Annotated in this window: 54 protein-coding genes and 4 tRNA genes (2 of these 58 running past the window's edge); 42 read left to right on the forward strand and 16 right to left on the reverse strand. The window is 65.6% G+C overall.

Going from position 1 to position 56,878, the window contains the following annotated elements; all coding sequences use genetic code 11:
• Together QU663_RS04275 and QU663_RS04280 are read left to right on the forward strand one after the other, a co-directional pair.
• A protein-coding gene (locus tag QU663_RS04275) for an ATP-binding protein (protein WP_015513106.1) crosses the window boundary here: on the forward strand, window positions 1-481 show its 3' portion. 377 nt of this gene lie to the left of the window's left edge; only the last 481 of its 858 coding nucleotides appear in the window; its start codon lies beyond the left edge, outside the window; its stop codon occupies window positions 479-481.
• Complete coding sequence (locus QU663_RS04280; protein ID WP_009320846.1) at window positions 478-675, forward strand: transposon-encoded TnpW family protein; 198 nt, start codon at window positions 478-480, stop codon at window positions 673-675. The genes QU663_RS04275 and QU663_RS04280 overlap by 4 nt, the downstream gene beginning before the upstream one ends.
• Before the next feature lie 56 nt (window positions 676-731).
• Here the strand turns inward: QU663_RS04280 and QU663_RS04285 are convergent, their stop codons facing one another.
• Window positions 732-923 (reverse strand): helix-turn-helix transcriptional regulator, encoded by a 192-nt coding sequence (locus QU663_RS04285; protein ID WP_034479912.1) that lies wholly within the window; start codon window positions 921-923, stop codon window positions 732-734.
• A 1-nt stretch (window position 924) separates the two neighbouring features.
• On the reverse strand, window positions 925-1,215 hold the full coding sequence (locus QU663_RS04290; RefSeq protein WP_021610550.1) for a hypothetical protein: 291 nt from the start codon (window positions 1,213-1,215) through the stop codon (window positions 925-927).
• A gap of 260 nt (window positions 1,216-1,475) precedes the next feature.
• On the opposite strand from QU663_RS04290, the gene QU663_RS04295 reads away from it, so the two are divergent.
• The 24 genes from QU663_RS04295 to QU663_RS04410 all read left to right on the forward strand — a co-directional run bounded on the left by QU663_RS04295 (window position 1,476) and on the right by QU663_RS04410 (window position 22,483).
• Window positions 1,476-3,086, forward strand: a complete 1,611-nt coding sequence (locus QU663_RS04295) for a recombinase family protein (RefSeq protein ID WP_021610551.1) — start codon at window positions 1,476-1,478, stop codon at window positions 3,084-3,086.
• A gap of 66 nt (window positions 3,087-3,152) precedes the next feature.
• Window positions 3,153-3,485, forward strand: coding sequence for a hypothetical protein (locus tag QU663_RS04300; RefSeq protein ID WP_021610552.1), 333 nt, complete (start codon window positions 3,153-3,155; stop codon window positions 3,483-3,485).
• Window positions 3,486-3,741: 256 nt separating this feature from the next.
• Complete coding sequence (gene rpmE, locus QU663_RS04305) at window positions 3,742-3,963, forward strand: 50S ribosomal protein L31 (RefSeq protein ID WP_021610554.1); 222 nt, start codon at window positions 3,742-3,744, stop codon at window positions 3,961-3,963.
• Window positions 3,964-4,057: 94 nt separating this feature from the next.
• Window positions 4,058-5,152, forward strand: a complete 1,095-nt coding sequence (gene prfA, locus QU663_RS04310; protein WP_021610555.1) for a peptide chain release factor 1 — start codon at window positions 4,058-4,060, stop codon at window positions 5,150-5,152.
• Window positions 5,149-6,060, forward strand: coding sequence for a HemK/PrmC family methyltransferase (locus QU663_RS04315; protein WP_021610556.1), 912 nt, complete (start codon window positions 5,149-5,151; stop codon window positions 6,058-6,060). The genes prfA and QU663_RS04315 overlap by 4 nt, the downstream gene beginning before the upstream one ends.
• Before the next feature lie 5 nt (window positions 6,061-6,065).
• Window positions 6,066-6,731 carry an L-threonylcarbamoyladenylate synthase gene (locus QU663_RS04320; protein WP_021610557.1) on the forward strand — a complete coding sequence of 222 codons (666 nt, stop codon included), beginning with the start codon at window positions 6,066-6,068 and terminating at the stop codon, window positions 6,729-6,731.
• Complete coding sequence (locus QU663_RS04325) at window positions 6,728-7,834, forward strand: MraY family glycosyltransferase (RefSeq protein ID WP_021610558.1); 1,107 nt, start codon at window positions 6,728-6,730, stop codon at window positions 7,832-7,834. The genes QU663_RS04320 and QU663_RS04325 overlap by 4 nt, the downstream gene beginning before the upstream one ends.
• Window positions 7,831-8,124, forward strand: coding sequence for a hypothetical protein (locus QU663_RS04330; RefSeq protein ID WP_021610559.1), 294 nt, complete (start codon window positions 7,831-7,833; stop codon window positions 8,122-8,124). Before QU663_RS04325 ends, QU663_RS04330 begins: the two co-directional genes overlap by 4 nt.
• A 101-nt stretch (window positions 8,125-8,225) precedes the next feature.
• Complete coding sequence (gene atpB, locus QU663_RS04335) at window positions 8,226-9,098, forward strand: F0F1 ATP synthase subunit A (RefSeq protein WP_034479890.1); 873 nt, start codon at window positions 8,226-8,228, stop codon at window positions 9,096-9,098.
• Window positions 9,099-9,139: 41 nt separating this feature from the next.
• A complete protein-coding gene (gene atpE, locus QU663_RS04340) occupies window positions 9,140-9,349 on the forward strand; it encodes an ATP synthase F0 subunit C (protein WP_009648812.1) in 210 nt (69 codons plus the stop codon).
• A gap of 5 nt (window positions 9,350-9,354) precedes the next feature.
• Window positions 9,355-9,915: a F0F1 ATP synthase subunit B gene (gene atpF / locus QU663_RS04345; RefSeq protein ID WP_021610561.1), complete on the forward strand. Its 561-nt coding sequence runs from the start codon at window positions 9,355-9,357 to the stop codon at window positions 9,913-9,915.
• Complete coding sequence (locus QU663_RS04350) at window positions 9,912-10,730, forward strand: F0F1 ATP synthase subunit delta (RefSeq protein WP_021610562.1); 819 nt, start codon at window positions 9,912-9,914, stop codon at window positions 10,728-10,730. The genes atpF and QU663_RS04350 overlap by 4 nt, the downstream gene beginning before the upstream one ends.
• Before the next feature lie 47 nt (window positions 10,731-10,777).
• A complete protein-coding gene (atpA, locus tag QU663_RS04355) occupies window positions 10,778-12,415 on the forward strand; it encodes a F0F1 ATP synthase subunit alpha (RefSeq protein WP_021610563.1) in 1,638 nt (545 codons plus the stop codon).
• A gap of 3 nt (window positions 12,416-12,418) precedes the next feature.
• A complete protein-coding gene (locus QU663_RS04360) occupies window positions 12,419-13,348 on the forward strand; it encodes a F0F1 ATP synthase subunit gamma (RefSeq protein ID WP_021610564.1) in 930 nt (309 codons plus the stop codon).
• A 25-nt stretch (window positions 13,349-13,373) separates the two neighbouring features.
• The gene (atpD, locus tag QU663_RS04365; RefSeq protein ID WP_009055275.1) at window positions 13,374-14,822 is read left to right on the forward strand and encodes a F0F1 ATP synthase subunit beta; all 1,449 of its coding nucleotides are present in this window, start codon (window positions 13,374-13,376) and stop codon (window positions 14,820-14,822) included.
• Complete coding sequence (locus QU663_RS04370) at window positions 14,822-15,094, forward strand: F0F1 ATP synthase subunit epsilon (RefSeq protein ID WP_021610565.1); 273 nt, start codon at window positions 14,822-14,824, stop codon at window positions 15,092-15,094. The genes atpD and QU663_RS04370 overlap by 1 nt, the downstream gene beginning before the upstream one ends.
• Before the next feature lie 25 nt (window positions 15,095-15,119).
• Window positions 15,120-15,524 carry a DUF2550 family protein gene (locus tag QU663_RS04375; RefSeq protein ID WP_304990690.1) on the forward strand — a complete coding sequence of 135 codons (405 nt, stop codon included), beginning with the start codon at window positions 15,120-15,122 and terminating at the stop codon, window positions 15,522-15,524.
• Window positions 15,525-15,546: 22 nt separating this feature from the next.
• Window positions 15,547-16,239: an endonuclease NucS gene (nucS, locus tag QU663_RS04380; protein ID WP_034479898.1), complete on the forward strand. Its 693-nt coding sequence runs from the start codon at window positions 15,547-15,549 to the stop codon at window positions 16,237-16,239.
• Entirely contained in the window at window positions 16,239-17,345 is a 1,107-nt protein-coding gene (locus QU663_RS04385; protein ID WP_021610568.1) for a DNA glycosylase AlkZ-like family protein, read from the forward strand. Before nucS ends, QU663_RS04385 begins: the two co-directional genes overlap by 1 nt.
• Window positions 17,346-17,371: 26 nt before the next feature.
• Window positions 17,372-18,562 carry an N-acetylglucosamine-6-phosphate deacetylase gene (locus tag QU663_RS04390; protein ID WP_021610569.1) on the forward strand — a complete coding sequence of 397 codons (1,191 nt, stop codon included), beginning with the start codon at window positions 17,372-17,374 and terminating at the stop codon, window positions 18,560-18,562.
• Window positions 18,563-18,612: 50 nt separating this feature from the next.
• A complete protein-coding gene (locus QU663_RS04395; RefSeq protein WP_198010188.1) occupies window positions 18,613-18,855 on the forward strand; it encodes a hypothetical protein in 243 nt (80 codons plus the stop codon).
• A gap of 151 nt (window positions 18,856-19,006) precedes the next feature.
• Window positions 19,007-20,485, forward strand: a complete 1,479-nt coding sequence (locus QU663_RS04400) for a hypothetical protein (RefSeq protein ID WP_021610571.1) — start codon at window positions 19,007-19,009, stop codon at window positions 20,483-20,485.
• Window positions 20,482-21,480: a hypothetical protein gene (locus QU663_RS04405; protein ID WP_021610572.1), complete on the forward strand. Its 999-nt coding sequence runs from the start codon at window positions 20,482-20,484 to the stop codon at window positions 21,478-21,480. The genes QU663_RS04400 and QU663_RS04405 overlap by 4 nt, the downstream gene beginning before the upstream one ends.
• 97 nt (window positions 21,481-21,577) lie before the next feature.
• Window positions 21,578-22,483: a tetratricopeptide repeat protein gene (locus QU663_RS04410; protein WP_021610573.1), complete on the forward strand. Its 906-nt coding sequence runs from the start codon at window positions 21,578-21,580 to the stop codon at window positions 22,481-22,483.
• A gap of 100 nt (window positions 22,484-22,583) precedes the next feature.
• On the opposite strand, the gene glgB is transcribed toward QU663_RS04410, so the two are convergent.
• From glgB to glgX, 5 genes are all read right to left on the reverse strand, one after another.
• Window positions 22,584-24,779, reverse strand: a complete 2,196-nt coding sequence (glgB, locus tag QU663_RS04415) for a 1,4-alpha-glucan branching protein GlgB (RefSeq protein WP_021610574.1) — start codon at window positions 24,777-24,779, stop codon at window positions 22,584-22,586.
• A gap of 160 nt (window positions 24,780-24,939) precedes the next feature.
• Window positions 24,940-26,982 carry a maltotransferase domain-containing protein gene (locus tag QU663_RS04420; RefSeq protein WP_034479905.1) on the reverse strand — a complete coding sequence of 681 codons (2,043 nt, stop codon included), beginning with the start codon at window positions 26,980-26,982 and terminating at the stop codon, window positions 24,940-24,942.
• A 187-nt stretch (window positions 26,983-27,169) separates the two neighbouring features.
• Complete coding sequence (locus QU663_RS04425; protein ID WP_021610576.1) at window positions 27,170-27,424, reverse strand: hypothetical protein; 255 nt, start codon at window positions 27,422-27,424, stop codon at window positions 27,170-27,172.
• Between the two features lie 31 nt (window positions 27,425-27,455).
• Complete coding sequence (gene trpS, locus QU663_RS04430; RefSeq protein WP_021610577.1) at window positions 27,456-28,556, reverse strand: tryptophan--tRNA ligase; 1,101 nt, start codon at window positions 28,554-28,556, stop codon at window positions 27,456-27,458.
• A 48-nt stretch (window positions 28,557-28,604) separates the two neighbouring features.
• Entirely contained in the window at window positions 28,605-30,893 is a 2,289-nt protein-coding gene (glgX, locus tag QU663_RS04435; protein WP_021610578.1) for a glycogen debranching protein GlgX, read from the reverse strand.
• A gap of 237 nt (window positions 30,894-31,130) precedes the next feature.
• On the opposite strand from glgX, the gene QU663_RS04440 reads away from it, so the two are divergent.
• The 10 genes from QU663_RS04440 to QU663_RS04485 all read left to right on the forward strand — a co-directional run bounded on the left by QU663_RS04440 (window position 31,131) and on the right by QU663_RS04485 (window position 41,076).
• Complete coding sequence (locus QU663_RS04440) at window positions 31,131-31,934, forward strand: electron transfer flavoprotein subunit beta/FixA family protein (RefSeq protein WP_021610579.1); 804 nt, start codon at window positions 31,131-31,133, stop codon at window positions 31,932-31,934.
• Between the two features lies 1 nt (window position 31,935).
• On the forward strand, window positions 31,936-32,913 hold the full coding sequence (locus QU663_RS04445) for an electron transfer flavoprotein subunit alpha/FixB family protein (protein WP_021610580.1): 978 nt from the start codon (window positions 31,936-31,938) through the stop codon (window positions 32,911-32,913).
• Window positions 32,910-34,115 (forward strand): cysteine desulfurase family protein, encoded by a 1,206-nt coding sequence (locus tag QU663_RS04450; RefSeq protein WP_021610581.1) that lies wholly within the window; start codon window positions 32,910-32,912, stop codon window positions 34,113-34,115. Before QU663_RS04445 ends, QU663_RS04450 begins: the two co-directional genes overlap by 4 nt.
• Before the next feature lie 2 nt (window positions 34,116-34,117).
• The gene (mnmA, locus tag QU663_RS04455) at window positions 34,118-35,212 is read left to right on the forward strand and encodes a tRNA 2-thiouridine(34) synthase MnmA (RefSeq protein ID WP_021610582.1); all 1,095 of its coding nucleotides are present in this window, start codon (window positions 34,118-34,120) and stop codon (window positions 35,210-35,212) included.
• A gap of 68 nt (window positions 35,213-35,280) precedes the next feature.
• A tRNA-Leu gene (locus QU663_RS04460) sits at window positions 35,281-35,361 on the forward strand.
• A 52-nt stretch (window positions 35,362-35,413) separates the two neighbouring features.
• Entirely contained in the window at window positions 35,414-35,887 is a 474-nt protein-coding gene (locus QU663_RS04465; protein WP_021610583.1) for a peroxiredoxin, read from the forward strand.
• A 72-nt stretch (window positions 35,888-35,959) separates the two neighbouring features.
• Window positions 35,960-37,141, forward strand: a complete 1,182-nt coding sequence (locus QU663_RS04470; RefSeq protein WP_304990691.1) for a hypothetical protein — start codon at window positions 35,960-35,962, stop codon at window positions 37,139-37,141.
• 255 nt (window positions 37,142-37,396) lie between these two features.
• Window positions 37,397-38,191 carry an ABC transporter ATP-binding protein gene (locus QU663_RS04475; RefSeq protein WP_034481462.1) on the forward strand — a complete coding sequence of 265 codons (795 nt, stop codon included), beginning with the start codon at window positions 37,397-37,399 and terminating at the stop codon, window positions 38,189-38,191.
• The gene (locus QU663_RS04480; protein WP_021611986.1) at window positions 38,176-39,867 is read left to right on the forward strand and encodes a hypothetical protein; all 1,692 of its coding nucleotides are present in this window, start codon (window positions 38,176-38,178) and stop codon (window positions 39,865-39,867) included. The genes QU663_RS04475 and QU663_RS04480 overlap by 16 nt, the downstream gene beginning before the upstream one ends.
• Window positions 39,868-40,125: 258 nt before the next feature.
• Entirely contained in the window at window positions 40,126-41,076 is a 951-nt protein-coding gene (locus QU663_RS04485) for a hypothetical protein (RefSeq protein ID WP_021611984.1), read from the forward strand.
• Between the two features lie 292 nt (window positions 41,077-41,368).
• On the opposite strand, the gene QU663_RS04490 is transcribed toward QU663_RS04485, so the two are convergent.
• The 3 genes from QU663_RS04490 to QU663_RS04500 form a co-directional block, all read right to left on the reverse strand.
• Window positions 41,369-43,102, reverse strand: coding sequence for a cell wall protein (locus QU663_RS04490; RefSeq protein ID WP_232210922.1), 1,734 nt, complete (start codon window positions 43,100-43,102; stop codon window positions 41,369-41,371).
• Window positions 43,103-44,403: 1,301 nt separating this feature from the next.
• Window positions 44,404-44,476, reverse strand: a tRNA-Lys gene (locus QU663_RS04495).
• Window positions 44,477-44,508: 32 nt separating this feature from the next.
• Window positions 44,509-44,581, reverse strand: a tRNA-Lys gene (locus QU663_RS04500).
• Between the two features lie 264 nt (window positions 44,582-44,845).
• On the opposite strand from QU663_RS04500, the gene QU663_RS04505 reads away from it, so the two are divergent.
• Window positions 44,846-45,514 carry a metal-dependent transcriptional regulator gene (locus tag QU663_RS04505; protein WP_021611530.1) on the forward strand — a complete coding sequence of 223 codons (669 nt, stop codon included), beginning with the start codon at window positions 44,846-44,848 and terminating at the stop codon, window positions 45,512-45,514.
• Window positions 45,515-45,604: 90 nt separating this feature from the next.
• Here the strand turns inward: QU663_RS04505 and QU663_RS04510 are convergent, their stop codons facing one another.
• Window positions 45,605-46,051 (reverse strand): HIT family protein, encoded by a 447-nt coding sequence (locus QU663_RS04510; protein WP_009059124.1) that lies wholly within the window; start codon window positions 46,049-46,051, stop codon window positions 45,605-45,607.
• A gap of 124 nt (window positions 46,052-46,175) precedes the next feature.
• On the opposite strand from QU663_RS04510, the gene QU663_RS04515 reads away from it, so the two are divergent.
• Both QU663_RS04515 and QU663_RS04520 read left to right on the forward strand, forming a co-directional pair.
• Complete coding sequence (locus tag QU663_RS04515; protein ID WP_021611531.1) at window positions 46,176-49,106, forward strand: leucine--tRNA ligase; 2,931 nt, start codon at window positions 46,176-46,178, stop codon at window positions 49,104-49,106.
• A 6-nt stretch (window positions 49,107-49,112) separates the two neighbouring features.
• Window positions 49,113-50,150 (forward strand): Fpg/Nei family DNA glycosylase, encoded by a 1,038-nt coding sequence (locus QU663_RS04520; protein ID WP_021611532.1) that lies wholly within the window; start codon window positions 49,113-49,115, stop codon window positions 50,148-50,150.
• A 55-nt stretch (window positions 50,151-50,205) separates the two neighbouring features.
• Here the strand turns inward: QU663_RS04520 and QU663_RS04525 are convergent, their stop codons facing one another.
• The 4 genes from QU663_RS04525 to QU663_RS04540 form a co-directional block, all read right to left on the reverse strand.
• On the reverse strand, window positions 50,206-50,697 hold the full coding sequence (locus QU663_RS04525) for a GNAT family N-acetyltransferase (RefSeq protein ID WP_021611533.1): 492 nt from the start codon (window positions 50,695-50,697) through the stop codon (window positions 50,206-50,208).
• An 86-nt stretch (window positions 50,698-50,783) separates the two neighbouring features.
• Window positions 50,784-51,428 (reverse strand): serine O-acetyltransferase EpsC, encoded by a 645-nt coding sequence (epsC, locus tag QU663_RS04530; RefSeq protein WP_021611534.1) that lies wholly within the window; start codon window positions 51,426-51,428, stop codon window positions 50,784-50,786.
• Window positions 51,429-51,519: 91 nt separating this feature from the next.
• Window positions 51,520-52,452, reverse strand: coding sequence for a cysteine synthase A (gene cysK / locus QU663_RS04535; RefSeq protein WP_021611535.1), 933 nt, complete (start codon window positions 52,450-52,452; stop codon window positions 51,520-51,522).
• 36 nt (window positions 52,453-52,488) lie between these two features.
• Window positions 52,489-53,145 carry a YigZ family protein gene (locus tag QU663_RS04540; RefSeq protein WP_021611536.1) on the reverse strand — a complete coding sequence of 219 codons (657 nt, stop codon included), beginning with the start codon at window positions 53,143-53,145 and terminating at the stop codon, window positions 52,489-52,491.
• Window positions 53,146-53,320: 175 nt separating this feature from the next.
• Between QU663_RS04540 and rpmF the strand changes: the two genes are divergently transcribed.
• The 3 genes from rpmF to QU663_RS04555 all read left to right on the forward strand — a co-directional run bounded on the left by rpmF (window position 53,321) and on the right by QU663_RS04555 (window position 54,990).
• Window positions 53,321-53,491 (forward strand): 50S ribosomal protein L32, encoded by a 171-nt coding sequence (rpmF, locus tag QU663_RS04545; RefSeq protein WP_003792889.1) that lies wholly within the window; start codon window positions 53,321-53,323, stop codon window positions 53,489-53,491.
• Window positions 53,492-53,606: 115 nt separating this feature from the next.
• A complete protein-coding gene (locus QU663_RS04550) occupies window positions 53,607-54,878 on the forward strand; it encodes a cation:proton antiporter (RefSeq protein ID WP_021611537.1) in 1,272 nt (423 codons plus the stop codon).
• A gap of 36 nt (window positions 54,879-54,914) precedes the next feature.
• Window positions 54,915-54,990, forward strand: a tRNA-Arg gene (locus QU663_RS04555).
• An 803-nt stretch (window positions 54,991-55,793) separates the two neighbouring features.
• On the opposite strand, the gene QU663_RS04560 is transcribed toward QU663_RS04555, so the two are convergent.
• Window positions 55,794-56,878: the 3' portion of an IS256 family transposase gene (locus QU663_RS04560; RefSeq protein ID WP_304990692.1), read on the reverse strand. The gene runs 265 nt beyond the window's last position; only the last 1,085 of its 1,350 coding nucleotides appear in the window; its start codon lies off the right edge, out of view — the gene reads right to left on this strand; it ends in the stop codon at window positions 55,794-55,796.

The raw sequence follows: 56,878 nt of genomic DNA on the forward strand, positions 1-56,878 counted from the left end.
AAATATCGGCTACCTGTTCTGGGGCGGCGTGGGGACAGGAAAAAGCTACCTTGCCGCCTGTATCGCCAACGCCCTTATGGAAAAAGAGGTTGCCGTCTGCATGACAAACTTTGCAACAATACTCAATGACCTTGCCGCCAGCTTTGAGGGCAGGAATGAGTATATTTCCCGCCTTTGCAGCTACCCCCTGCTGATACTTGATGATTTCGGTATGGAGCGAGGGACAGAATACGGGCTGGAACAGGTTTATAGCGTGATTGACAGCCGTTACCGAAGCGGCAAGCCGCTGATCGCCACGACCAACCTCACGCTGGAGGAATTGCAGCACCCGCAGGACACGCCCCACGCCCGTATCTATGACAGGCTGACTTCCATGTGCGCCCCCGTCCGCTTCACGGGTAGCAACTTCCGAAAGGAAACCGCACAGGAAAAGCTGGAACGATTAAAGCAACTGATGAAGCAGCGAAAGGAGAGCCTATGACAGAAACCAAACAGACAAGCACCACCAAAACAGACCGCCGCCCGGACTGTGTAACGGAAATCCGCATGGGCAACTCCGTCCTTACCGTTTCCGGCTTCTTCAAGCAGGGCGCAACCGACACCGCAGCCGACAAGATGATGAAAGTGCTGGAAGCGGAAGCTGCTGCCGGACATACGCCACCGTTCAGCGCATAAGTGATGACATGGAAAAGCGGTCATGCTTCCCGGCGTGACCGCTTTTCAACAAAGGATTATGAGGGTATGAATAATTCGTCAACAGTTATTTGTAATTCTTTGGCAAGACAAAAGGCTAAAGCAAGTGTTGGGTCATACTTGTTATTTTCTATTGCATTGACCGTTTGACGGGAAACGCCGCATTTTTTAGCTAATTCCTCTTGTGATAAGCCTAATTCTTTTCGTTTATTTCGGATTATATTTTCCATATCAACCACTATGCTTTCTCTTGTAATACATGAGGGAAACAAAATACATAATAGCGAAAACTTCCAACTGTACAAAAGGATTTTGAGTAAGAGGTTGTGCAGTTACAAACTTTTCAATGACAGTTAAAATATTTGCTCCAACCACGCCTAACAGAGTAAAGGAACTGGCTTTCCATACGATAATTTGATTGCGTTCATCTCCCGGTTTTAGAAGTGTTACCAACATAAAAATGTCTAAAACTGTAAACACAGCCAAAATAACTCCTAAAAAAATCATTGCACCTACTGGCATAATACTTCGCTCCTTTCAAGATTTGTTTAGAATCAAATGTCAAATACTTTTGACACTTTGATAATATCAGAACAGTTGCAAAATGTCAAGAGTTTTTGACATTTTGTTTTTTTGAAATATCATTGAGCGACAAACCTTAAAAGAAAAAATCGTCATTATTACAAGCTATAAAGAAGCGAAAACCCTATACAGACAGCCGCCCCATGTGGTACAATCAAGGTACGGAATAGTGGGGCTGGCTGTCGGAAACGGAGGATTTTATGTTAAGACAGACCAACCAACAACCAATTACCGCCCTTTACCCAAGACTTTCCCATGAGGACGAGCTGCAGGGCGAGAGCAATTCCATTTCCAATCAGAAGCGTATCCTTGAAACCTATGCAAAGCAGAACGGCTTTTCCAATCTGCGCTGGTACACGGACGACGGTTATTCTGGTGCGAACTTTCAAAGACCCGGTTTTCAAGCCATGCTTGCGGACATTGAAGCCGGAAAAGTCGGGACAGTTATCGTAAAGGATATGTCGAGGTTAGGGCGAAACTACCTGCAAGTGGGAATGTACACGGAAATGATTTTCCCACAGAAAGGTGTCCGCTTCATCGCTATCAATGACGGAGTGGACAGCGCACAGGGCGACAATGATTTTGCCCCGCTGCGGAATATCTTTAACGAATGGCTGGTGAGAGATACGAGCAAGAAAATCAAAGCAGTGAAACGCTCAAAAGGCATGAGTGGCAAGCCTATCACAAGCAAGCCTGTGTATGGCTACCTCATGGACGAGGACGAAAATTTCATCATTGACGAGGAAGCTGCACCCGTAGTCAAGCAGATATACAATTTCTGCCTTGCCGGGAATGGTCCGACCAAGATAGCCCGTATGCTCACAGAGCAGCAAATCCCCACGCCGGGAACGCTGGAATACCGCAGGACGGGCAGCACCCGCCGCTACCACCCCGGCTATGAGTGCAAGTGGGCGACCAATACCGTTGTGCATATCCTTGAAAACCGGGAATACACAGGCTGTCTGGTAAACTTCAAGACAGAAAAGCTCTCTTACAAAGTCAAGCACAGTGTAGAAAATCCCCTGGAAAAGCAAGTGATTTTCGAGAACCACCACGAGCCTATCATAGACACCCAGACATGGGAACGGGTGCAGGAACTTCGCAAGCAGCGCAAACGCCCCAACCGCTATGATGAAGTGGGCTTGTTCTCCGGCATACTGTTCTGTGCGGACTGCGGCAGTGTCATGTATCAGCAGCGATACCAGACGGACAAGCGCAAGCAGGACTGTTATATCTGCGGTAACTACAAGAAACGCACCCATGACTGTACGGCGCACTTTATCCGCACCGACCTCTTGACCGCTGGCGTACTCTCCAATCTGCGAAAAGTGACAAGCTATGCGGCAAAGCATGAAGCCCGGTTTATGAAGCTCTTGATTGAGCAGAACGAGGACGGGGGCAAGCGCAGGAACGCCGCCAAGAAAAAGGAACTGGAAGCCGCCGAGAAACGAATAGCCGAGTTATCCGCTATCTTCAAGCGGCTGTATGAGGACAGCGTGACCGGGCGCATATCAGACGAGCGTTTCACAGAGCTGTCGGCAGACTATGAAGCAGAGCAACGGGAACTGAAAGAAAGAGCCGCCGCTATCCAAGCGGAGCTTTCCAAAGCACAGGAAGCCACCGTGAACGCAGAAAAGTTTATGAATGTTGTCCGGCGGCATACCAGCTTTGAAGAACTTACCCCTACTCTGCTGCGGGAGTTTGTAGAGAAAATTGTTGTGCATGAGTGCAGCTATGACGAGAACAAGACCCGCAGACATGACATTGAGATTTATTATTCTTTTGTTGGCAAGGTGGACTTGCCCGAATAACCGCCCGACCTATCCGACACAATGCGCAAGTGCCGGATAGGAACGGCAAAATTTTTTACACTTCTATTGCTTCTTTATCACACATCAATAAAGGGTGCGGGGGAGAAGCTGCGCGCCAACGAGACCCGCTACCTTGGCGCGTACCGGATCGCCGGCGTGACGTATACGTACAACCCCGCCCAGGCGATCCGCCTGACGGCCAATAGTGCGGGTATCAACCTCAAGGGGAGTGCGGCCCATTCCACCGCGCTCTTCACGGCGTTCGGCGCGCAGCTCTACGTGCCTCCCGCGTACCTCCACCGCTACCTCGTGTGGGACGGGACCTCGCGCTACGGCTCCTCGCGGGCGAATTACCTGACGTCGGCCGCAAACGTCGGTCCGAGCAGGCGCACACTCTGAGCGCCGCACCCCGCGTACACCTCTACCCCGTGGATTCGTGGATGTGAGCCTCTCGTTCGCCCATAGCCGATCTCACGCCCGAGGTGGCACTCCATCGTTGAAGGGGGTGGGGGCGTGTGCGATAATGTCGTGTCGGCTTACCGGTTCACCGGCATGCCCCAGGCGCTTCTTGGCGCGCTGGAAGGTGAGTCCCCGCCAGATGCGGGGGACGCTGCATGTCCGGACCCGGGGCACCAAACGATCCAGGAGAAACTCCATGAAGAAGGGTATTCACCCCGAATACGTGGACACCGTCGTGACCTGCACGTGCGGCAACACGTTCCACACCCGTTCCACCATCACCTCCGGTGAGATGCGCGTGGACGTGTGCTCGGCCTGCCACCCGTTCTACACGGGCAAGCAGAAGATCCTCGACACCGGCGGCCGCGTCGCCAAGTTCGAGGCTCGCTACGGCAAGCGCGTGCGCCCCTCCAAGTGAGGGTGAGCGGCTAGCTCAACGGCGGTGTCGTTGGCCCTATGGCCGACGGCGCCGCCGCTTTGTCAACTGTATGGAACGAAGGAAGTGGTGAATCGTGGCCGCGACTGATGAACTCGGCGCCCTGGGCCCCCTGCTGCAGGAATATGAGCAGGTTGAGGCACAGATGGCGGATCCCCAGACACTGGCGGACCCGCAGCTGATGCGCCGAGTCGGTCGACGCTACGCCGAGCTTGGCCGCGTCAAGGCCGCCGCCGATCGGCTTGCCTCCGCCTCGGGAGACCTCGAGGCCGCCCGAGAGCTGGCCGCCGAAGACCGCTCCTTCGCTGACGAGATCCCCGCCCTCGAAGAAGAGGAAAATGCCGCCCACGAGGCACTCGTCAAGATCCTGGCCCCCCGCGACCCCGAGGATGCGATGGACGTCATCCTTGAGATCAAAGCCGGAGAAGGCGGCGAAGAATCCGCGCTGTTCGCCTCCGATTTGGCACGCATGTATGCCCGCTATGCGGAGGCGCACGGCTGGAGCGTCACCGAGATGAGCGCGACCCACACGGAGCTCGGTGGCTTCAAGGACATCACGCTCGCGATTCGCGCGAAGGGCACTCCCGCACCCGACGAGGGCGTGTGGGCGCACCTGAAGTACGAGGGCGGCGTGCACCGCGTCCAGCGCGTGCCCGTCACCGAGTCGCAGGGTCGTATCCACACGAGCGCCGCAGGCGTTTTCGTCATGCCGGAGATCGAGGACGACGAGGAGATCGTCATCGACCCGAACGACCTGCGCATCGACGTCTACCGGTCCAGTGGTCCCGGCGGCCAGTCGGTCAACACGACAGACTCCGCCGTGCGCATCACGCACATTCCCTCGGGCATCGTCGTGTCGATGCAGAATGAGAAGTCGCAGCTGCAGAACAAGGAGGCCGCGCTGCGCGTGCTGGCCTCGCGCCTCGCGGCGGAGGCTCGCGCGAAGAGGGAGGCCGAGGCCTCGGCCCAGCGCCTCTCGCAGGTGCGCACCGTGGACCGATCCGAGCGTATCCGCACGTATAACTTCCCGGAGAACCGCATCGCGGACCACCGCACGGGCTTCAAGGCCCACAACCTCGACGCTGTCCTGTCGGGCGCGCTCGACGCCGTCATCGCATCGTTGCAGGAGGCCGACGAGGCCGAACGCCTGGCCGCCGCGGCGATCGCATGAGCGAGCAGACGATGGGGACGTGGGAGGTCGCTGCGGCACGCGCATGGGCGCGCGCACGCCTGGCCGAGGCCGGGGTCGCCTCCCCGGATGCCGACGTGCGTGAGCTCCTCGAGTGGGCGTGCGACGCCTCCTCTCAGTGGGCACTGCCGACCCACCTCGATGAGGACCAGAAGGAGAAGTTCTGCGCCGGCGTGAGCGAGCGTGCCCTGCGCATCCCCCTCCAGCACGTCACCGGCCGGATGTATTTCCGGTCTCTCACCCTCCTATCGGTCCCCGGCGTCTTCGTCGTGCGCCCCGAAACGGAGGTCCTTGCCGGGCTCGCCATCGACGAGGCCGCGGCGGTTGTGGCTGCCAGGGGCGAGGCCCGCGTCGTCGACCTGTGCACCGGGTCGGGAGCCATCGCCCTCGCAGTCGCCACCGAGTCCGCCCACACCGAGGTCTGGGCCGTGGAAAAGGAACCCGAACCCTTCGCGCTTGCCTGCCTCAACCGCGACCGCATCGGCGCTTGCGGCCTCCACCTCGTGCGCGGCGATGCCACGCACCCCGCGACGCTGGGCTTCCTCGACGGCCTCGTCGACGTCGTCGTCACGAATCCCCCCTACGTGCCCGCCGACGAGATGCCCACCCAGCCCGAGGCGGCCGCCGACCCGCACACAGCCCTGTACGGCGGCAGCGCGGACGGAACCGAGATCCCCGTGCGGATCATGCGCCGCGCCCGCACGCTGCTGCGCCCCGGAGGCCTGCTGCTCATGGAACATTCGCCCACGCAGGAGCGGGTGATGCGCGAGCACGCGGCGCGCGTCGGCATGGATGAGATCGACACCGCGGCTGACCTGGCGGGCCGCAAGCGCTTCCTGCGTGCACGCGCGCCCAAGTCCGCGCATTCAAGCGCTTCCATGACACAATAAACGTGATGAGTAGTGAGACCATCCGACGCGTAACCACGTCCCTGAACGCCGACGACCTGGCCGATGCCCGGTCCGCTCTGGCCCAGGGACGACTGCTCGTCGTGCCTACCGATACCGTCTACGGCATCGGCTGCGACGCTGCCAACCCCGACGCTGTCGCCGCCGTCCTTGCCGCCAAGGGGAGGGGACGTCAGATGCCCCCTCCCGTTCTCGTCGCCTCCATCGACGCCATCGACTCCCTGTGCGTGGACGTGCCCGACTATGCTCGCGCGCTCGCCCGCGCCTTCTGGCCCGGTGGGCTCACCCTCATCCTGCGTGCGCGCCCCGACCTCGGCTGGGATCTGGGGGAGACGGGCGGCACGATCGGAGTGCGCATGCCCGACCAGGGCGCCCTCCTCGACCTCTTGGCCGACGTCGGCCCGATGGCGGTGACCTCGGCGAACCTGACCGGACAGCCTCCTGCCACCTCGGTCGACCAGGCCGTCTCCTCCTTCGGGGACTCCGTCTCCCTCTACCTCGACGCCGGGCCCACCGCCGGTTCCACGGCCTCGTCCATCGTCGACTGCGCCCACGGCGCCCCGCGCGTTCTCCGCATGGGAACCATCAGCCTCGCCGACCTGAGCGAGGCCGCCGGCGTCGCGATCGAAACGCCGGGGGAGGGGCGCGCGTGAAGGTCTATCTGCTGCTCGCCGCCATCGCGATGGCGCTCACCATCATCCTCACCCCAGCCGTGCGCTGGACGTGCCTACGCTTCAACATCTTGCCGCCCCTGCGCGGACGCGACCTGCAAAAGAAACCCATCCCGCGACTCGGCGGCGTCGCCATGACGCTTGCCCTGATCATCACGATGCTGCTGGCCTCGCGCATCCCCTACATGGCGCCCCTGTTCACCGGGACCATCCCGTGGGCCGTCATGTCCGGAGCCGGAGCCATGTGCGTGCTCGGAATCATCGACGACATCATCGAGCTGGACTGGATGGCCAAACTCGGAGGACAGGTGCTCATCGCCGGGGGCATGGCCTTCGGCGGCGTCCAGCTCGCGTCCTTCCCGATCTTCGGCCTGACGCTCGGGTCCTCTCGCCTGTGGCTCTTCGTCTCCGTCTTCTTCATCGTCGGAATCATGAACGCCGTCAACTTCATCGACGGTCTCGACGGCCTGGCATCGGGCATGATCGCGATCGGAGCCGGGTCCTTCTTCGTCTACTCCTATATCATCACCCGTCTGATGGGCGCGGCCTCCTACGCGACGACCGCCAGCCTCATCGTCATCGCGCTGCTCGGCGTGTGCACGGGCTTCCTCTGGTTCAACTTCCACCCCTCCTCGATCATGATGGGTGGGGGAGCGGAGACCATGGGCCTGGTCCTGGGAGCCGCCGGCATCATCGTGACGGGCAAGATCGACCCGACGCTTCTGGGCCGTCAACAGATGATCGTCTCCGCACTGCCCCTCATCCTGCCGCTATCCGTCATCTTCATGCCGGTCCTCGACCTGGTCGTCACCTCGATTCGGCGCATGAGGCGAGGCAAGAGCCCCTTCGTGGCGGACCGCTCCCACTTCCACGACCGCCTGCTCGTCGCCGGTCACTCCCACCGCGGGGTCGTCGCGATTCTGTGGATGTGGACTGCGATCGTGTGTGTTCCTGCCGTCGGCCTGCTCGTCTTCGACTGGTGGGTCGTCGCCCTGGTCGCGCTCATCGCGGCCTCCGTCGGTGTCGCCATCACCACCCGTGAATTCCCCAAGGAAGAATGCTCGCAAGAGGAGCCCGCCGCATGACCTACATCCTCGCCCTCGCCATGGTCGCCGTGATCTGCGGGGCGCAGTGGTTTTTCACATCCCGCGCGTTGCGCTCTCCCGCGCGATTCCTCGCGTGGGTCAGCGGCGGATACGTCGCCAAGATCGCTCTCCTCGCGGTGGGACTATACGTGCCGAAGACGCTCGGCATGAACGTGCGCCTCGCCGCAATCGCGACGATCGTCGCGATTATCGTGTCGTCGACCGTGGAGATGGTCGTCATGATGCGCAAGCGGACGATGAACGTCGACGTACCGAACGACACTGAGTAACCCTTGCGCGCGCCGGGGACTCCCATCTCTGTGTAGAATGGGTAAAGTTGCTATGACAGCAGAGACAAGCCAATGGAGTTGAGAAAAAGGAGGCACATTCAGTGTCTGATCACGCGCCTGCTCGCCGCACCGCGCCTAAGCCGCGCTGGTATTGGGTGAGCCTCGCGATCCTCCTCATCGTCATTGCCCTGACCGCCTACCCGGCGTTCACGCAGCACCCTCACCAGCCGGCTCTTGAGGACTTCTTCCCGACCGTGATCTTCGGTGAGGGAACATTCTTTGAATTCAACCGCCTGACGCTTGCCCGCGTCATTATGGGTCTGCTCGTGTGCGTGGTTCTCGTCCTCGTCGCGCGCAATTCCAAGCTGGTTCCGACCCGCGGACAGATGGCCGTCGAGGCCATCGCCGGCTACATCCGCGACAACGTCGCCCTCGACATGCTGGGTCCGAAGACGGGCCGCAAGTTCTCCGGCTTCATCGCTTTCCTCTTCTTCGGTGTCCTGTCCATGAACATCGCGGGCATCATCCCGGGCATCAACATCGCCGCCTCGTCGGTGGTCGCCGTTCCGATGTTCTTCGCTCTCATCACGTACGTCACCTTCATCGGTGCGGGCATCGGCAAGCAGGGAGTGGGCGGCTTCTTCGCATCCCAGCTCTTCCCGCCTGGGCTGCCCGTTCCGATGTACCTCCTGATCACGCCGATCGAGTTCCTGTCGAACTTCATTGTTCGCCCCGTCACGCTGACGCTGCGACTCCTGTGCAACATGATCTCCGGACACCTGCTGCTCGGCATGACCTACTTCGGGACGGCAATTCTGCTCCACGAACTCTCCGTCCTGTCTGCCGCCTCCGCGCTGACCGGTGCCGCCATGTTCGTGATGACCGGCTTCGAGGTCTTCGTGGCCTTCCTGCAGGCATACATCTTCACGATCCTGTCGACCGTGTACATCAAGCTTTCCGTCGAACATCACTGACCCCCAACGCCACCCGGCGTTACTAACAGAAGGAAACCACTATGGGAACCGCAGCATTCGCCTACATCGGCTACGGCCTCGCCACCCTGGGCCCCGGCCTCGGTATCGGCCTCATGGTCGGCAAGAACCAGGAAGCGACCGCCCGTCAGCCCGAGGTTGCTGGCCGTCTCTTCACCAACATGATTATCGGCGCCGGCATGGTTGAGGCCCTCGGCCTCATCGGCTTCGTTATGCCGCTCATCGTTAAGTGATCGCTATGCACCAGATTGTCGCCGCTGCGGACCAGGAGGTCGGCGGCCTCGCCGTCATCCTGCCGCCGCTGTATGAGATTTTCTGGTCGGCTGTCGTTCTGCTTATCGTCCTGCTCCTCGTCGGACGCTACGCGCTGCCTCGCATCTACCAGACGATGGACGAGCGTGCTGCAAAGATTGAGGAGGGCCTCGGCGCCGCCGAGCAAGCGAAGGCCGATCAGGCTGCCGCTGCGCGCGAGCGCGAGGAGATCATTCGTGAGGCGCACGCGCAGGCGCACACCATCCGTGAGCGCGCCAACGACGAAGCGAAGGCCATCGTGGCCGCCGCCCGTCACGAGGCAACCAGCGAAGCTAACCGTATCGTCGAGGCCTCGCAGCGTCAGATCCTCGCTGAAAAGCAGGCCGCGCAGATCTCCCTGCGCTCCGAGGTGGGCCTTCTCGCCTCTGAGCTGGCAGAGAAGATCATTGGTGAGCAGCTGACCGACACGGCGCTGACCTCCCGCGTGGTTGATCGCTTCCTTGACGAGCTCGAGGCCGACTCCGCGCTGGTTGAGGAGAAGCGATGACACAGATGCGCACGATCGAGTCCGTCCCCTTTGCGAAGGATCTGGCGGCGGCGCTTGCCGTACCCGGTACCGACGCGATGCGGGTCGCCGAAGACTTCTTCGGCCTGGCCGACCTGTTCAAGGAGAACGCCCGCCTCGGGCGTGCGCTGACCGACCCGGCGCGTTCGACCGCGGACAAGCGTTCCCTGGCCGCGCAGGCTTTCGCCTTGCACGTGACCGGCGCGACCATGACCGTCATCGATGCGCTCGTCGCGGAGCACTGGCGTCGACCCGCCGACGTCACGGATGCGCTCGAGGTTCTGGGTATCCTCGGCGTTCTCAACGCTGCGGGAGCGAAGAACGCGCTCGACCAGGTCCGCGAGGAGCTCTTCCAGGTGCGCTACTTCCTGGCGCACAACCGCGAGGTGCGCGTGCGCCTGTCTGATACCTCCAAGGGCAACCCCCACGAGCGCGGCGATGTCGCAACCAAGCTCTTCACAGAGCGCGTCAGCGTCTGGACGATGCGCCTGCTGCGCCGCGCCGTCGGACGATCGAACCACGGTCGCCTCCTGCACAACCTGCGCAGGTACGCGCAGTGGGCGGCGACCATGCAGGATCGCCTCTTCGTCACGGTGGCCACGGCCTCGCCGATGAGCCAGGCGCAGGTCGAGCGCCTGCGCGCGATCCTGACGAAGCGCTACGGTACGCCCATCGACCTGGCGATCTCGATCGACCCGGACATCGTCGGCGGCTTCCGCCTGCGCGCAGGCATGACCGCCATCGACGCTTCGCTGGCCAGCCGAATCAGTGCAGCACGCGACGCGATCGCCAGCTAGCACCTCTCGTACACACACTATTTTCTTTTACCTAGTTAGGAATCCTCATGGCTGACCTCAGCATCTCCCCGGAGGAAATCCGAGGAGCACTGGACTCCTTCATGGAGTCCTACCGTCCGGCGGACGTGGCCACCGAAGAGGTGGGTCACGTCATCGAAACGGCCGATGGTATCGCGCACGTCGAGGGCCTGCCCGGCACCATGGCGAACGAACTGCTGCGCTTCGAAGACGGGACGCTGGGCCTGGCCATGAACCTCGACCAGCGCGAGATCGGCGCCGTCGTTCTCGGTGACTTCGGCGGCATCGAAGAGGGCCAGGTCGTCCACCGCACCGGAGAGGTTCTCTCCGTGCCCGTCGGCGACGGCTACCTCGGTCGCACGGTCGACCCCCTCGGTCGCCCGATCGACGGCCTCGGCGAGATCACGAACCTCGAGGGGCGCCGCGCGCTCGAGCTGCAGGCCCCCGGCGTCATGATGCGTAAGAGCGTCCATGAGCCCCTCGCCACCGGACTGAAAGCCATCGACTCGATGATCCCTGTCGGCCGCGGACAGCGCCAGCTCATCATCGGTGACCGCAAGACCGGCAAGACGGCCATCGCCCTTGACACGATCCTCAACCAGCGCGACAACTGGAAGAGCGGCGACCCCAACAAGCAGGTGCGCTGCATCTACGTGGCGATCGGTCAGAAGGGCTCGACCATTGCCTCGGTGCGCTCCACCCTCGAGGACGCCGGCGCCATGGAGTACACGACCATCGTGGCCTCCCCGGCCTCGGACCCCGCCGGCTACAAGTACATGGCCCCCTACACCGGCTCGGCCATCGGCCAGCACTGGATGTACCAGGGCAAGCACGTCCTCATCGTCTTCGACGACCTGTCCAAGCAGGCCGAGGCCTACCGTGCGGTGTCGCTGCTGCTGCGTCGCCCGCCGGGGCGCGAGGCCTACCCGGGCGACGTCTTCTACCTGCACTCGCGCCTGCTGGAGCGTTGCGCGAAGCTGTCGGACGCCCTCGGCGGCGGCTCGATGACGGGCCTGCCGATCATCGAGACGAAGGCAAACGACGTGTCGGCCTACATTCCGACGAACGTCATTTCGATCACCGACGGCCAGATCTTCTTGCAGTCCGACCTGTTCAACGCGAACCAGCGTCCCGCCGTCGACGTGGGCATCTCGGTGTCCCGTGTCGGTGGCGCCGCGCAGCCGAAGGCCATGAAGAAGGTCGCCGGTACGCTCAAGCTCACCCTCGCGCAGTACCGCTCGATGGCCGCCTTCGCCATGTTCGCCTCCGACCTCGATGCGGCGACCCGCCGCCAGCTCACCCGCGGTGAGCGTCTCATGGAGCTGCTCAAGCAGCCCCAGTCGACGCCCTACGCCATGGAAGATCAGGTCGCCTCCATCTGGATGGGAACGAACGGCTACCTTGACGATATCGAGGTCTCCGACGTCCTGCGCTTTGAGCGCGGCCTGCTGGACCACCTTCACGCGAACTCCACCGTCCTGGACACCATCGCCGCAACCGGCGACCTGACCAAGGACACCGAAGAAGCCCTCAAGAACGCCGTCGAGGAGTTCCACCGCCAGTGGCTGAGCGCCGGGCGCGGCGCGAGCGACCTGGAAGAGGGCGAGGTCTCGGCGGAGCGCACCCGCGAGGAGATCTCGCGCGGCCGCACGAACGAGAAGGCCTAACCGATGGGCGGACAGCAGAGGATCTACAAGCAGCGCATCGCCTCGACGACGACGCTCGCGAAGGTCTTCCGCGCCATGGAGATGATCGCTGCGTCTCGCATTGGCGCGGCTAGGCGTGCTGCCACCGAGGCTGGGCCCTACGAGAAGGCCCTGACCCAGGCGGTTGCGGCGGTCGCGGTCCACACCGACCTCGATCACCCGCTGACGGAAGACCGCGAGGACACCCAGCGAGTCGCCATCCTGGTCGTGGCATCGGATCGTGGCATGGCGGGAGCCTACTCGGCGACCATTCTGCGTGAGTCGGAGAAGCTGATCGCCGACCTGGAGGCGGACGGCCGCGAGCCTGTGCTCTACACCTTCGGGCGCAGGGCGGCGGCGTACTTCCGCTTCCGCGGCGTCCCTATCGAGTGCGAGTGGGAGGGCGAATCGGATTCGCCGTCTCCCGACACTGCGCGCGACATCGCGCGCGTGCTCCTGGAACGATTCTTGGACCAGGACCCCGCGACTGGCGTTGGCGAGCTTCATCTCGTCTACACGCGCTTCAAGACGGTCATGAGCCAAGTTCCCGAGGTGCGCCAGATGCTGCCGCTGACGGTCGTGGACGCCCCCGAGTCCGACGAGGAGCGCACGGTCGAACGCGGCTACGCCGATGACCCGGCCTCGGCGCTGCCCGAGTACGAGTTCATTCCCTCGCCCGAGGCGGTCCTGGATACGCTGCTGCCTCTCTACGTCGAGGCGCGCATTCACAACGTCTTGCTTCAGTCGGCGGCGTCCGAACTGGCATCGCGCCAGCGCGCCATGCACACGGCGACGGACAACGCCCAGGAGCTGATCACGAAGTACACGCGTCTGGCGAACTCGGCCCGCCAGGCGGAAATTACCCAGGAAATCACCGAAATCGTGGGCGGGGCCGACGCTCTGGGCGCGAGCTGAGCCCTTCGAGACACGGAGTAAAATAATGACTGATACACCTGCAATCGCCGAGGGGCGCGTCGCCCGCGTCGTCGGCCCTGTCGTCGATGTCGAGTTTCCCCCGGACCGCATCCCGCCCCTGTACAACGCGCTGACCGTCGAGGTTAACCTCGCCGGCCAGGGTGAGGGCGAGTCGAGCTTCACGATGACCCTCGAGGTCGCCCAGCACCTCGGCGACAACCTCGTGCGTACGATCGCGCTCAAGCCCACGGACGGCCTCGTGCGCGGCGCCCCCGTCACCGACACGGGTGCCCCCATCTCCGTTCCCGTCGGTGACGTGACCAAGGGCCACGTCTTCAACGTGACCGGCGATGTGCTCAACCTCGAAGAGGGCGAGACCCTCGAGGTCACCGAGCGCTGGCCGATCCACCGCCAGCCCCCGGCCTTCGATCAGCTCGAGGCCCGCACCAAGATGTTCGAGACCGGCATCAAGGTCATCGACCTGTTGACCCCCTACGTCCAGGGCGGCAAGATCGGTCTCTTCGGCGGCGCGGGCGTCGGCAAGACTGTCCTCATCCAGGAGATGATCCAGCGCGTGGCACAGGACCACGGCGGCGTCTCCGTCTTCGCCGGCGTCGGCGAGCGTACCCGTGAGGGCAACGACCTGATCGGTGAAATGGAAGAGGCGGGCGTCTTCGACAAGACCGCCCTCGTGTTCGGCCAGATGGACGAGCCGCCGGGCACGCGTCTGCGCATCGCCCTGACCGGCCTGACGATGGCGGAGTACTTCCGCGATGTTCAGCACCAGGACGTGCTGCTGTTCATCGACAACATCTTCCGCTTCACCCAGGCGGGCTCCGAGGTCTCCACGCTGCTGGGCCGCATGCCCTCGGCCGTGGGTTACCAGCCCAACCTGGCTGACGAGATGGGCCAGCTCCAGGAGCGCATCACCTCCGCCGGTGGCCACTCGATCACCTCCCTGCAGGCGATTTACGTGCCCGCCGACGACTACACCGACCCGGCGCCGGCGACGACCTTCGCTCACCTGGATGCGACGACCGAGCTTTCCCGTGAGATCGCGGCCAAGGGCATTTACCCCGCCGTCGACCCGCTGGCTTCGTCCTCGCGCATCCTCGATCCGGCCCTGGTGGGTCGCGAGCACTACGACGTTGCCACGCACGTCAAGGCCATTTTGCAGAAGAACAAGGAACTGCAGGACATCATCGCCATCCTCGGCGTCGACGAGCTGAGCGAAGACGACAAGATCACGGTTGCGCGTGCGCGCCGCATCGAGCAGTTCCTCTCGCAGAACATGTACATGGCCGAGAAGTTCACGGGTGTTCCCGGCTCGACCGTGCCGCTGTCGGAGACCATCGAGGCGTTTAAGCGCATCGCCGAAGGTCACTATGACGATGTTCCGGAGCAGGCGTTCTACAACTGCGGTGGCATCGACGACCTGGAGCGCAACGCCCACGAACTGGCCAAGGAAGCCTGATGGCATCGGGCAAGTCCTTGCAGGTGGAGGTCGTCTCTCACGAGGGACGACTGTGGCACGGCGCGGCGCTGTCGGTGCAGATCCCGACCGTTGACGGCAGCCTGGGTATTCTCCCGGGCCGCCAGCCGCTGCTCGCCCAGCTGGGCGGCGGCACCGTGACGGTCACGTGTTCCGGCGAGGTCGTGTCTTTCGAGGTCAGTGGGGGATTCGCCTCAATTGACTCGGACTTTGTCACGCTCGTCGCCGATAGCGCTACAGTGACAACACAGTAGGTTGACGAGACGCGAGGAGGACCTCATGACCCTGATCCATGGTGCGATGTGGTGTGCGGTTCTCCTCGCGTGCGTTGGAGTGATCCTGTGGGCGTACATGAATGTTCGCGCCCGCAGGATCACGTCGCTTTTGGGGGCCTTCCGCTGCTGGTCGCGCCCCGACTATCACGCGGGATGGACCGCCGGTATCGGCGTGTACGGCGTCGAGGAACTGTCGTGGTATCGGCTCGTCGGCATGTCCTTTAAACTGGTCTACTCGATTCCTCGCCGCGGGATGGAAGTTTCTGCGCCGATCTCGCACACCGCCGATGGGGCGATGGTTGAGGTTCGCCTGGCGTACGGTGAGCATCGTTACGAGGTCGCCGTGGAACGCCTGACATATAACGGGTTAGTGTCCTGGGTGGAGTCGGGTCCTCCTCGCCGCCCGTGAGTGGGATTGGTAAGCTCACGGGGTGCGTATTGTTATTGCTTCTTGCACCGTTGATTATTCCGGTCGTCTGAGCGCCCACCTCGACCCCGCGAAGCGCGTCATCATGCTCAAGGGTGATGGCTCGGTTCTTATCCATTCCGAGGGCGGCTCCTACAAGCCTCTGAACTGGATGACGGCGCCGTGTACGGTCACCGTCGGGGAGCCTTCGAAGGACGAGGAGGGCGTGGAGGCCGTGTGGACGGTGCAGGCCGATAAGACGGACGACAAGCTGATCATTCGTATTCACGAGGTGTTCGCGGACGTCAGCGAGGACCTGGGTGTGGACCCCGGCCTCGTGAAGGACGGAGTGGAGGCGCACCTGCAGGAGCTGCTGGCCGAGCAGGTTCCGCAGATTTTCGGCAGGGGCTGGGAGCTGGTGCGCCGCGAGTTCCCCACGCCCGTGGGTCCCGTGGATCTCATGGTGCGCGACGCCGAAGGCAACCATGTCGCGATCGAGGTGAAGCGTCGCGGCGGCATTGACGGCGTCGAACAGCTGACGCGCTATCTGTCGTTGCTGGGACGCGACGCGCTCCTGGGTGACGTGACGGGTATTTTCGCCGCTCAGGAGATCACGAAGCAGGCGCGCACCCTTGCGGAGGATCGCGGGATTCGTTGCGTGGTCCTGGACTACGACGCGATGCGCGGGGTGGATGACCCCGAGTCGCGGCTGTTCTGATGGCGCTATCTGCGCGGGCCAGCCTGGGGCGTATTGTCGCCCAAGGACTCGTCTTGGCGACCGCTTCGCGCTCACCGCTGGATGCCGTTGAGAATCTGGCGGCGCTGCAAGGCCAGCAGGCCAGCGCGATCCCGTGGGCGATCGGCGTGCGCTGCCAAGGCGCGTCGCGCGCCGACATTGAGGATTCGTTCGCGCGTGGGGAGCTGGTTCGGTCCTGGCCGATGCGTGGCACCGTGCATGTGACGAGCGGGCGCGACCACCACTGGCTGCGTCGCTTGCTGCGCCATCGACGTGCGGCGTGGGAACGCCAGGCGGTTGCCCTGGGCCTCGATGATGCGTGTGTCGAGCGTGCTGCTCAGGTGGCGTGCGAGCTGCTGGGGGCGTCTCCGATGGGGGTGAGCCGCGGGGAGCTGGTTGAGGCGTGGGCGCGCAGCGGGATCGACACGGTGACGGCCTCTTCCTCCGGTGCGGGCCTGCGTCGTCGCCACCTCGTGATGCGCCTGCACGCGGACGGGCTGGTGACCTCGGGTCCCGTGCGAGGGGGAGAACACCTGATCGTCGACGCTCGCCCGCTGCCCGGAGCACCGGGAGTGGCGAAGGGAGAGTCGGGGCATGAGGAGGCCCTCGCGGTGCTGGCCGCGCGCTACGCCTGGGGGCACGGTCCCATCGACGAGGCCGACTTGGCCAGGTGGACCGGGTTGACCGTGACGGAGGCGCGTCGGGCGATGGCCGGCGCGCGCGAGGCGGGGGAGAGCATGGGCTTTCCCCTGGCGGAGTTCGACGGTGCTGTGGCGCGTGCCGATCTTAGTGATCTCGTGGAAGAGTGCCGCGCCGAGGCGGAGGCTATGCACGCTCTCCCTTCATTCGACGAGCTGCACGTGGGCTACAAGGACCGATCCTGCCTGACTGACGACGCCCTCGAGTCCCTGATCTGCCCGGCGAAGAACGGCATGTTTCGCCCGATCGCTGTCGAGGGTGGTCGGGTGGTGGCCGTGTTGGCCCCCGGGCGTCAGGTCGTGGTGGCCCCGGGATGGAAGTCCCGGGAAGAGTCGGCGCGGCGTGCGTTCGACGAATGGGAGAAATGGTTGTCTAAGACACAGCGATGAAGTGTCAGGTATGCCACAATGTTGGCATGACTGATTCTGTGTTGCGCGGCCGTCTTGTCCTGGAGGATTCCATCGTCGAGGATGGAATCATCGAGATCGACGGCTTGACCATTTCCCGTGTATGTCCCGCGTCCGACTACGAGGGCGAGGCGCCCGAGCCTACCGATTCGACATTCCTCCCCGGCCTCGTCGATGTGCATTGCCACGGCGGTGGCGGGGAGTCCTTCCCCAACGCCGAGACTGCCGAGGCGGCCCTCGTCGCCGTCAAGGAGCATCGCCGCCACGGGACGACAACCCTTGTCGCCTCCTGCGTGACGGCCTCGGCCGAGGTACTGCGAGCGCGTGCCAAGACCCTGGCGGAGCTGGCGCTCGCCGGAGAGATCGCGGGCATCCACTTCGAGGGCCCCTTCGTCTCCCACGAGCGCTGCGGCGCCCAGGACCCGACCTACATCATCGACCCGGACGCGCAGCTCACGCGCACGCTCATCGAAGACTGCCAGGGATACGCGCTGTCGATGACGCTGGCCCCCGAGAAGCCAGGCGCCTACGGCCCCGGATCGGTGGCCGAGGCCCTTATCGACGGGGGAGCGGTGCCCTCCTGGGGCCACACCGACTCGAATTCGACGAAGGCTCGCGAGGCCCTGGAATACTCGCGCGAGCGTTTTGCGCAGGTCGAGACGAAGCGCGGCCCACGCGCGACCATCACGCACCTGTTCAACGGCATGCGCCCACTTCACCACCGCGACACCGGTCCGATCGCCGAGTTCCTCTCCGATGCCGCGCGCGGCGGCGCTGTCGCCGAGCTGATCTGCGACTCCATTCACGTGTCCCCCTCGCTGGTGCGCGACGTGTACGAGATGGTGGGTCGCGAGCACGTCGTCTTCATCACGGATGCGATGGCGGCGGCAGGCATGGCCGACGGCGAATACACGCTCGGCCCCCAGGACGTCATCGTCAAGGACGGCGTCGCGCGCCTGACGCAGGGCAACGCCATTGCGGGCGGCACGGCGCATCTGATGGACTGTGTGCGCGTGGCCGTCACCTGCGGGGGCATTCCCCTGGTCGACGCGGTCTACATGGCTTCCGCTCAGGGAGCCGCGATCCTCGGCGATGACACCGTCGGCGCTCTCGCGCCCGGTAAGAAGGCCGACATTGTCGAGGTCAGCGAGGACCTGCACGTGCGCCGCGTCTGGCGACGTGGCACTGTGGTTGCGTGAGAGGTAAACGAAGCAAGAAACGACCGTGGGGCGAGGCGCGTCCGCTGCAGATGGACCGCCTCGCCTCCGTGCCGCGCACGGAACGTGGGCCGGATGGAGGCAACTATCAGGTGCGGCGCCTTCCCAGCGCCGCCAAGGAGTACACCTGCCCCGCCTGCCTGCGACCGATCCCAGTCGGAACCGCGCACGTCGTCGCGTGGCCGGAGGAAGCCCCCTTCGGTTTGCCGCAGGGGGTCGAGGGGCGCCGACACTGGCATTCGGAGTGCTGGCGACGGGGGCTGCGGCCCCTGTGACGAGAGATGTGATGCATCACTGCCCCGCGTGCACATGTGCCTGTTCACAGTGTTTGCACGTAAAGTGGGGTCTGAAGAATGCCCGCACTGTGGGCGTTGGACCTGAGGAGCAACCGTGGAACTCTTGAAGCGATACGTGGCGGCATCGTCGATGGGCGCTGTCGCACTCGTATGCGTCCTTGTCGGGCTGCTCGGCGTGACCGTCCTGCGGCCGCCGACGCAGCAGGTGTCGTCGGTGGATTCGGCGACCGACCTGATCATGACGCGTGACAACGTGTTGTCGATCGTCAAGGATGACGTCAAGGTCACCGCGACCTCGAAGTCGGGCGCGCCCGTGACGCTCGTGATCGGCACCTCGCAGGACGCGAAGGGGTGGATCGGCAACGCCGCCTACACCGAGGTCATCGGCATCGAGGCAGATCGCAACAAGCTCAAGGCCGAATCCCACGCAGCGAACGGAACGGGCCTGGTGAATCCGAACGTCAGCTCGCAGCCGGGCGCGCACAGCAACGCGCAGTCGGGCGTGCAGTCCGGCGCCGAGCCTATCGCCGACCCGACGTCCGCGCAGCTGACGGATCAGCTGGCGAAATCCCCGATGTGGTTTAAGCAGGAGAGCGGCGCGGGCTCCGTGTCCATCGACCTGGAGAACGTGCCCAGCGGCCGCTCTGCCGTTGCCGCCTCCGCGGGCGGCCCCGACGACCTGACGCTGACGCTGACCTGGAAGGTCGAACAGACCAACATGCTGGCGATCATCGCCTTCCTGGCGGCCTGCGTGTTTGCCCTCATCGCCCTCGCGCTTTTCCTCACCCGCTGGCAGCTCCTCCGCCTGCGCAAGATTCGCGCCCAGCGCATTGAGGAGCGCCGGAAGGCCGACTCTCTCGAGACCTCGTCGATCAACTCCGCCGAGGTGGCCGAGCGCATCGCGGCTGCCCGTGAGTCCGGCCCGGCTTCCGCGCCCGCTCCTGCCGTGGACGAGGCAGCGCAGACCGATAGCGCCAAGGAACAGGCTGAGGAACCCGTCGCGGAGAACCCCGCTGAGAACCCTGAGGATACGTCGCGTGACTCTGTGTGGGGTGCCGCCGCATTCGCCGCGACCCCGGACCAGGCACTCGCCTCCGCCCCCTCGACTGAAGACACCGCCATTCGCGAGGCCATCGTCGTCGAGCCGGATGTCGAGCCCGTGGTGCGCGAGTCAATCGTCGGCGTGCCCGCACCCGATTACAGCGAGCCCTCCGCGCCGCAGGAGTACGTGCCCGACCCGATGACCGACACTTTCGAGCGCCGCGGCCGCCATGGCCTCGACACTGGGCCCATCGATCAGGATCCGCCCGAGCGCGCGACGACCGACACCGGCGTCATCGACCTGTCCGGCATTCGCGGAGGCCGCACGCTCCCGTCCCGCCGCGCTCTGCGCGAGGCCCGTAACAAGGGCGAAGAGGTTGTCGTCATCGACGGTCAGGAATTCAACACCGGCCTGATCCCGATCACCCGCCCGCGCAGCGCCGAGGAGCAGGTCCCCGCACCAGCCCCCGCGCCCACGTCTGCTCCCGACGACGACGCGTCGGCGACCGGAGGCTGGACCTCGATCATGTCCGGCTGGCTCAAGGACCGTCAGGGAGGACAGCAGTGAAACGACGGACCCTCGCGGCGGCCAGCGCCGCCCTGTTGATGGCATCCGCGCTCGGCGTGAGCGCCTGCTCCAGCGAAATCGTCGCCCAGTCGGGCTCCGGCGCGCAGAGTACGGCGAATCTTGACCTTGAACGCATTTCGTCGGTGCTGGCGGACGTCGGCGGTGCCATGGCGACTGCAGACGCCTCCCTCAACGCCTCCGATCTCGGCGACAAGGTGACCAACGGCGCCCTCGAGACCCGCACCGCTCAGTACGCACTGGCCACCGCCACGGGTCAGGCGCCGTCGACCCTCGACTTCGAACCCAAGTCGCTGGCGATCACGAACTCAGACTCCTGGCCTCGCGCAATCTTCAACATTTCGGACGGCTCCTCCACGGCGCTGCCCGTGCTCCAGGTCTACGTGCAAGACTCGGCGCGTTCGGACTACAAGCTGACAAACTACGCGCGCCTGCTCGGCGGCACCCAGCTGACGCTGCCCCCCGTGGGCACAGGTTCCGCCTACGTGACGGGCGACTCCGAGGGCTTCACCGTGAGCCCCAATGCCGCGCTCACGCAGTACATCACGATGCTGAACTCAGGTACCCAGGACACCAGCCAGTTCGTCGCAGACGAGTTTACGAAGCAGACCCTCCAGCAAGTCACCGACCTGAATTCCTCGGTCAGCGCCGCTGGCTCCGTCACGATGGCGGCCACCGCCACGGACTACCCGATTTCTGGCCTGGTTCTGCAGGACGGCTCCGCGCTGGTCGCCGCGAACCTGAAGTACACGCTGACCTATCAGCGCACGGTCGCCGGCTCCACGATGAACCTGGGCGGCACGACCGCATCGCTCAGCAAGGACGGCACGACGGTCGAGGGCACGGCGACGGTCGACTACATCGAAACCGTCATCATGCGGATCCCCTCCCAGAAGGCGGGCGGCAACGTGCAGATCGTCGGTGGCGACCGATCCATCGTCAAGGTCGCCCTCGATTCTTCGTCCAGCCCGGGCTGATTTTCACCCATAGCGCACACGTCGTCCCCGCGCCCAGTGGCGTGGGGACGACGCATATCATCGTTGTGGATAACAACGCTTTCGCGGAAGGAACACTATGAACACGCCAGAGCCCCGCAGCGGCACCCCCGAGGCGGCCGTCACCCCCGCAGACTCACACGGGGCCATCGACCTGTCGGCCCGCGGCGCGGCCCCCGCTCCCGAGGAGAGCGCCGCGCCCGCGAGGGAGGGCCTGCACATTCCGCTCATCACCTCCACCGACGAGGCCAGCTTCCAGGACGTCATGTCGACGTCGCAGGCCGTTCCCGTCATCCTGGTCATGTGGTCGTCGCGCTCGCTCGAATCGAAGCCGACGCTGGCCATGCTGGAGGATGTCACGCGCGAGCACGCGGGTGCCTTCCAGCTCGTCGAGGTGGATATCGACAAGGCCCCCCAAATCGCCCAGGCGTTCCAGATCCAGGCGGTGCCCACTGTCGTCGCGCTCGTCGGCGGGCGCCCGGTTCCGCTCTTCCAGGGCAGCGCCGGCAAGGACCAGGTGGTCCCCGTCGTCTCCCAGATTCTCGAGGCCGCCGCCCAGATGGGGATCACGGCTCGCATCGCCGTGGCCGCCGAGGACACGGTTGCTCCGATCCCGCCCGAGCACGAGGCCCCCCTGGCCGCCGAGGAGGAGGGACGCCTCGACGAGGCGATCGCCCTGTGGGAGCGGGTCGTCGAGCTCAATCCTCGCGACGAGGACGCCAAGTCGCACCTGTCGCGCGTCCGTTTCGCCGCCCGCGCCTACGGTGACCACGATGCGAGCGACCCGGCAGCCCGCGCCGACGCGCTCTTCGCGGCCGGCGACGCCCAAGGTGCCTTCGACGTGCTCCTCGAGCTTCTCGCGGCGACAACGGACGCCGAGGAGCGTGACGCGCTGCGCCTGCGTCTCCTCGACCTCTTCCGCGTCGCGGGCTCGTCCCCCGAAGTCTCCACGGCGCGCACGCGCCTGGCGATGCTTCTCATGTGACAGTGTGCGCGACGCGGCTTCGAGCTGCGCCGCACACGCAACGACACGAGGCCGGAGCAGGAATCCCTGCCCCGGCCTCGTCGCACGAGCCTATGGCGTGTCAGCGCACCTGAGAGGCGGGCACCAGCCACACGGCGCCCAGCGGCGGCACGCGCAGCTGAGCGGAGACCGGGCGGCCGTTCCACGGGGTGTCCTCGGCGATGATCGGGCCGACGTTGACCACGCCGGAACCGCCGAACTCCTCGGCGTCCGTGTTCAGGATCTCGACCCACTCGCCGCCGAAGGGCAGGCCCACGCGGTAGCCCTCATGCGGGTTGCCCGCGAAGTTCGAGACGCACACGACGACCTCGCGGTTGCCCTCGGCGTCGGCCCCCTTACGCAGGTAGGAGATCAGGTTGTGATCGCCGTCGGAGGCGTCGATCCACTCGAAGCCCGTGTAGTCGTCATCCCACATGGCGGGGGAGGAGGTGTAGATCGCGTTGAGGCGCTCCACCAGGGCCGCGACGCCCGCGTGCCCCTCCTGGTCCAGCAGCCACCAGTCGAGAGAGTAGGACTCGTTCCACTCCTGCTCCTGGCCGATCTCCTGACCCATGAAGAGGAGCTGCTTGCCCGGGTGGCTCCACTGGTAGGCGTACAGGGAACGCAGGCCAGCCAGGCGCTGCCACTTGTCGCCGGGCATCTTGGAGATGATGGAGCCCTTGCCGTGAACGACCTCGTCGTGGGACAGAGGCAGCACGTAGTTCTCGGAGAAGGCGTACACGAGCGAGAAGGTGAGCTCGCCGTGGTGCCAGCGGCGGTTGACCGGATCCTCGCTCAGGTAGCGCAGGGTGTCGTTCATCCAGCCCATGTTCCACTTCATGCCGTAGCCGAGGCCGCCGCCCGAGGTCGGTGCGGTCACGCCCGGCCACGCCGTGGATTCCTCGGCGATCATGACGATGCCGGGGTGACGACGATACGCGGTCGCGTTCGCCTCCTGGATGAAGTCGATGGCCTCCAGGTTCTCGCGACCACCGTACTGGTTGGGACGCCACTGGCCGTCCTTACGCGAGTAATCCAGGTAGAGCATCGAGGCAACGGCGTCGACGCGCAGGCCGTCGATGTGGAAGTCCTCCAGCCAGTACAGGGCGTTGGCGACCAGGAAGTTGCGCACCTCGCGGCGGCCGAAGTTAAAGACGTAGGTGCCCCAGTCGGGGTGCTCGCCGCGCAGCGGGTCCGGATCCTCGTACAGCGGGGTGCCGTCGAAGCGGGCCAGGGCGAAGTCGTCCTTGGGGAAGTGGGCGGGGACCCAGTCCAGGATGACGCCGATACCCTCGCGGTGGAAGGCGTCCACCAGGTAGCGGAAGTCGTCCGGCGTGCCGTAGCGCGAGGTGGGGGCGTAGTAGGAGGTCACCTGGTAGCCCCAGGAGCCGCCGAAGGGGTGCTCGGCCAGCGGCATGAACTCCACGTGCGTGAAGCCCATCTGCTTGACGTAGGGCACCAGCTCGTCGGCCAGCTCGCGGTAGCCCAGGCCCTGACGCCAGGAGCCCGCGTGGACCTCGTAGATGGACATCGGGCCGGTGTGGGGGTTGCGATCCTTGCGTGTCGACATCCACTCGTCGTCCGTCCACTCGTGGAAGTAGTCGGTGACGACCGAGGCCGTGGCCGGGGGGATCTCGGTGGCGCGGGCCAGCGGGTCGGCCTTCTCGAACCAGTTGCCGCCGGGGCCCTGGATCTCGAACTTGTAGCGGGCACCCACGCCGACGTCGGGAACGAAGATCTCCCAGATGCCGGAGGAACCCAGCGACCGCATGGAGGTAGCCACGCCATCCCAGAAGTTGAACTCGCCGACGACGCGCACGGCGCGCGCGTTGGGCGCCCACACGGCGAAGGCCGTACCGGTGGTCTCGCCCATCTCATCGGTGTAGGTCTTCACATGGGCTCCGAGGACGCGCCACAAGTTCTCATGGCGGCCCTCAGAGATGAGGTAGGTGTCCATCTCGCCCAGGGTGGGCAGGTAGCGGTAGGGGTCGTCGCGCAGCGTCGTGTCCTCACCGTAGGTGACGGACACGCGGTAGGGGGGAATCTCCTTGCCGGGCAGAGCCGCAACCCAAATGCCGCCGCGCTCGTGGGTCGCCGCGTAGGCTCCGGATGGGGTAACCACGTCGACCGCGTCGGCGAGGCGCGCGATGACGCGGATCGTCACGCCCGTGTCGCTCAGGTGAGCGCCGAGCACGGAGTGCGGCGAGTAGTAGGAGCCTGAGGCAACGGCGTCGAGAATGTCGTCATTGACCGGGATCGGCGTTAGTTCGCAGCTCATGGATTGTCCTTACTCCAGATTGTGTGAACCTCTTAGTTCACTGTCGTGTTAGTAGTCTATCGGTTGACCGGCAAAATTGGCAGCCGGGTCTCATCGAGGTGGTTAATGTGTGCGTGGCGGTCCCGCGCGGCGCGCGCTGCTCCGAGCGGGACCACCACCGTCAGGCCTGCGACCAGGGCGAGGAGTGGGCGGGCTCGACCTTGAAGACGTGGCCGATGCGTGTCACGGGGGACAGGGACACCCAGTTGGATGAACCCCACACGTAGGAGTGCCCGTCGAGCTCGTCGACGACCGTGATGTTGCCGCCGGGGGTGGCCAGGCCCATCTCCGCCAGGTCCAGCTCGACCGAAGCATCCACGCCGTTGTGCGGATCGAGGGAAATCACGCAGATGACGGTGTCGGGGTTGCCGTCCTCGGTGAACTTTCCGGGCACCTGGCGCGAGAACGCGATGAGGCGATCCGAGGAGGTGGGGTGGATGCGGATCTGGTGGAGCTGGCGCAGCGCGGGGTGCTTGGCGCGCGCGGCGTTGAGCAGCGTGAAGAGCCGCGAGATGCCGATGGCGTCGGCGTCCTCCCACCGGCGCGGACGGTACTCGTACTTCTCGTTGTCGTTGGGCTCCTGGAAGGTGCCGCGCGGCTCGTTTTCGACGAACTCGTAGCCCGAGTAAATGCCCCACGTGGGGGCACCGAGCGCAGCGAGCATCGCGCGGATCGCGAAGATGGCAGTGCCGCCGTCCCACATCTGCGGGGTGAGGATGTCGTGCGTGGTCGGCCAGAAGGCGGGACGCATGAGGTGCGCCGTCTCCCGAGAAATCTGAAGAAGGTATTCCTCGATCTCCTGCTTGTACGTCCTCCACGCGAAGTAGGTGTAGGACTGGTCGAAGCCGATCGCGCCGAGGGTGCGCATCATGGCGGGGCGCGTGAAAGCCTCGGCCAGGAAGAGCGTGCCCGGGTACTGAGCCTTGATGTCGGCGAGCAGGCGCTCCCAGAACGGGATGGGCTTGGTGTGGGGGTTGTCGACGCGGAAGATCGTCACGCCGTGGTGGATCCACAGTTCGATGACGTCGCGGACGGCCTGGTAGATGCCCTCGGGATCATTGTCGAAGTTCAGGGGGTAGATGTCCTGATACTTCTTCGGGGGGTTTTCCGCGTAGGCGATGGTGCCGTCTGCGCGGGTCGTGAACCACTCGGGGTGGTCCTTGACCCACGGGTGGTCGGGGGAGCACTGGAGGGCCAGGTCGAGGGCGACCTCCATGCCCAGGCCTCGGGCGCGCTCGACAAAGCGGTCGAAATCGTTGAAGTCGCCCAGGTCCGGGTGGATGGCGTCGTGGCCGCCTTCGGGCGAGCCGATGCCGTAGGGGGATCCGGGGTCGCCGGGTGCCGCGGAGAGCGAGTTGTTCTTGCCCTTACGGAAGGTCGTGCCGATCGGGTGAATGGGGGTCAGGTAGACGACGTCGAAGCCCATGCCCGCGATGCGCGGCAGGTCGTCGGCGGCGCGCTCGAGGGTGCCCGAGACCCAGGTGCCGTCGGGCTTCTGGTAGGCACCTGCCGAACGCGGGAAGATTTCGTACCACGCGCCGGCCAGCGCCTTGGTGCGGGCCACGTCGAGTGGGTAGACGCGCGAGGAGTCGAGGAGGTCGCGCAGCGGGTGATCGCGGAAGACCAGGCGGATGCGCGAGGAGATGCCAGCGGAGAGACGCTGCTGGGGGGAGTGACTGGTGTCGCGCAGGCGGCGCGCAGCGTCGAAGAGCGCCTCGATGTCCGAGGCCGGGGGCTCTTCCTGGGTCGGGTTGTGCAAGGCGATGCCGGCGGCCGCGCGTTCCATGAGGCGGGCGCCCTCCTCGAGCATGAGCTCGACGTCGATGCCGGCTCCGACTTTGACGGCGGCGTCGTGGCGCCAGGTGGCGTAGGGGTCGGACCAGGAATCGATGCGGAAGGACCAGGCGCCGGGGGTGTCGGCGGCGACCCAGGCCTCGTAGCGGTCCAGGCCGGGGGCGATGTCCACCATGCGGGTACGGGAGTATTCACCTCCGTCCGGGCGCAGCAGGACGGCCTCGGCGGCGAATGCGTCGTGTCCTTCGCGGAACACGGTCGCACGAATGGGGAAAGGCTCGCCTTCGGTCGCCTTGGCGGGAAGTGTTCCGTCTTCGATGACGGGGAACACTTCGATGATCGGGATACGGGGCAACAGTTTCTCGCTCACATATCCAACCCTAACGTATGGGCCGACCAGCTGATAGGCGAAGATCACACCACGGAATGTGACCGATCTCCCATGGTGTGGTGGTGGGGCGTGTGGAGGAACGACAGAGCCCCTGGCTGGTGAGAAAGGGCGGGGCAGCACCCGAGTGATTCGGATGCCGCCCCGCTGGAAGACGTGAGATGAGACGTCAGTGACCGCTATTGAGTCCTGCGAAGATCGCCGCTCCAAAAAGAACGTAGAGGATGACCGTCACCACGAGAGCGATGATCTGCCAGGCGAAGACGGCGCGCGCGAAGTTACGCTTCGACGGCGCGGCGCCGGAGCCGAAGGCGAGCACCAGCAGGTAGATGAAGCCGATCACCGGGATGCCGCACACGAGGAGGGTGAGCATCCACGAGCCGACGGACTCGTCGGGACGTTCGGGGAATTGATTGTAGGCCATAGTTGTCTCCAATGACTCAGTGGGTGATGGGTTAGTAGACCATCTGCATGGCGGTGCGAACCTCGGACAGGGTCCGATCGGCCTGTTCGCCCGCGCGTTCGTTACCGGCATGCAGGATGGACAGCAGGTAATCCTCGTTCGCGATGAGCTCGGCGCGGCGAGACCGCAGGGGAGCGAGCATCTCGTTGAGGGACTCGGTGACGAGGGCCTTGAGGGTGCCCGCGCCCGCGTCGCCGATGCGGTCGGCGATCGCCTCGGGGGCCTCGCCCGTCGCCAGGGAAGCCAGCATGAGGAGGTTCGAGACCTCGGGACGCCCCTCCGGATCGAAGGTAATGCGGCGCTGCGCGTCCGTCTTCGCCTTCTTAAGGATCTTCGCGGTCTCGTCGGCGCTCATGCGCAGCTCGATCGTGTTGCCGCGCGACTTCGACATCTTCTGCCCGTCGGTGCCCAGCAGCAGGGGGACCTCGGACAGGAGGGCCTCGGGGCGGGGGAACACGGGGCGCTCAGGGGTGGCGCGGCCGTAGCGCTTATCGAAACGCTGGGCGATCAGGCGAGCCTGCTCCAGGTGGGGGAGCTGATCCTGGCCAACGGGCACGATGTTGGCCTTGCAGAAAAGGATGTCGGCGGCCTGGTGGACCGGGTAGGTGAGCATCAGGCCCGTCATCGCGCGGCCCTCCGTGGCCTCCAGCTCGGCCTTCACAGTCGGGTTGCGGTGCAGCTCGGATTCGGTGACGAGCGAGAGGAAGGGCAGCATCAGCTGGTTGAGGGCCGGCACCGCCGAGTGGTTGAAAATCGTGGAGCGCTCCGGATCGATGCCCGCGGCCAGGTAGTCGGCGACGAGGCCGAGGACGCGCTCACGGATCGGCCCCACGCCGTCGCGGTCGGTGATCACCTGGTAGTCGGCGACCAGGACCCAGGTCTCCACCCCGCGGTTCTGCAGGAGCACGCGGTTGCGCAGCGTGCCGAAGTAGTGGCCCAGGTGGAGGTGGCCCGTGGGGCGGTCACCCGTGAGGATGCGGAAACGCGAGGGGTCCTGGTCGATCGCCAGGTCGATCTCGGCGCTGCGGGCCTTCGAGCGGGCCAGCGAGGCATCGGAGGTTGCTGTTTCCAGGGCATCTTCACTGCGAGTCATGCATTGATCCTAACGGGTGTGTGGGAGGAAAGAAAAACGCGAGGTGCGTTAGTTTTCGGGCTGGAAGGCGATGTCGGAGAGGAGAATCGTCACGGACAGCGCCTCGATCGTGAGTGTGGAACGCGGGGTGACGTGCTCGACCTCAAGGGAGATATCGGAGGGATCAAGCGAGGAGCCGACCCCTCCGTCTCCGGGGGTCTCCCACACGGTGGAGTAGGCGATGAGCCAGTCCAGATCGTGGCCTTCCGGCAGGGTGACCTGCGCGTCGTCGAGGTTCGCGTTGATGATGATGAGGGCGTCGTGGTCGCCCCACTTGACGCCGGAACGCAGCATCTGGAAGGTGCGGTGACGCGAGTCCGTCCACCCGTAGTCCGGCATCGGCGTGCCCTGGGCGGTGTACCACGACAGGTCGGGGAGCGTATCGCCGCCGTAGGGCTGACCGGTTGCGAAGCTGTCGGGGCGCAGCACGGGGTGCGCCTTGCGCAGGGCGATCAGCCAGGAGACGGCGTCGATCTGCGCCTGCTGAGCCTCGGCGAGGTCCCAGTCGACCCATGAGATCGGGCCGTCTTGGCAGTAGGCGTTGTTGTTGCCGTTCTGGGTGCGCCCGAACTCGTCACCGCCCGTGAGCATCGGCGTGCCCGAGGAGACGAACATGGTGGCCAGGATGTTGCGCTGCGAGCGTGCCCGCAGGCGCGCGATCGGCATGTTAGCGAGGATCGCGTAGGGGGTGGCTGCGTCCGGGTGGGTGGCGCCCGAGGCCAGCGTGCCCTCGAGGCCGTGGTTCCACGAACGGTTGTCGTCCGAGCCGTCGCGGTTGTTCTCGAGATTGTCCTTGTTGTGCTTGCGGTCGTAGGCGGTCAGGTCCGCCAGGGTGAAGCCGTCGTGCGCGGTCACGAAGTTGATGGAGGCGCGCGGGCCCCTCAGGCGTCCAAGGCCGTGCTCGAACACGTCCTGGGAGCCGGACAGGCGGGTCGCCAGGTCGTTGGGGCCGGAGACGACGTGGCCCGAGGCCTGGGCGCGCACGTCCGCGAGCCAGAAGTTACGCAGGGCACCGCGGTAGTGATCGTTCCATTCGGAGAAAGGCACCGGGAAGTTGCCGGTCTGCCAGCCGCCCGGGCCCACGTCCCAGGGCTCGGCGATGAGCTTGGTGTTGGCCAGGATGTCGTCGGTGGCCATCGCGATGAGGAGCGGGTGCATCGGGCTGAAGCCGGTGGAGAAACGCCCGAGCGTGGCCGCCAGGTCGAAGCGGAATCCGTCCACGCCCATGTCGCGCGCCCAGTAGCGCAGCGAGTCCATCACCATCTGGATGGTCTTGGGGTGGTCCATGTTCATCGTGTTACCGGTGCCGGTCATGTCGATGGTTTGGACGGGGCGCGAGGAGGTGTGGCGGTAGTACATGTCGGAGTCCAGGCCTCGCCACGACAGGGAGGGGCCGGCGTCGCCGCCCTCGCACGTGTGGTTGTAGACGACGTCGAGGATGACCTCGATGCCGGCCTTGTGCAGGAGGGAGACCATGCCGCGGAACTCGTCGACGACGGCCTGGGCGCCGCCTGCGCGCGACTCGGCGGTCGCGTAGGAGGGTTCGGGGGCGAAGAAGGACAGCGTCGAGTAGCCCCAGTAGTTCGTCAGGCCGCGCTCGGTGAGGAAAGGTTCGTCGCACTTGGCGTGGATGGGCAGCAGCTCCACGGCGCTTACCCCCAGGTCCTTGAGGTAGGAGACCGAGGCCGGGTGCGCCAGGCCCGCGTAGGTGCCGCGCAGAGGCTCGGGAACGCCGGGCATGTTCTTGGTGAAGCCCTTGACGTGGATCTCGTAAATCACGGTCGTTTCCCACGGCGTCTGGGGCTTGGGGATGATCGGGAACGAGGGCTCGACCACGACCGAGCGCGGCATGTAGGGAGCGGAATCGATGGGGGAGCGATGCATCGGGTATTCCGACGGGTACAGATCCTCGTCCACGCAGTGCGCGTAGACGCCGGGCTTCATGTCGACGACGCCGTCGAGGCCTCGACCGTAGGGGTCGAGCAGGAGCTTGTGGGAGTTAAAGAACTTGCCGCCGTCGGGATCCCACGTGCCGTGTGCGCGGAAACCGTATCGCGTGCCCGCGCCGTAGCCCGGGATGTGGCCGTGCCACACGCCCGTCTTGGGGCCCATGAGGGCATAGCGCGTCTCAGCCCCGGCCTCGTCGAAGATGCACATGTCCACGCCGGAGGCGCCGCGGGCAATCACCGCCACGTCGAGGCCGTCGCCCGCAGGGTGGACACCCAGACGGGTGGGCAGCGGGTTGGGTTCGGTGACGCGCCTTGCGGGAGTGTGGGACGAGCCGGATCGCTCGGACATATTAGGGGTGCCTCTTCTTGCTGAATGACGGATAGAGTCATTGCCTCGCGGATAAAGCTAACTCCCATCATACGGGACCATGAACAGGCTGGTCGGATTGGTGGGATGAAAGACCTATGAGGAGACGCACGTGGGCGGCAGTTGATTCGTGCTCGAGTGTGGGTTGCACCTGTGGTGTGCGACGGTGAGGTGACACTCATATGGGCGAGCCGCGAGGAATGTGGCACGCTAGAAGCCATGAGAATTGTCGTGTGTGTGAAGCATGTCCCGGACATGCAGTCCGAACGCCGTTTTGAGGGCGGCCGCCTGGTGCGCGGTGAGGACGATGTGCTCAACGAGCTGGACGAAAACGCCATCGAGGCAGCCGTCCAGCTCAAGGAATCCGAAGAGGATGCGGGTCGCGAGGCCGAGGTTGTCGCCCTCACGATGGGCCCCGAGGACGCCGAGGACGCGCTCATGCGTGCCCTGCAGATGGGCGCGGACCGCGCCTACATCGTCTCCGACGAGTTCCTTGAGGGCTCCGACGTCATCACGACCGCCTCCGTGCTCTCCGTCGCGATCGCGAAGATCGCCGAGGAGTGCGGCCCCGTTGATCTCGTGATCACCGGCATGGCCTCGCTGGACGCGATGACCTCCATGCTGCCCTCTGCCCTGGCCGCCAAGGCCCACATGCCGCTGCTGGGCCTGGCTCGGTCCCTGAGCGTCGAGAACGGCACCGTGACCATTGAGCGCGCCGTCGACGGCTACACTGAGACCGTGCGTGCCGCGCTGCCCGCCGTCGTCTCCGTGACCGACCAGATCAACGAGCCGCGTTACCCGGCCTTCGCCGCCATGAAGGCCGCTCGCAAGAAGCCGCTGGACCAGTGGGGCATCGACGACCTCGTCGAGGTTCCCGGTGGTGAGGCTCTCGTCATGCGCCGTGCGCTGACCGCCGTTACCCACGGCGAGGAGAACGTGCGCGACGGTTCCGGCACGATCATTCAGGACGCCGGCGAGGGCGGGCGTGCGCTGGCCGACTACATCCTTTCGGTGGTGAAGTGACATGACACAGCAGATGAGTTCCCCGATCCTCGTTCTGGCCGACCAGGCAGGCGAGCACCTGACGCCCCTGGCCCGTCAGGCGGTCACGCTGGCCGCGTCCCTGACCTCCGCCGACGTCGTCGCCCTGTCCCTGGCCGCCACCCCCGACGTGGCTGCGCTGTCCGAGCTGGGCGCGACCCAGCTGCTGCACGCCGACCTGGGTGACGCGGCGCGTTCCTCGGTGGTTGCCTCCGACGTGCTTGTCTCCGCGCTGGCGACCGACAGCTTCGGCCTGGTGCTCCTGTGCTCGGACTACCGCGGTCGCGAAATCGCCGGCCGCGTCGGCGCCCTCACCGAGGCCGGTGTGGTCTCCGGCGCGTCCTCCGTCGGCTTCGACGGCGGCGTGCTCCAGGTCGGCAAGACCGCCCTGGGTGGCTCCTGGTCGATGCGCATCGTGCTCGAGGGCCAGACTCCGATCGTCGGCATCGCTTCCGGAATCATCGACGAGGCCCCGGTGGCCTCTCCCGCCGCCCTGACCCCGCAGGCCCTGGCCGTCGAGCTGAGCCCCGAGGCCAGCGCGGTCGAGGTGGTTTCCAGCGTGGCCGACGAAGAGGAGGGCGTGTCCCTGACCGACGCCTCGACCGTCGTGTGCGGTGGCCGCGGCGTGGACGGCGATTTTGGGCTGGTTCAGTCCCTCGCGGACGTCCTCGGCGGAGCCGTGGGTGCGACCCGCGTAGCCTGCGACGAGGGCTGGGCGCCCCGTAGCGAACAGATCGGCCAGACCGGCCTGACCGTCACCCCCAACCTCTACATCGGTCTGGGCGTGTCCGGCGCCATTCACCACACGGTGGGCATGCAGTCCGCCGCCCACATCGTTGCCGTGTGCGACGACCCGGATGCCCCGATCTTCGAGATCGCGGACTTTGGCGTGGTCGGTGACGTGAACGAGGTCGTCCCTGCCGCCCTGGCGATCATCGAGGAGGCGCGCTCCCAGGCGTGAGTGTCTACCTCGACCACGCGGCCACGACGCCGCTGCGCGAGTGCGCGCTTGACGCGTGGACTCGCGCCCAGCGTGACCTGGCCGCCACCCCCGGCAACCCCGCCGCCCTCCACTTCGGAGGGCGGCGGGCCCGTCGCATGCTCGACGACGCGCGCGAACAGGTCGCTGAGGCCTTGGGGGCCGACATTCACGAGGTCATCTTCACCTCCGGGGCCACCGAATCCGACGCGCTGGGGGTGATGGCTGCGGCCCGAGGCATGCGCGGCCGCGAGGAGTTCCGCGCCCTCATCGTCGTCTCGGGCGTCGAGCACGACGCGGTCGCCCATCAGCGCGAGGTTGCCTCACGCGAGGGCTTCTCCTGGGAGGTCCTGCCCGTCGATGCGGGCGGTGTGTCCATCCTGCCCGTGGTTGGTGGCCACGACGCACCGCCGTCGTGGGACGGTCGCCTCGCAGTCGGCTCCATGGCCCTTGTGCCCTCCGAGATTGGCACCATCCAGCCGGTCGCAGACTTCGTTGAGCTCGTACACGCCAGCGGAGGCCTCGCCCATTCCGATGCCGCCCAAGCCATCCCCACGCTGGATGTGTCCTTCGCCGGCCTCGGCCTCGACCTCATGAGCGTTGGCGGACACAAGATCGGTGCTCCAGCCGGCACCGGCGTTCTCCTCGCCCGGCGCGGCATCCCCATGACGACCGACCGACCCGGCGGCGGCCACGAGCGATCGATCCGATCGGGCACGCCCGACGTCGCGGGCGCGTGCGCCCTCGCCGCCGCGCTCACCGAGGTCGTCTCCGAGCGCGCCGCTTTCGCCGCCCACGCGGCCGACCTGCGTGCTCACCTGTTGGCCCACCTGCCCGACGGTGTGGTGCCCACGGCGGGGGAGTCGGCCTCGTGCCCGGCTATTATCCACCTGTCCCTGCCCACCGCCCGCCCTGAGGCCGTCCTCATGGCATTCGACATGGCCGGCATCGCGGTGTCCGCCGGGTCCGCGTGCCACGCGGGTGTCACCCGCCCCTCCGATATCGTCATGGCGATGGGGCGCACCGAAGAGCAGGCGCTCGGAGTCCTGCGTGTCTCCCTCGGACGCGAGACGACCCGCGACGATATCGACGCCTTCCTGTCCGCCCTGCCCACCGCGATGCGTGCGGGCGCAGCCCTGGACGGCGTCGCCCACGTGCGCAACGAACGAAACGAGGAGCGCTGAGCATGCGAGTCCTGGCAGCACTGTCCGGCGGCGTGGACTCCGCCGTCGCCGCCGCGAAAGCCGTCGAGGCCGGACACGAGGTGGTCGGGGTCCACATGGCCCTGTCCTCCCAGCCGCAGGAGTGCCGCATCGGCTCGCGCGGCTGCTGCTCCATCGAGGATGCCGGAGATGCTGCCCGCGCCGCCGAGATCATCGGCATCCCCTTTTACGTGTGGGACCTGGCCAGCGAATTCGAGCAAACTGTCATCACCGACTTCGTCGAGCAGTACCGGGCCGGGCGCACCCCCAACCCGTGCGTGCGCTGCAACGAGTTCGTCAAGTTCCGTGAGCTCGCCGCCCGCGCCCGCGCCCTCGGCTTCGACGCGGTGTGCACCGGCCACTACGCGGCCATCGTGGAAGGGGCGACCGGCCCCGAGTTGCACCGCGGCGCCGACAACCTCAAAGACCAGTCCTACGTGCTGGCCGTCATGGGACCCGAGGAACTGACCCGAGTCGTCCTGCCGCTCGGCGACGCGCCCAACAAGGCGTGGGTGCGCGCCGAGGCGGAGCGCCTGGGCCTGGGCGTGTCCAACAAGCCGGACTCCTACGACATCTGCTTCATCCCCGACGGGGACACGCAGGGCTTCCTGCGCGCCCACCTGGGTGCCTCCGAGGGCGACATCGTCACCCCCGACGGCGAGGTGCTCGGCCGCCACGAGGGCTACTGGAACTACACGGTGGGCCAGCGCAAGGGCTTGGGCATCGGCTCGCCAGCCCCCGATGGCCGCCCCCGTTACGTCCTCGAGACCAGGCCCGAGACTAACCAGGTCGTGGTCGGCGCTTCCGAGCTGCTGTCCATCTCTCGCATCACGGCGACGGACGCCGTGTGGTTGGCCCGCGACGACGACGGGTCGGAGGCGACCAACCTCTTCGTGCAGCTGCGCGCGCACGGCACCCCCATTCCCGTCGCATCGCTGTCGCGGGACCTGGACGCTGGCACCATCAGCGTCGTGCTCGAGGGGAGCGCGCGCGGGGTGGCCCGGGGCCAGTCGATGGTCGTTTACCGGGGGAGTCGAGTGCTCGGCGAGGGGACCATCAACGCGACCGCGCTGACGTGAGCCTGCGTCGGCCTCGTGCCCGCGCGCGTTCGGACGTGGCCGCGCCCATCCGCTAGACTTGGGTGCGCGCGCGAGTGGCGGAATTGGCAGACGCGCTGGATTTAGGTTCCAGTGTCTTTGACGTGTGGGTTCGAGTCCCATCTCGCGCACAATGTTCGAACCGGGTCGCCCGGGGACAGTGGCGGTCGATACACTGTGGTCATGAGCGCTTTGGAGATTGGCCACAAGGCCCCCGACTTTACTGCCCAAACCACCCAGGGGACCCTGTCCCTGTCGGATCTGCTCGCCGCTTCCTCGCGCGGCGTCGTCGTGTACTTCTACCCGAAAGCTTCGACGCCGGGTTGCACGAAGGAGGCCTGCGATTTTAGAGATTCGCTCGCGTCGCTGCAGGGAGCGGGCTACTCCGTCATCGGGGTGTCTGCTGATTCGATGGCCGCCCTCGAGCGCTTTACGGAGAAGCAGTCCCTGACCTTCCCGCTCGCCTCCGACCCGGATCATGAGATTCTCGAGGCCTGGGGCGCGTGGGGTGAGAAGAAGAACTACGGGCGCACCTATGTCGGTATCATCCGCTCGACCGTGGTCGTCAGCCCCGACGGCACGGTGGCTCTGGCCCAGTACAACGTCAAGGCGACCGGTCACGTCGCGCGCCTGCGCAAGGCTCTCGGGATTGACTAACCCTGTTGCTTCCTGAGTAATCGACAAGTATGCTTGTTCGACAAGTGCAAGTGTTTTGTTGATGGAGGGGCTATGAAGGCAACAACGCCGGACGCGTATCGAGTCGATGCAGGCGCGGACACTCGCGACTATCCCGGCGGCGTCGCCACGCGACTGAGCGAACAACCCGCCCTGCCGGGACGCTACTCGGGTCCGGCGGCCCCTACCTCGGTCGATACCGCCCCGACGCCCGTCATCCGTCGCACACGCACGTACGCTCCCACCCCCAAACCTGCAACCGTGGTGGAAGGCCCGCGGGCGGGCGCCATCGCCCCAGCGGTCGAGCGCACCGTCATCGCCGTCGTCCCGCCCCGCGGTCAGGCTGCGTCAGCTCCCGCGCCCGCCCAGGACGCGGCGCCGCGCACGATCAGCGCGCCCGAGCCTCGCCATCCCGCGCCCGCCCAGGATGCGTCGCCGCGCACGACCAGCGCGCCCGAGCCTCGCCATCCCGCGCCCGCTGCTGCCCGTCCTGCCGCCGAGTCCGCCGCCGTGCGCAGTGTCGAACCCGCCGTCGCGGAGAGTGTTGAACCCGCTGCTGCGCGTAGCGTCGAGTCTGCCGCCGCGCCGAGGCCTGCCGACGCGGACGCAGCGCCAGCTGCTCCGGCCAGCCGATTCGCCCCCGACGCCGATCTCACGGCCGACCAGCGCAGCTTTGCCCCGCGCCCGCAGGCCGCCCCCGCGCGGGAATACGCCCACTTCGACGAGCCGGTCGTCTCCGGCTTCGACCGTCCCCAGGATGAAGAGAGCGACTTCTCTGTCCGTGAGGGGGGCCCGGGGGTCCCTTCCCGCGCAGACGTCGCGCTCAGTCGACGAGCCGCTCACGCGCACAGGCTCGTCTCTGCCGACCAGGCGTACACGCGCGCCTCCGAGCCCCAGGGACGAGGTCGGGGCGATGCTCTCGCCTCCGGCAGTGACAATGAGAGTGTCGATCGCCTGCCCCTGCGCCGCGACCTTCCTCGTCGCAAGAAGCGCTCGCACCGAGGCCTGGTCATGTTCCTCCTCGGCTTCCTCGTTGCCATCGTCCTGGTTCTTGGCGCTGCCGTCGCCCTGTACTACCTACGCTTCGCGGGGGCGCAGAACTTTTCCTCAGCCCTCGACACGTGCCACGCGAGCGGCAGTTACGTGCGGCTGGCGGCGGACAAATCCTCGCTCACGCTGCAGGCGGAGAACGAGAGCGGGCGAGGCTTATCGGCTCCGCTCTTCGTGCGTTCTTGACGAGCTCGACGCCCCCGCCTCCATGCGCCAACGTATGCTCCTGACACGCGCCATTGACGGTACCCAGGAGGAACAGTGGGGCCTGTACCGCGCGACCTGGACGTACCACCCCGACCAGGGGCTTAACGTTGTCATCAGTACTCAATAGGAACTCTTGCGCCGCTGGTCGCCCGGTCGCGTCCTGAGACTGAGTCCGCAAGCGTCACAATGCCGCCGTAGAATCGGCGCGTATTTCAACGCGTGAAGGAGTCTCTCGTGTCCGATTCGCAGCCTGCGGCCCTCGCCGAACCCGTCGGGGACGATACCGCACTGGCCATCCGAGGCCTCGTCAAGATTTATGGCAACCTCATCGCCGTCGCGGACCTCTCGCTCGACATTCCCACCGGGTCTTTCTACGGGATCGTCGGCCCCAACGGCGCCGGAAAAACCACGACGCTGACAATGGCCACCGGCCTGCTCACCCCCGATCGCGGCACCGCCTACGTGCACGGTGTCGACGTGTGGGGCGACACCCAGCGGGCGCGCGGCCTGCTCGGCGTCATGCCCGACGGCATGCGCCTGCTCGACCGACTCTCCGGCCCCGACTTCCTCGTCCACGTCGCCATGCTGCACGGGCTGGACGCTTCAACGGCCCGCGAGCGTGCTCAGGAACTGCTGGACGCCCTTGATCTGGCCGAGGCCGGCAAGAAGCTGATCGGCGACTATTCGGCGGGTATGACCAAGAAGATCGCGCTGGCTGCAGCCCTCATTCATTCTCCGCGTCTCCTCGTCCTGGATGAACCCTTCGAGGCTGTCGACCCCGTTTCCGCGACCAACATCCGCCAGATCCTCACGGACTACACGCGCCGGGGTGGCACCGTCATCCTGTCCTCGCACGTGATGGCGACCGTCCAGCAGCTGTGCACGCATGTGGCCATCATCGACAAGGGGCGTGTGCTCGTCGCCGGCACCACCGACGAGGTCGCCCAGGGTGGTGACCTGGGGGAGCGCTTCACCTCCCTGGTCGGCGGCGTTCACTCCGAGGAAGGCCTGTCGTGGTTGGGCAACTGATTCGCCTCAAGCTCCGTATCATCTGGAACACGGTTCGCCGCCAGACTGCCGTGCTGGTGCTGGCCGCCCTCGGCACCCTGTACTTCAGTGGGATCTATGCGTCCGTGCTCGTGGGGGCAGCGTTCCTCGCCCGATCCGACGAGGCCGACCTGGCAACGCCGTTCCTTCCCATCGTGGGTCCCGTTGTCGTCGTCCTGTGGCTGATCCTGCCCATTGCGTTTGCCTCGATGGACAACTCACTCGATCCCGTGCGTCTGTCGCCCTACGTGGGGCCGAGCAAGCGGCTGGGGGTGGCACTGGTCGCCGCGACCGCTGTGGGGCCCGGCGGCGTCATGTCTGCCATGGCGCTTCTCGTTCCCGTGTGGTTTGCGTTGTGGCGGGCCCAATGGGTGGCGGCCCTCGGCTGGCTGGTCGCGGGCATCGTCACCCTTCCTCTTGCGGTGCTGTGGGCGCGTGCGGTCGGCACCTGGTTCGCGGTGCGTATCGATAGCTCGGGCAAGAAGGACGCCGTCACGATGGTCGGCTTCATCGCCTTTTTCGTGGTGCTGACCCCGCTGGGTTACTGGATGAAGCTCCTGTCGGATAACTTCTCGCTGGAGCTGTTCCAAGCCGGGCTGAACGTCGCGCTGTGGTCGCCCGTCGGCGCTCCCTTCGGCGTTGTTGTCTCCCTGCTCGAGGGGGCGTGGGGTGCCGCTGGCATCCGCGCCCTCGTCACGCTGGCCACGGCTGTTGTCGGCTGGCGTGTCTGGCTGGCCGTCCTGCGTCCCGTCATGAGCGGCTACGCGGGTGAGATCAGTGCCGACGCGCAGCTGGCCATCAACGAGGGACGTTATCTCATCGACGAGTCCGCCGAGCAGGAAGCGCGAGGCCAACGGACCGCGGCGTCGCGTTCGGCCGGCCTGCGCAGCGTCGATACCTTCACACGCCTCGGTATCGGCGTGCGCTCGGCGTCTTTGGCGGCGCGCACGCTGCGCTACTGGATCGTGGATCCGCGCCTCAACATGAACATGGTGTTCGCTATTCTCTTCCCGATCATCGGGGTGCTCTTGGGGCGCGTGGCGGTCGATGGGCAGCAGGTGCTCTTCACGGGGATCTTCCTCTACCTCGTGCCCGTGACCATGGGCCTGAGCGTGGGAGCGCTCATGCAATACGACTCGACGGGTGCCTGGATCGTCATCTCCTCGGGGATGAGCGGCCGGGAGGAACGCCGCGGACGCCTCGTTGGTTCCCTCGTCGTCCTCGTGCCGCAGGCGCTCGGATACCTCATCCATGACGCCATCACGAGGGCTGGTGCGTCCGACTTCGTCTTCCACCAAGTGATGGGCGTCGTCCTCTTCTCGGGCGCGGCCGCAACGACCCTCGTCGTGAATGCGCGCTGGGTGTACCCGGTACAGCCGCCGGGTGTCTCGCCGTTGGCGACGAAGGGGACCGGCTCGTTCCTGTTGACGATGCTGATGCAGCTCGCGGGATTCGCGGGCACCGCAGTCTTGCAGATCCCGTCTTACGTGCTGATCGCGCTGGCCTCCTTCGGCCTGGTTCCGTTCTGGGTTGCTTACGTGGTTGCCCTGCCCTGGTCGGTGATCATCCTGGAGGGGGCAGTGCGTGTCGGCGGGCGCGTGTGGGACCGGTACTCGGTTGCCGCGCTGACGACGATTCGCAGCTGGCCGGGGCACTGATTTCACCTCACCTGGATGTACGAGGCCGGGGTTGCCCGCGTGGGTGCCCTGGCCTCGTTCTCAGTGCTCTACGCGTGGGGCGAAGCGCCTGGCGGCGTGTGTGGGTGCTGCCGGTGGGGGAGAGGTGGGCGACTCTGACCAGTGATGCGCCGTGCGGAGGCGTAATAGATCGGCGCGATTCGAGCCTCGAATAGAAGACAGGAATGTGGATACCCGGTAAGGTGGTGGGTGTTACCTGACCATGAAAGGACAACGTCCATGCATGCCCCATCGATCATGCGCGTCGGCGCTGCCGTGGCCATCTTCGGCCTCGCCGCGATCCCCAGTGTCCTGCAGGTCCCAGCCTACGCGGCAGACGTCGCGGGACCGGCAACCTGCTACCTTGCCGATGACAACGGCACCATCATCGAACCCCGCCAGGAGTACACTCCACGCGAAGGCGCCGGTGGGCTCCCCATGCTTCCCAGTCCCGTCGTCGCCGGCCAGTACACGCTGGAAGTGAGCGCTCCCGCAGTGAACTTCGATCCGGATCAGCCCGACTTGCACTTTGCATGCGAGGTCTTCTACTCATCCCTCGGTAAGGTTCGTCTCGTTGATGCCGACGGCACCGTGCACGCGGCACAGTCCTATGCCAACGATCAGAATGACCCGTCGCGCGCCGCCGCGACGGCTATCCCGGCGTTGCCCGAGGGGTACGAGATTGTCCCCGGCCAAAACGTCTTCGGCCTTGATGCCGGTGCTGGGACGGTCGACCCCAATAACCCCGCCGACGCGCGCGCCGTGGGTGCGAACACCGACATCGTGATCCGCAAGGTGGCGAATAATCCGACACCCGAGCCGAGCTCCACGCCTTCGACGCCTGTGCCTTCGACGCCCGCCCCCATGCCCTCGGTGACTGCGACGCCCGCGCCTTCTACACCCGCGACGCCTGTCCCCACGCCCTCGGTGACTGCGACGCCCGTGCCTTCCACGCCCGCGACACCCGCCCCCGCGCCCTCGGTGACTTCGACGCCCGTGCCTTCGGCTCCCGTCCCCACTCCCTCGGTGACTGCGACGCCCGTGCCTTCCACGCCCGCGACGCCTGCGAAGCAGACGCCTGCTCCGAAGCTCGCACGCACGGGCACGGTCGCGGGAGGCTTCGCCGGTGCGGCGGCCCTCCTAGGCCTCATCGGCGCTGGGGTGATCGCCCTGCGCAGGTACCGCGCCTGATAGCAGGGGCCAGTTGAGGCAGTTTGGATAGGTTTTCGCCTGACGCGATGCGAACGTGGCTCGGGCGTATCGAGTGAGGCCGAGGCCGGGGTTACCCACGAGGTGCCCCGGCCTCGTCGTCTACGACGCACCCACATACCACCACGATGAAACACCCGCCTTCAACACTGACTGTGGCCTACTACCAAGCTGAATAGTCACCACAAAGCCAACACGTTTTGTCCGTCCGCCCACATAAGGCGGGGGTGCCGGTGAATGACCGGCACCCCCGCCTCTGGCTATGAAACGCGAATTACGAGCGCTTCCTCCGCATTGTCGCGGCGCCGATAGCGCCTGTCACGGCAGCGAGCAACAGCACCTCGCCGGTGAAAGCACCGGTCTTGGCAAGCTGCGTAGCGGGCGTGGGAGGAGCCGAGGGCGAAACCGTCGTCGGTGTAGGCGTGGGAGGAGCCGAGGGCGTGACCGTCGTCGGTGTAGGTGTCGGACCCGGCTTGAAGGACAGTCGTGTCACGTAGGGATGCGACTCGCTCGTCGTGTACTTCAGGGGGTGCTTCATGAGCGGAGCTTCATCCCATCCGGCAGAAGGACCGGTCATGGGGAACGTCCATGCGGCGGAAGAAGGGGGGATTGTAGGGGGGCATGCGGGCGATGGAGGATCAAATACTGTTCCAACAACAGGACGAGGCTCGGCCGGTTCGACAGTGTCATCGCCCATCGTTGGAGGGCATGCGGGTGACGGCCACCCGGGCTTGACTGTGACACCGAGTTGTTTCTCAACATCAACCGAGATAACGCCCTGTGTGAGGTGATCGATCTGGTAATCCGTATCGGCAGTCGCGGATTCGGTGAAGGCTATCTTCTTAATAGTGATCACCGCATCACCGTGAAGCGCACCCATCGCGTTCTTGAGGGCTGCGATGGTGGTGATCTCATTGGGGTTATCGAAGTCCACGGTAACCGTTGCGGTCTGTCCGTTAACTGCCACTGTCTTCGCTGAGAAGCCCTGGGGAAGCCCGGTCACCGAGATAGCCGAGGGATCAGAAAACTTCAGCTGCGCAGGAAGAGTGATCTGGGTTGTGAAGCCCAAGTGAGCATTGTTCAGTGCAATATCGTCGAAAGCGCGGGGCGTCTCGTCGTATTTCTTGAGGAGATCCGCAATGCGCCCACCTCGAAGGTCGTCCAAGTGGACGACGTTCTCGATGGTCAGAAGCGAGTTCTTATTCTCGGCGCGGATCTCTTTCTTTTGAGTTGGTGGGTTCTCATCGGTACCGATCTTAAAATCGGTGTCGATTGCCGGGTCATCACCGTTGACCGGAAGGGAGCCGAAAACCTTCTTGTACTTGTAAATTCCGGTCAAGCGATCCGCCGACAACTCCCAAGTGGAGAATTCGTAGTCGGGAATTCCTGCGGCTTGGAAGAAGTTCGGTCCGGTCTTCGGGGGCTGCAAGTCGTGGCCGTCATCTTCATCAACCCAGCGCGTTGTCCTGGTCGGTGCGGACGCGAAGCAATCACTAGGCGACTGTGCGACTGCCAGGGTCTTTGTGTCGAAGCTAAAGACCTGAGCGGGAGTGGTCGGAGATGCGAAGAAGTTGAACTTACCTGTCACGGTAACCTGTTCGCTGGCCAGTTGAGTCGCTTCTGTGGGGTCAGTTGTGCCAACGGCATAGGGGACCTGGACCTTGATCGTGTGCTGGCCGGGGTTGGCTTTCTCTGCATCGTAGATATCGAGCAGCTGCTGCCAGCTCAGATCCTTGAGCTGGATGTTCGCAGTGACCTGTGTGTTGTCATCGTTTGGGGAGAACGACGTGTAGGCGATCAGTGACGAGGTAGATTTCGCGCGAGACGTCCCCAACGTGACCGCCTCAGGGACACTCACGGTCAGTGCGATATCGGCGTTGTCGTTGCTGCCGGAGTCATGAGGGGAGAGTCCCTGTGCAGCCGCAGCGCGGATTTCGGCTTCGTGGCCTGCCAGAAGCGTAGTGACCGGAATGTCCAGCACGACGGTACCGTGATAGGTCGTGATCACCGGGTTGGTATTGCACACAGTCGTGCTTGTCGACGAGACGTATTGTGAGAGGGTGAAGGGCGCGGCATCGGCTTGTGCGCTGCGAGGCACAAAGATTGTGACGGTACCTGCAGCGACTAGAGCCAAACCGGCACCCGTAGCCAGAACTCTCCGGCTTTTCCTCATGATGTTCCCCATTCGCTGGCGTGCGTATGATTCATGGTTTTCCAGTATACACAGTGTCGATAAGAAGTACATCGGGCGGTGTCGATGGGTGGTAGCAATCAGTTCGTTGAATGCTTGGATGGGGGTGGGGTAGCCGAGGGGGCTCTGGGGCAGTTGCCCGGGATTTTCCGATCAGAAATGTCGGGGCGCTTCAATCGATCAGCCGCATCCCAGTGCTTGTTGCCTGGAATCGTGGCGCGCTGACGCGGAAGCGCTTTCCCAGCACGTTAGCCCGATGACATGCGCGTGGGCCCGTTAATGTGAGCGTGGGCAGCCCCGCCCAGACACGGAATAGCGGGTTTGCGTGCGATAGTGCGGGTCAGCGCTCGCAATAGCGGGTTCGCGTGCGAGCGACACGCGCGGCCAGGCGCCGTTGTGCCCGTATCGCAGACCACCTCGCCCACGACACCCCATTGTTGGCGTTTGTCGCCGAGGTGGTCTGCACTTTGGGCGCCACGCCGCCCCGAACCGCGATCTCACCGCCAGCAAACGGGGGGAATTGCACCATTAGAGGTGCGACACGCCGGCGACACGCCGTGGCGAGGCTTCTAATGCTGCAAAACCCCCCACCATTACCCGAACAGAGTCAGGTTGCGGCACCCATGAGCGCAAGCGCCAGGCCGTGGCACCCTCTCACCCGATCACGCGGCAGCCACACAGGCCCGTGATGCAGTATTCGCAGGAACGAGGCGCACACCGCCAACTAAAACACCGACTTTCCCGCATCAATAAGCCAAAAAGTCACCCTTCCAGCAACACGCACTGTCCTATAACTCAACTTCAATACCGACTTTCCCGCACTAACAAGGCAAAAAGTCGCTACAAAACCAACACGATTTGTCCATCCTCATAGTTGGTCCCAACCACCTAAAATACCGACTTTCCCGCACCAGAAAGCCAAAAAGTTACCCTTCCAGCAACATGCAGTGTCCTATAACCCCCATAACCCCCGTCGACGGCAGGCTGATGTTGCGCCTATCTCGGGCGCCTGGCCGCGTGGGGTGGCATAGCCTTTGGGCGTGCGGCCTGTCGGCGCCCCTGGGCGGTGGGCGCCGAGCACACGAAAAACCGGCGATCCGAAGACCGCCGGTTATCTGTGCGTCATGGGGGACTTGAACCCTCAACCCGCTGATTAAGAGTCAGCTGCTCTGCCAATTGAGCTAATGACGCGGAACTTTCTCCAGCCGAAGCCGGGAAAGCTGTGCGTCATGGGGGACTTGAACCCTCAACCCGCTGATTAAGAGTCAGCTGCTCTGCCAATTGAGCTAATGACGCGGGGGTTTTGCAACCGAGAAGTAAATATACATGCCCCGCCTGGCGGGTGCAAGTCAGTGGTGGCTCTCGTGTCCTATGTCGCATCTTCGCTGGCGTGAATGGCGGGCAACCGCTGCGGGCGTGTCGGCTCGCTGTGGGCGCATACTGCGTGGGCCCGGAGGCCGGGCTGCGCTCCCGATGAGCGAGGCGGCGGTTCGAGCGCTTGTTGCGCGGGCGCACAGGTCGGCCTTGCCTACAATGGGACCTCGAGCGAAAGGGGAAGCCATGTCGGAGGCGTCGAGCGAATACTCAACAGTCGTCGAGGACATCCTCAAGCTCGTGTGGAGCGCCGAGGAGGCCGGCCGTGACGGCGTCAAGCCTAAAGACATTGGCGAACACATGGGCGTGGTCCCCTCGACGACGACGGAGAACGTGCAGCGCCTCGCCCGGCAAGGCCTCGTGACGCACGAGCGCTACGGGCGCGTGCGCCTGACGGAGGAGGGGCGCGCCGTCGCCCTGGGCATGGTGCGCCGCCATCGCCTGCTTGAGACTTACCTGCATGAGGCTCTCGGATTCTCCTGGGACGAGGTGCACGAAGAAGCCGAGATCCTCGAACACGCCGTCTCCGAGCGCCTGCTTGATCGCCTCGACAAGGTGCTCGGATATCCGACGCGCGACCCTCACGGCGACCCTATCCCGCGCGCGGACGGCTCCAGCGACGAGGTCCCGGGCGCGCCCCTGGATAGCCTGGCCGTGGGGGACGGTGGCCTGGTCGAGCGGCTGCCCGACCGTGACCCGCAAGCCCTGCGAGCCTGGGAGGAGATCGGCCTCGTGCCCGGCGCTGGCGTGGTCCTCGTCGGTCGCACCCCGGGCGCGCTCACCGTCGCCCTCGATGATGGGCAGATGGTACAGCTGGAGGAGGCCCTGGCCTCGGGCATCATCGTGCGCTCCTAGCGTGAGCCGCGTGAATGAGGCCGTGGCGCCGCCCTCGGACCCGCTCGCTGCGGTGAGGCGATGCTGCGGCCAGACGCCAGGGCAAGGCCCTCAGCTCAGTGCCGCGCTCCCCATCGACGGGGGAACGTGGGCCTTGTGGCCGGCGACGAGAAGGGCCTCGCGCAGGGACGTCATGGCGGCGTCGAGCTCCTCGTCGGAAGCCGGGGCGGCCTTCGACAGGAGAATGTCGGTCTCGTCGCGCAGAGGGATGACGTGCAGGTGCGTGTGAGGCACCTCGAAGCCCGCGATCGCCATGCCCGCGCGCGGCACCCCGAATGCGGCCTTCTGGGCCAGGCCGATCGCCCGCGCCACCTTCATCAGGTGCGCGGCCACGTCCGAAGGGGCGTCGGTCCACGCCTCGTAGGGGCAGCGCGGGACGACGAGGACGTGCCCGGGGGAAGTGGGCTCGATCGTGGCGAAGGCGACGCACAGGTCGTCGGCCCACACGAAGCGTCCGGGCCACACGCCCGAGATGATGTTTTCAAAGACAGTGCTCATGCGACTATTGTCACCTATTTGCGCTCGCTTCGGTAGGTGGGCGCGTCCGGCGGGGCGGGCGGGGGTGAACTACCCTGGTGGGGAGTATTGTTACGCGACCCATCGTTAAGCGAGGAACGCACAGATGAGCGAAAATCCGCAAGGTGCCCCGGCCCAGCGCTACACCGCGCAGCTCGCCGGACAGATCGAGACGAAGTGGCAGGACCGGTGGGAGGAGCTGGGCACGTTCTACGCGGACAATCCGACCGGTGCCCTGGCGGGCCCGCTGGCGTCCCGCAACCCCTACTTCATTCTCGACATGTTCCCCTACCCCTCGGGGAAGGGCCTGCACGTGGGGCACCCGCTCGGCTACATCGCGACGGACACGCTCGCGCGCTACCGCCGCATGAAGGGCGACAACGTCCTGTACACGATGGGCTACGACGCTTTCGGCCTGCCCGCCGAGCAGTACGCCGTCCAGACCGGCCAGCACCCGGCCATCACCACGAACCAGAACATCGCGAACATGCGCCGCCAGCTGCGCCGCATGGGCCTGTCCCACGACTCGCGCCGCTCTTTTGCGACCACCGACATCGAGTACGTGCACTGGACGCAGTGGATCTTCCTGCAGGTTTTCAATTCCTGGTTCGATCCCGAGGCGACGGCCCCCGATGGCTCGCAGGGCGCGGCCCGCCCGATCAGTGAGCTGATCGCCAAGCTCGAGTCCGGCCAGATCCGACCCGAGGACGGCTCCGACTACGGCTCGCTGGACCGCGCCGCACAGGCCAAGGTCATCGACTCCTACCGCCTCGCCTACGTCTCCGAGGCCCCCGTCAACTGGTGCCCCGGCCTCGGCACGGTGCTGGCCAACGAAGAGGTCACCGCGGACGGCCGCTCAGAGCGCGGCAACTTCCCGGTCTTCAAGCGCAACCTGCGCCAGTGGATGATGCGCATCACCGCTTACGGCAAGCGCCTCGCCGACGACCTCGACACCATCAACTGGCCCGAGAAGGTGCGCACCATGCAGCGCAACTGGATCGGCCGCTCCGAGGGTGCCACCGTCCGCTTCGATGTGCCCGGCGCGCGCGAGGCCGGAGCCTGCCTCGACTCCCTTGACGTCTACACGACGCGCCCCGACACGCTTTTTGGCGCGACCTTCATGGTCGTCGCCCCTGAGCACCCGATCCTCGGCGGAACCGCCGGCGGCGACGCCGGCGACGAGGCAGCCCTCACCCTGCCCGCGTCCTGGCCCGAGGGCACGAAGGACGCGTGGACGGGCGGCGCCGCCACCCCCGCGGCGGCCGTGAGCGCCTACCGCGCCCAGGCCTCGGCCAAGTCCGAAGCCGAACGCGCCGACGAGGAGCGCACCAAGACCGGCGTCTTCACCGGCCTGTTCGGCATCGACCCCGTCAACGGCCGCGAGGTCCCGATCTTCGTCGCCGACTACGTCCTGTGGGGCTACGGCACGGGCGCCATCATGGCCGTGCCCGCCCACGACGACCGCGACTGGGCGTTCGCCCGCGCCTACGACCTCGACGTCGTGCGCACCATCGGCCCCGCGGACGACCCCTATGGCCCCGACCTCGAGGTCGGCGCCTACACGGGCGACGGCGTGGCCGTCGACTCCGCGAACGACGAGATCGACCTCAACGGCCTGGCCAAGGACGAGGCGAAGGCCGCCATGATCGAGTGGCTGGTCGCCAAGGGCCTGGGCCACGCCACCGTCACCTACCGCCTGCGCGACTGGCTCTTCAGCCGCCAGCGCTACTGGGGAGAGCCCTTCCCGATCGTGTGGGACGATGACGGTGTCGCGCACGCCCTGCCCGAGCAGATGCTGCCCGTCGAGCTGCCCGAGGTCAGCGACTACAGTCCGCGCACCTTTGACGCGGACGACGCTGACTCCTCGCCGGAGGCCCCGCTGGGCCGCGCCGAGGAGTGGGTGAACGTCACCCTCGACCTGGGCGACGGACCCAAGCACTACCGCCGCGAGACCAACACGATGCCCCAGTGGGCGGGCTCGTGCTGGTACGAGATGCGCTACACCGACCCGACGAACTCCGAGCGCTTCGCCGGCGAGGAGAACCTGGCCTACTGGATGGGCCCGCGCGAAGGCAAGGTCAGCGGCGGCACCGACATGTACGTCGGCGGCGTCGAGCACGCGGTCCTGCACCTGCTCTACGCCCGCTTCTGGCAGAAGGTCCTCTTCGACCTGGGCCACGTGCCGGACTCCGAGCCCTACCACACGCTCTTCAACCAGGGATACGTCCAGGCCTACGCTTACACGGATTCGCGTGGCCAGTACGTGCCCGCCGACGAGGTCGAGGGCGACGAGACCAGCGGCTTCACCTACAAGGGCGAGACCGTGAGCCGCGAGTACGGCAAGATGGGCAAGTCCCTGAAGAACATCGTCACGCCCGACGAGATGTACGACGCCTACGGCGCCGACGTCTTCCGCGTGTACGAGATGAGCATGGGGCCTCTCGACCTGTCGCGCCCGTGGGAGACCCGCGCGGTCGTCGGCTCTCAGCGTTTCCTGCAGCGCCTGTGGCGCAACGCCGTCGACGAGGAGACCGGCGAGGTCACCGTGTCTGAGGCACCCTCGGACGACAAGACACGCCGCCTCGTGGCCCGCACGATCGCCGAGGTCACCGAAGAATACGAGAACCTGCGCATCAACACCGCGATCTCCAAGCTCATCGTCCTCAACAACCACCTGACCAGCCTGGACGCCGTCCCGCGCGACGCGATCGAGCCCCTGATCCTCATGCTCGCCCCCGTCGCCCCGCACGTGTGCGAGGAGCTGTGGAGCCGCCTGGGACACGAGGCGTCGCTCGCCCGCGAGCCCTTCCCGGTCGTCGAGGACGCCTCGCTGTTGGTCGAAGACACGGTGACGGCCATCGTCCAGGTCAACGGCAAGGTGAAGGCCCGCATCGAGGTCGCTCCCTCCATTGCCGAGGAGGATCTCATCGCGGCAGCGCTGGCCGAGGCCCCGATCGTGAAGGCCCTCGGTGGGGGGCAGCCGCTCAAGGTGATCGCCCGCGCTCCGAAGCTGGTCAACGTCGTCGTCAAGAAGTGAGGTCGCATGCCTGAAGGCGATGCAGTCCGTCGCCTAGCCGGTACCCTCGACGAGCTTTTCGTCGGGGGTACCGTCTCGGCATCGTCCCCGCAGGGGCGCTTCGCGTCCTCGGCCGCCCTCCTGGACGGGTGGGTGATGCAGCGGGTGCGCGTGCACGGCAAACACATGTTCATCGGTTTCGTCCCGCCCGCCCCGGGTGAGACGTACGAGGCCGGGGTGTCCCTCCTCGAGGGCGCCGCGGCCGGCAGTGGGGAACCCCTCCTCGGTGAGGATGCGCCCTGGCCGGACCGGTGGGTGCACATCCACCTGGGCTTGTACGGCTGGTGGCGCTTCAACGGCGACGAGACCGTCGTCGACGAGGGACACGGCGTCGCCCACCGTATCCCCAACGTCGCGAAGGGGGAGTGGAACGGCCACTCCGAGACCCGCTGGGGCGAGGGCTTCGGCGAAGCCAAAGCGGGGGAGTGGGAGCCTCCGGAGCCGGTCGGTGCCGTGCGCCTGCGCCTGTTCAACGATCACGCCGTCGCCGACCTGGTGGGCCCTAACCGCTGCGATCTGATTACGGATGAGGAGCGCATCAAGGCGGAGGCGAAGCTGGGGCCCGACCCCCTGGACGCCGGGGCTCGCTCCGACGCCGAGGCCATGGAGCGTTTCGCTCAGGTCGCCCACTCGAAGAAGCGCGCCATCGGCGAGATCGTCATGGACCAGTCGATCGTCGCGGGCGTGGGTAACATCTACCGCGCCGACGCCCTGTTCCTCGCCGGCATCTCTCCGCACCGTAAGGGCGCCAACATCTCCCTCAAGCGCCTGCGGGAGCTGTGGGTCCTCATCTGTGACCTCATGAACCGCGGCCTGGCCGCCGGACGCCTGGACACGATGGACCCTGACGAGGCCCCGAACCCGCCGATCGAGGGGGACGAAGAGGCCTCGCGCTGGTACGCCTACCACCGCACAGGCCGTCCATGCCTGCGCTGCGGGACGCCGATCCGCGAAGCGCTCATGCAGAACCGACGCCTGTTCTGGTGTCCGTCCTGCCAGCGCTGAGCGCGCGAACAATCGACGGGGAGCGCGGGCGCTGGCTCGCACTCCTCGTCGTTTGTCAGGCGATCTCCTCGAAACCGAGCATCGAGTAGAGCTCGCGGGCGCCTCCGTGGCGCGCATCCAGACGCAGGGCCAGGGTGTCGAAACCCCAGTGCGTGCACCTGGACGCCACCTCCGAGACGAGCGCGGTTGCGATGCCTCGCCTGCGGTAGTCCGGCGCGACAATCAAGTCGACGACGAAGGGCCCGTCCGGTGCGTCGTCCCACGGGGATTCGCGCACGACGAGGATCGCGCCGACCAAGGTTCCTCCGTCCCAGGCCCCCACGAAGGAGTCTTCGGTGGTGTCACCGAAAGCGCCCTCGAAGGTGAGGCGGAGTTCCTCGGATGTTTCCATGAGCGCCTCGGGCGTGACAGCTTCGTCGTAGGCCTCGAGGGTGAGCACCGCGAGCGCGGGGATGTCGAATGTCGTGAGTGTGGCGATCTCAATACCCTGGGGGCGATTCGCCGCTGACAACGCGTCCAGTGGGGCATGTAGAGTTCGAGCTTCCATAAACCAACTATAGGTGAGGGTGCTCACTTTGTCACGGGTCTCGGCAAGAATGCCCCGGACCGGTGCTGACGAGGGAAGACGCCGCCTCAGATGTAGAGCGCCGGCTCGTCGAAGAAATAGTTCGGATCGACGATCAGATCGCGGTCGCGCGTGTCCTTCTCCGGCTTGGGCAGCAGGCGCGCGGGCACGCCGATCGCCACGTTGCCGCACGGCACGTCCTTGACCACGACGGCGTTCGCGCCGATCTTGACACCCGCGCCCACGGTGATGGGGCCCAGGACCTTCGCGCCCGCGCCAATCATGACGTGATCGCCGACGGTTGGGTGGCGCTTGCCCGGCGTCATCGCGACGCCTCCCAGGGTGACACCGTGGAAGATGACGACGTCGTTGCCGACCTCGGCGGTCTGGCCGATGACGACGCCCGTCGCGTGGTCGATGAAGACGCGCCGCCCGATGGTGGCCTCGGGATGAATGTCCACGCCGGTAACGGCGCGGGCCATGGAGGAGAGAACGCGCGCGGGAGTGTGGGCGCCGTGGGACCACAGCGCGTGGGAGACGCGGTGGGTCCACAGGGCGTGCACGCCCGGGTATGTCAGGGCGATCTCCAGGGCGGAAGTGGCTGCGGGGTCGCGGCGCTGCGCCGTCACGAGGTCCTCGCGGAAGAGCCCGAGCGCCTTGGTGGGCAGGGCGCGCGACAGGGTCTTCGACAGGGCGCGTACGGTGAGCTTCACGGTTCCTCCTGGATGGTTGACTCAGACGGAAACGCACAGGTGACCCCGGATATTCCATCCGGGGCCACCTTAGCGCGTCAAGCGGGGAAGATCAGTCCTCGAGGCCCGCGAACAGCGCGGTCGAGAGGTAACGCTCACCCGTGTCGGGCAGCAGCGTGACAATCTTCTTGCCGGCAAGCTCGGGGCGGGCCGCGACGACCGCGGCGCCCGCCAAAGCGGCGCCCGACGAGATGCCCACGAGGAGGCCCTCCTCGGCGGCGGCGCGGCGCGCGAACTCGAGCGCGGTGGCGGTCTCGACGGACACGACCTCGTCGACGACGTCGGCGTCGAAGGTGTCGGGCACGAAGTTAGGCATCAGGCCCTGAATGCCGTGCGGGCCGGGCGTGCCGCCGGTGAGCAGCGGGGACTCGGCGGGCTGCACGGCGACGATGCGCACGTTCGGGTTCTTGTCCTTCAGGACGCGCGCGACGCCCGAGATGGTGCCGCCCGTGCCCACGCCGGCGACGAACACGTCAACCTGGCCGTCGGTGTCCGCCCAGATCTCCTCACCGGTGTGCGCGATGTGCGCGGCGGGGTTCGCGGGGTTCGTGAACTGGGAGGCGATGATCGCTCCGGGGCGCTCGGCCGCGATGCGCTCAGCCTCGGCGACGGCGGCGGAGACGCCGCCCTTCGGGTCGGTGAGGACCAGCTCGGCGCCGAAGGCGCGCACGATCGCGCGGCGCTCGACGGACATCGAGGCGGGCATGACGATGACGACCTTGTAGCCGCGCGCGGCGCCCACCATCGACAGGGCGATGCCCGTGTTGCCGGAGGTGGCCTCGACGATCGTGCCGCCGGGGGCCAGGGCGCCCGAGGCCTCGGCCGCGTCGATGATCGAGCGGGCGATGCGATCCTTCACAGACGAAGCCGGGTTGAAGGCCTCGACCTTCGCGACGACGTCCACGCCGTCACCGGCGACGTGGTTAATGCGGACGAGGGGGGTGCCGCCGATCAGGTCGGCGACGGTGGAGGCGATACGTGCCATGAGGGGTCCTTCCAAGAAAGTGGTACCCCCGAATTGTTATCCCCCGCTCGGAGCCTCGTCTAGTTCAACCCGGCGCGTTTCCACGTATCGAAACTTTGCAACACCCGACGAGGCCTGGGCCAGGCACGCGTCGAAGGAGTCCCGCTGCGCCGGATCAATCCCGATCGTGAGCGTCACCTCCGCGGCCCACTGCGTGTCGAGGATCGTGGCGCCACGCGCGCGCAGCTCAGACTCGATGCGGCCTGCGTCAGCCGGGCTCAAACGGGTCGAAAGGACGTCGCGTCCGACCAGGAAGGCGATCGGGGCGCGGCGGGCGGCCTCGGACACGGACGTCGAATAAGCGCGCACGAGGCCGCCCCCGCCCAGGAGGATGCCACCAAAATAGCGGGTGACCACGGCGGTTGCGTTCCACGTGTCGGAGGCGCGCAGAGCCTCCAGCATCGGGGTACCTGCCGTTCCCGAGGGCTCCCCGTCGTCGGAGGAATGCTGGAGGGGGGCCGCGTCGGGCGGGTCGATAAGATAGGCGGAGCAGTTGTGGCGCGCCTGCGGGTGCTCCGACTTGACCGCGTCGATGAGCGCGCGGGCCTCTTCGGGCGTATCCGTCCTGGCCAGCGTCGTGATGAAGCGGGAGCGCTTAATCTCGATCTCATGCGTGAGGAGCGTGCCGGCGGCGAGAGTGCGAAGAACGGACATGAGCCCAGTCTAGGCGAGCTGGCGCCCCTCGGTCTGTAACCAGGATCGCAGGCGTACCCGCCCGCGCGATATGCCACATGCTCGGGGTCCGTGGTAGTCTAGTCGGGTTGTCGCCGTGCGCCCGCGTGGCGCACCGATCAGAATAGTCGTCGAGAAAGAAGAGGAGCGGTAAGACATGGCAGTTCCCAAGCGTAAGATGTCCCGTGCGAACACCCGCACCCGCCGGTCTACCTGGAAGGCTGATCTTACCGAGCTGAACACCGTCAAGGTCGCCGGCCGTGAGATCCGCGTGCCCCGCCGCCTGGCCAAGGCATACAAGAACGGCCTCCTGGACGTCGAGGGCTGACCTCGCATCCGCGCACGGGCCCGGGACAGTTGTCCCGGGCCTTTGTCATGCCCACGATCCGCTACCGTGCACCCCGTCGTGAGCGTTCGAGCCTCACACCGAGCAAGGAAGACATATGAACCTGACGACCGCGATCCTCACCGCGAGCGGGGGAGCGAGCCACGGCCTCGTCGCCGCCTCCTCCACCACCGACACGGAGGGCTCCATCATCTCCCTCTTCATCATCGCCGCCGCGGCAGCCGTTGCGCCCCTGCTCTCGTCGCTCACCCACAAGCGCGTGCCTGACGTCGTCTGGCTCCTCATCCTCGGCGTCATCGTCGGCCCGAACGGCCTGGGATTGGCGGCCTCAACCGAGCCGATTGCCGTATTCCGCGAGGTCGGCATGGGCATGCTCTTCCTCATCGCAGGAACCGAGATCGACGTGGAGGAAGTGCACGGCCGGGCGGGCAGGCGCTCGCTGCTCACGTGGCTGGCATGCTTTGGAATCGGGCTGGCCGTGTCCTGGGCGGCGGTGGCCGCGTCGGGCACGACCGGGGTCGCCGCCGCGACATACATCGCGCTTGCGATCGCGCTGACTTCGACGGCGCTCGGCACCCTGCTTCCCATCCTCATGGAAGCCGGCGTCATGGGGACGACGATCGGCAAGGCCGTCCTCGTGCACGGGGCCGTCGGCGAGCTCGCTCCCATCATCGCTATGTCGCTGCTGCTGTCCGCCCGCAGCCCGTGGGCCTCGGCGATTATTCTGCTCGTTTTCGCGGTAGCGTCGGTCGTCGCCGTCGCCATTCCGACGCGATTTATCCTCAAACACCCGGCGATCGGTCGGACGATCCTGCACGGGGCGCAGACGTCCCAAAAGACGCTCATGCGTGTCGTTATGGTCGTGCTCACCGGCCTGATGGCGCTGTCCGCCGTCATGGAGCTGGACATGGTGCTCGGCGCCTTCGCGGCCGGCATCATCGTGCGCGCACTGGCGCCCGGCAACTTCACGATGGTCGAGGGCGAGCTGCGTACCCTCGGCTTCTCCTTCCTGATCCCGTTGTTCTTCGTCACCTCGGGCATGAACGTCTCGCTGAGCGCGGTCGCGGGCTACCCGTTCCTGCTCGTCGCCTTCGTCGGCGCGATCCTCGTGGTGCGCGGCGCGCCCATCGTCCTCATGGAACACTTCCACGGCTCGATCGAACGCGTCGGCTGGACGGACGCGACGCGCATCGGCCTGTACGGCGCGACTGGCCTGCCCATCATCGTCGCCGTCACCGGACTGGGCGTCTCGACGGGCGTCCTGCCCGCGTGGCTGGCATCCCTGCTCGTCGTCGCCGGCGCGATGTCGGTGCTGGTCTTCCCGCTCGTCGCTTTCCTGATGGGCCGCGCCGTTGGAAAGCACGCCTAAGGTCCGCTAGTCTTACAAGCGGCGCACCCGCGCCATGCCTCCGTAGCTCAATGGATAGAGCAAGGGCCTTCTAATCCCGAGGTTGCAGGTTCGAGTCCTGTCGGAGGCGCCAGCTTGTGATGCGGGTGCTCGCCACGAATCGTCGTTGTTGGTCGTTATGCGGCCGCCCGAACCGGGGAAGCGTGGCATAATGGGGGGAGCCGAACAGTTGCAGCTGTTCGACGCCCCGGTTTCCGGGATGGTCTTAGCTACCCATCAGGGTGCTCAGCAGGAATGCAATTGCCCAGATCAGCTGCGGCAGTGTCGTGATCACTGCTACGGCGATCTGGGCTTTCTGCTTCCTGTCAAGGCCTCGCCGCCGTCGAGGCTGACGATGGTCTTTAGCCATTGCCCAGTCACCTCCTCTCAACGCAACCGCTCCCCAGCAGGAATACAGGTGTCCCGGGGTGGCGCCGTGGAGGCATCCCTATCGTCCCACTGGGCACAGTCATTTCCGGTGGAGATGTGAGGTCGCGCGATAGAGACATATGCGTGCAACGGGGATAGTGCACACAACGATGGTGACTGCTATTCGACTACGTCAATCGACGCTGTCCGAGCGCATGAGGGGCGCATCGTGTTGCTGAGGCAGCGAGTCGCCGTTGTGACGGATGTGCTTGGCGGGGCTGACTTGCGCATGCGGATAGGTTATGACGATGTGGATAGGTTAATAAGCTATCCGGATGCGAATAACCTATCCGGATGCTCATAACCTATCCGTGAATGTGCTGAACGAAGTGTTCGGCGGGGTACAGACAGAACTCAGGGCTGGAACCCGTGCAGATCTGCGCGTGGGGAATGCAACGCGACCCGCGAGGTACGGATAGGGGGTGAGACTGCGGCGCCGGAGCCTGTCAATTTTTCTGTGTATGGGGGTTAGAGGTAGGGGGTGATTCGGTCGGGGTAGGCGGTGGTGAGTTGGGCGAGGGCTTGTTTCCAGTTGGTGGTGGTGTGTCCTTCGATGAGGCGGGTGTGTCCTGTTCGTTTGTTGGGGGGTTTGCCAGCGTCTGCGAGGCGCTGGGCGGCTCGTTTGTCTTCGATGTCGCAGATGGCGAGCCACAAGAGTTTGACGGCGGCTTCTTCGCTGGGGAAATGCCCGCGGTTCTTGGTGATTTTGCGTAGCTGGTAGTTCAAGGACTCGATAGCGTTGGTGGTGTACACGACGCGGCGCAGCATGGGCGGGAACGCCAAGAACGGCGTGAAGCGCTGCCAGGCGCGCTGCCAGGTGGCAACCGTTTGGGGGTAGCGCGCTCCCAGGTCGCTGGCCGCGAAGTCCTCCAGCGCCCCTCGGGCGGTTTCCTCGTTGGGCGCGCTGTACACGGCCTTGAGAGCCGCGGCGACGCTCTTGCGGTCCTTGTAGGACACGAAACGCATGGAGGCGCGGATTAAGTGAACGACGCAGGTTTGGACCATGGACTGGGGCCAGGTCGCTTCGATGGCTTCAGGCAGGCCAGTAAGTCCGTCGCAGCACACGATCAGGACATCGCGTAGGCCTCGGTTGGCCAGCTCGGCGCACACGTGGGCCCAAAAGGAGGCGCCTTCATCGGCTTGGACCCAGATGCCCAGCACATGCTTGACCCCCTCCATGTCCACTCCGACCGCCAGGTGAGCGGCCCGGTTCTCCACCCTGTGATCGCATCGGACTTTGATGCGGATCGCATCCAGGTAGATCACCGGGTAGAACGCTTCTAAGGGGCGGTGCTGCCACTCCAAGACGGCCTCGCACACCGCGTCAGTGATCGTAGAAATCGTCCCAGCGCCCACCTCCACGCCCAGGGTGGAGGCCAGGTGATGGCGGATATCGCGTACCGTCATCCCCCCGGCATACAAGCTGATAATCATCGAATCCAAACCATCAAGGCGCCGCTGTCCTTTACGCACCAGGCGCGGGGTGAACGAGCCCGCCCGGTCCCGGGGAACCTCGATCTCGAAGGCTCCCACCTCCGACATCACGGTCTTCT

Source organism: Schaalia sp. HMT-172 (assembly GCF_030644365.1).
Taxonomy (GTDB): domain Bacteria; phylum Actinomycetota; class Actinomycetes; order Actinomycetales; family Actinomycetaceae; genus Pauljensenia.

Excerpts from the sequence above, each read along its gene's own strand:
- QU663_RS04280 (WP_009320846.1), top strand. The coding sequence starts at position 478 with ATGACAGAAACCAAACAGACAAGCACCACCAAAACAGACCGCCGCCCG.
- QU663_RS04285 (WP_034479912.1), bottom strand. The coding sequence starts at position 923 with ATGGAAAATATAATCCGAAATAAACGAAAAGAATTAGGCTTATCACAA.
- QU663_RS04290 (WP_021610550.1), bottom strand. The coding sequence starts at position 1,215 with ATGCCAGTAGGTGCAATGATTTTTTTAGGAGTTATTTTGGCTGTGTTT.
- QU663_RS04295 (WP_021610551.1), top strand. The coding sequence starts at position 1,476 with ATGTTAAGACAGACCAACCAACAACCAATTACCGCCCTTTACCCAAGA.
- rpmE (WP_021610554.1), top strand. The coding sequence starts at position 3,742 with ATGAAGAAGGGTATTCACCCCGAATACGTGGACACCGTCGTGACCTGC.
- QU663_RS04315 (WP_021610556.1), top strand. The coding sequence starts at position 5,149 with ATGAGCGAGCAGACGATGGGGACGTGGGAGGTCGCTGCGGCACGCGCA.
- QU663_RS04320 (WP_021610557.1), top strand. The coding sequence starts at position 6,066 with ATGAGTAGTGAGACCATCCGACGCGTAACCACGTCCCTGAACGCCGAC.
- QU663_RS04330 (WP_021610559.1), top strand. The coding sequence starts at position 7,831 with ATGACCTACATCCTCGCCCTCGCCATGGTCGCCGTGATCTGCGGGGCG.
- atpE (WP_009648812.1), top strand. The coding sequence starts at position 9,140 with ATGGGAACCGCAGCATTCGCCTACATCGGCTACGGCCTCGCCACCCTG.
- atpF (WP_021610561.1), top strand. The coding sequence starts at position 9,355 with ATGCACCAGATTGTCGCCGCTGCGGACCAGGAGGTCGGCGGCCTCGCC.
- QU663_RS04350 (WP_021610562.1), top strand. The coding sequence starts at position 9,912 with ATGACACAGATGCGCACGATCGAGTCCGTCCCCTTTGCGAAGGATCTG.
- atpA (WP_021610563.1), top strand. The coding sequence starts at position 10,778 with ATGGCTGACCTCAGCATCTCCCCGGAGGAAATCCGAGGAGCACTGGAC.
- QU663_RS04360 (WP_021610564.1), top strand. The coding sequence starts at position 12,419 with ATGGGCGGACAGCAGAGGATCTACAAGCAGCGCATCGCCTCGACGACG.
- atpD (WP_009055275.1), top strand. The coding sequence starts at position 13,374 with ATGACTGATACACCTGCAATCGCCGAGGGGCGCGTCGCCCGCGTCGTC.
- QU663_RS04370 (WP_021610565.1), top strand. The coding sequence starts at position 14,822 with ATGGCATCGGGCAAGTCCTTGCAGGTGGAGGTCGTCTCTCACGAGGGA.
- QU663_RS04375 (WP_304990690.1), top strand. The coding sequence starts at position 15,120 with ATGACCCTGATCCATGGTGCGATGTGGTGTGCGGTTCTCCTCGCGTGC.
- QU663_RS04385 (WP_021610568.1), top strand. The coding sequence starts at position 16,239 with ATGGCGCTATCTGCGCGGGCCAGCCTGGGGCGTATTGTCGCCCAAGGA.
- QU663_RS04390 (WP_021610569.1), top strand. The coding sequence starts at position 17,372 with ATGACTGATTCTGTGTTGCGCGGCCGTCTTGTCCTGGAGGATTCCATC.
- QU663_RS04395 (WP_198010188.1), top strand. The coding sequence starts at position 18,613 with ATGGACCGCCTCGCCTCCGTGCCGCGCACGGAACGTGGGCCGGATGGA.
- QU663_RS04400 (WP_021610571.1), top strand. The coding sequence starts at position 19,007 with ATGGGCGCTGTCGCACTCGTATGCGTCCTTGTCGGGCTGCTCGGCGTG.
- QU663_RS04410 (WP_021610573.1), top strand. The coding sequence starts at position 21,578 with ATGAACACGCCAGAGCCCCGCAGCGGCACCCCCGAGGCGGCCGTCACC.
- glgB (WP_021610574.1), bottom strand. The coding sequence starts at position 24,779 with ATGAGCTGCGAACTAACGCCGATCCCGGTCAATGACGACATTCTCGAC.
- QU663_RS04425 (WP_021610576.1), bottom strand. The coding sequence starts at position 27,424 with ATGGCCTACAATCAATTCCCCGAACGTCCCGACGAGTCCGTCGGCTCG.
- trpS (WP_021610577.1), bottom strand. The coding sequence starts at position 28,556 with ATGACTCGCAGTGAAGATGCCCTGGAAACAGCAACCTCCGATGCCTCG.
- glgX (WP_021610578.1), bottom strand. The coding sequence starts at position 30,893 with ATGTCCGAGCGATCCGGCTCGTCCCACACTCCCGCAAGGCGCGTCACC.
- QU663_RS04440 (WP_021610579.1), top strand. The coding sequence starts at position 31,131 with ATGAGAATTGTCGTGTGTGTGAAGCATGTCCCGGACATGCAGTCCGAA.
- QU663_RS04445 (WP_021610580.1), top strand. The coding sequence starts at position 31,936 with ATGACACAGCAGATGAGTTCCCCGATCCTCGTTCTGGCCGACCAGGCA.
- mnmA (WP_021610582.1), top strand. The coding sequence starts at position 34,118 with ATGCGAGTCCTGGCAGCACTGTCCGGCGGCGTGGACTCCGCCGTCGCC.
- QU663_RS04465 (WP_021610583.1), top strand. The coding sequence starts at position 35,414 with ATGAGCGCTTTGGAGATTGGCCACAAGGCCCCCGACTTTACTGCCCAA.
- QU663_RS04470 (WP_304990691.1), top strand. The coding sequence starts at position 35,960 with ATGAAGGCAACAACGCCGGACGCGTATCGAGTCGATGCAGGCGCGGAC.
- QU663_RS04485 (WP_021611984.1), top strand. The coding sequence starts at position 40,126 with ATGCATGCCCCATCGATCATGCGCGTCGGCGCTGCCGTGGCCATCTTC.
- QU663_RS04505 (WP_021611530.1), top strand. The coding sequence starts at position 44,846 with ATGTCGGAGGCGTCGAGCGAATACTCAACAGTCGTCGAGGACATCCTC.
- QU663_RS04510 (WP_009059124.1), bottom strand. The coding sequence starts at position 46,051 with ATGAGCACTGTCTTTGAAAACATCATCTCGGGCGTGTGGCCCGGACGC.
- QU663_RS04515 (WP_021611531.1), top strand. The coding sequence starts at position 46,176 with ATGAGCGAAAATCCGCAAGGTGCCCCGGCCCAGCGCTACACCGCGCAG.
- QU663_RS04520 (WP_021611532.1), top strand. The coding sequence starts at position 49,113 with ATGCCTGAAGGCGATGCAGTCCGTCGCCTAGCCGGTACCCTCGACGAG.
- QU663_RS04525 (WP_021611533.1), bottom strand. The coding sequence starts at position 50,697 with ATGGAAGCTCGAACTCTACATGCCCCACTGGACGCGTTGTCAGCGGCG.
- cysK (WP_021611535.1), bottom strand. The coding sequence starts at position 52,452 with ATGGCACGTATCGCCTCCACCGTCGCCGACCTGATCGGCGGCACCCCC.
- QU663_RS04540 (WP_021611536.1), bottom strand. The coding sequence starts at position 53,145 with ATGTCCGTTCTTCGCACTCTCGCCGCCGGCACGCTCCTCACGCATGAG.
- rpmF (WP_003792889.1), top strand. The coding sequence starts at position 53,321 with ATGGCAGTTCCCAAGCGTAAGATGTCCCGTGCGAACACCCGCACCCGC.
- QU663_RS04550 (WP_021611537.1), top strand. The coding sequence starts at position 53,607 with ATGAACCTGACGACCGCGATCCTCACCGCGAGCGGGGGAGCGAGCCAC.